The 57,671-nt window shown below is 41.4% G+C and carries 57 protein-coding genes, 1 pseudogene and 1 riboswitch (2 of these 59 cut by a window edge); of the genes and pseudogenes, 35 read left to right on the top strand and 23 right to left on the bottom strand.

The annotated features are described in order from the left end of the window. The 7 genes from sipW to lepB all read left to right on the top strand — a co-directional run. Window positions 1-186, top strand: partial view of a signal peptidase I SipW gene (gene sipW / locus ACTHPA_RS00550; protein ID WP_440498108.1) — the 3' end only. The gene continues 375 nt to the left of window position 1, outside the view; 186 of the gene's 561 nt are visible here — the last part of the coding sequence; its start codon lies off the left edge, out of view; its stop codon occupies window positions 184-186. Between the two features lie 12 nt (window positions 187-198). Continuing rightward, the gene (locus ACTHPA_RS00545; RefSeq protein WP_440498107.1) at window positions 199-858 is read left to right on the top strand and encodes a hypothetical protein; all 660 of its coding nucleotides are present in this window, start codon (window positions 199-201) and stop codon (window positions 856-858) included. A gap of 197 nt (window positions 859-1,055) precedes the next feature. After that, window positions 1,056-2,171, top strand: a complete 1,116-nt coding sequence (locus ACTHPA_RS00540; RefSeq protein WP_440498106.1) for a DUF5305 family protein — start codon at window positions 1,056-1,058, stop codon at window positions 2,169-2,171. 414 nt (window positions 2,172-2,585) lie between these two features. Beyond that, window positions 2,586-3,011: a hypothetical protein gene (locus ACTHPA_RS00535; protein ID WP_440498105.1), complete on the top strand. Its 426-nt coding sequence runs from the start codon at window positions 2,586-2,588 to the stop codon at window positions 3,009-3,011. Between the two features lie 66 nt (window positions 3,012-3,077). Continuing rightward, complete coding sequence (locus tag ACTHPA_RS00530; protein ID WP_440498104.1) at window positions 3,078-3,851, top strand: hypothetical protein; 774 nt, start codon at window positions 3,078-3,080, stop codon at window positions 3,849-3,851. A 66-nt stretch (window positions 3,852-3,917) separates the two neighbouring features. Then, window positions 3,918-4,649 carry a hypothetical protein gene (locus tag ACTHPA_RS00525; protein ID WP_440498103.1) on the top strand — a complete coding sequence of 244 codons (732 nt, stop codon included), beginning with the start codon at window positions 3,918-3,920 and terminating at the stop codon, window positions 4,647-4,649. Next, a complete protein-coding gene (lepB, locus tag ACTHPA_RS00520) occupies window positions 4,649-5,203 on the top strand; it encodes a signal peptidase I (RefSeq protein ID WP_440498102.1) in 555 nt (184 codons plus the stop codon). The genes ACTHPA_RS00525 and lepB overlap by 1 nt, the downstream gene beginning before the upstream one ends. Before the next feature lie 95 nt (window positions 5,204-5,298). Here the strand turns inward: lepB and ACTHPA_RS00515 are convergent, their stop codons facing one another. Next, window positions 5,299-6,408 carry a signal peptidase I gene (locus ACTHPA_RS00515; RefSeq protein ID WP_440498101.1) on the bottom strand — a complete coding sequence of 370 codons (1,110 nt, stop codon included), beginning with the start codon at window positions 6,406-6,408 and terminating at the stop codon, window positions 5,299-5,301. A 257-nt stretch (window positions 6,409-6,665) separates the two neighbouring features. Here ACTHPA_RS00515 and ACTHPA_RS00510 point away from each other — a divergent pair, with 257 nt between their 5' ends. The 6 genes from ACTHPA_RS00510 to ACTHPA_RS00485 all read left to right on the top strand — a co-directional run bounded on the left by ACTHPA_RS00510 (window position 6,666) and on the right by ACTHPA_RS00485 (window position 12,178). Beyond that, window positions 6,666-7,223 (top strand): DUF1102 domain-containing protein, encoded by a 558-nt coding sequence (locus ACTHPA_RS00510; RefSeq protein ID WP_440498100.1) that lies wholly within the window; start codon window positions 6,666-6,668, stop codon window positions 7,221-7,223. A 74-nt stretch (window positions 7,224-7,297) separates the two neighbouring features. Beyond that, window positions 7,298-7,840, top strand: coding sequence for a DUF1102 domain-containing protein (locus ACTHPA_RS00505; protein WP_440498099.1), 543 nt, complete (start codon window positions 7,298-7,300; stop codon window positions 7,838-7,840). 177 nt (window positions 7,841-8,017) lie between these two features. Continuing rightward, a riboswitch (cyclic di-GMP riboswitch) is annotated at window positions 8,018-8,100 on the top strand. A 54-nt stretch (window positions 8,101-8,154) separates the two neighbouring features. Then, entirely contained in the window at window positions 8,155-8,739 is a 585-nt protein-coding gene (locus ACTHPA_RS00500) for a hypothetical protein (protein WP_440498098.1), read from the top strand. A 13-nt stretch (window positions 8,740-8,752) separates the two neighbouring features. Further along, entirely contained in the window at window positions 8,753-9,841 is a 1,089-nt protein-coding gene (locus ACTHPA_RS00495) for a DUF5305 family protein (RefSeq protein WP_440498097.1), read from the top strand. 46 nt (window positions 9,842-9,887) lie between these two features. After that, window positions 9,888-11,540 (top strand): sensor histidine kinase, encoded by a 1,653-nt coding sequence (locus ACTHPA_RS00490; protein ID WP_440498096.1) that lies wholly within the window; start codon window positions 9,888-9,890, stop codon window positions 11,538-11,540. Then, complete coding sequence (locus ACTHPA_RS00485) at window positions 11,537-12,178, top strand: response regulator (protein WP_440498095.1); 642 nt, start codon at window positions 11,537-11,539, stop codon at window positions 12,176-12,178. Before ACTHPA_RS00490 ends, ACTHPA_RS00485 begins: the two co-directional genes overlap by 4 nt. A 172-nt stretch (window positions 12,179-12,350) precedes the next feature. Here the strand turns inward: ACTHPA_RS00485 and ACTHPA_RS00480 are convergent, their stop codons facing one another. Genes ACTHPA_RS00480 through ACTHPA_RS00460 form a run of 5 tightly spaced genes read right to left on the bottom strand, consistent with a single transcriptional unit; the run spans window position 12,351 to window position 17,500 of the window. Next, window positions 12,351-13,304 carry an AEC family transporter gene (locus ACTHPA_RS00480; protein WP_440498094.1) on the bottom strand — a complete coding sequence of 318 codons (954 nt, stop codon included), beginning with the start codon at window positions 13,302-13,304 and terminating at the stop codon, window positions 12,351-12,353. 57 nt (window positions 13,305-13,361) lie between these two features. Then, entirely contained in the window at window positions 13,362-14,528 is a 1,167-nt protein-coding gene (locus tag ACTHPA_RS00475; RefSeq protein ID WP_440498093.1) for a M20 family metallopeptidase, read from the bottom strand. A 17-nt stretch (window positions 14,529-14,545) separates the two neighbouring features. Beyond that, the gene (locus tag ACTHPA_RS00470; protein ID WP_440498092.1) at window positions 14,546-16,030 is read right to left on the bottom strand and encodes a tripartite tricarboxylate transporter permease; all 1,485 of its coding nucleotides are present in this window, start codon (window positions 16,028-16,030) and stop codon (window positions 14,546-14,548) included. Window positions 16,031-16,057: 27 nt separating this feature from the next. Beyond that, the gene (locus ACTHPA_RS00465; RefSeq protein ID WP_440498091.1) at window positions 16,058-16,501 is read right to left on the bottom strand and encodes a tripartite tricarboxylate transporter TctB family protein; all 444 of its coding nucleotides are present in this window, start codon (window positions 16,499-16,501) and stop codon (window positions 16,058-16,060) included. A gap of 18 nt (window positions 16,502-16,519) precedes the next feature. Continuing rightward, window positions 16,520-17,500, bottom strand: coding sequence for a Bug family tripartite tricarboxylate transporter substrate binding protein (locus ACTHPA_RS00460; RefSeq protein WP_440498090.1), 981 nt, complete (start codon window positions 17,498-17,500; stop codon window positions 16,520-16,522). Window positions 17,501-17,631: 131 nt separating this feature from the next. On the opposite strand from ACTHPA_RS00460, the gene ACTHPA_RS00455 reads away from it, so the two are divergent. The 4 genes from ACTHPA_RS00455 (at window position 17,632) to ACTHPA_RS00440 (ending at window position 21,417) form a co-directional block, all read left to right on the top strand. Continuing rightward, window positions 17,632-18,528 carry a LysR family transcriptional regulator gene (locus ACTHPA_RS00455; protein ID WP_440498089.1) on the top strand — a complete coding sequence of 299 codons (897 nt, stop codon included), beginning with the start codon at window positions 17,632-17,634 and terminating at the stop codon, window positions 18,526-18,528. Between the two features lie 88 nt (window positions 18,529-18,616). Continuing rightward, complete coding sequence (locus ACTHPA_RS00450; RefSeq protein WP_440498088.1) at window positions 18,617-19,432, top strand: VOC family protein; 816 nt, start codon at window positions 18,617-18,619, stop codon at window positions 19,430-19,432. Window positions 19,433-19,454: 22 nt separating this feature from the next. Next, on the top strand, window positions 19,455-20,222 hold the full coding sequence (locus ACTHPA_RS00445; RefSeq protein ID WP_440498087.1) for a helix-turn-helix domain-containing protein: 768 nt from the start codon (window positions 19,455-19,457) through the stop codon (window positions 20,220-20,222). A 205-nt stretch (window positions 20,223-20,427) separates the two neighbouring features. Then, entirely contained in the window at window positions 20,428-21,417 is a 990-nt protein-coding gene (locus ACTHPA_RS00440; protein WP_440498086.1) for a zinc-dependent alcohol dehydrogenase family protein, read from the top strand. Window positions 21,418-21,553: 136 nt separating this feature from the next. On the opposite strand, the gene ACTHPA_RS00435 is transcribed toward ACTHPA_RS00440, so the two are convergent. The 5 genes from ACTHPA_RS00435 to ACTHPA_RS00415 all read right to left on the bottom strand — a co-directional run bounded on the left by ACTHPA_RS00435 (window position 21,554) and on the right by ACTHPA_RS00415 (window position 24,597). Continuing rightward, window positions 21,554-22,042, bottom strand: a complete 489-nt coding sequence (locus tag ACTHPA_RS00435) for a GNAT family N-acetyltransferase (protein WP_440498085.1) — start codon at window positions 22,040-22,042, stop codon at window positions 21,554-21,556. A 21-nt stretch (window positions 22,043-22,063) separates the two neighbouring features. Continuing rightward, window positions 22,064-22,534 (bottom strand): DinB family protein, encoded by a 471-nt coding sequence (locus ACTHPA_RS00430; protein WP_440498084.1) that lies wholly within the window; start codon window positions 22,532-22,534, stop codon window positions 22,064-22,066. 149 nt (window positions 22,535-22,683) lie between these two features. After that, entirely contained in the window at window positions 22,684-22,812 is a 129-nt protein-coding gene (locus ACTHPA_RS00425; protein ID WP_440498083.1) for a hypothetical protein, read from the bottom strand. Between the two features lie 16 nt (window positions 22,813-22,828). Then, the gene (locus tag ACTHPA_RS00420) at window positions 22,829-23,929 is read right to left on the bottom strand and encodes a hypothetical protein (RefSeq protein WP_440498082.1); all 1,101 of its coding nucleotides are present in this window, start codon (window positions 23,927-23,929) and stop codon (window positions 22,829-22,831) included. Then, window positions 23,929-24,597, bottom strand: coding sequence for a hypothetical protein (locus tag ACTHPA_RS00415; RefSeq protein WP_440498081.1), 669 nt, complete (start codon window positions 24,595-24,597; stop codon window positions 23,929-23,931). The genes ACTHPA_RS00420 and ACTHPA_RS00415 overlap by 1 nt, the downstream gene beginning before the upstream one ends. A gap of 565 nt (window positions 24,598-25,162) precedes the next feature. On the opposite strand from ACTHPA_RS00415, the gene ACTHPA_RS00410 reads away from it, so the two are divergent. Genes ACTHPA_RS00410 through ACTHPA_RS00395 form a run of 4 tightly spaced genes read left to right on the top strand, consistent with a single transcriptional unit; the run spans window position 25,163 to window position 27,847 of the window. Further along, the gene (locus tag ACTHPA_RS00410) at window positions 25,163-26,701 is read left to right on the top strand and encodes a DUF1524 domain-containing protein (protein WP_440498080.1); all 1,539 of its coding nucleotides are present in this window, start codon (window positions 25,163-25,165) and stop codon (window positions 26,699-26,701) included. A gap of 1 nt (window position 26,702) precedes the next feature. After that, entirely contained in the window at window positions 26,703-27,230 is a 528-nt protein-coding gene (locus tag ACTHPA_RS00405) for a hypothetical protein (RefSeq protein ID WP_440498079.1), read from the top strand. Beyond that, window positions 27,220-27,561, top strand: coding sequence for a hypothetical protein (locus tag ACTHPA_RS00400; RefSeq protein ID WP_440498078.1), 342 nt, complete (start codon window positions 27,220-27,222; stop codon window positions 27,559-27,561). Before ACTHPA_RS00405 ends, ACTHPA_RS00400 begins: the two co-directional genes overlap by 11 nt. Window positions 27,562-27,580: 19 nt before the next feature. Then, a complete protein-coding gene (locus ACTHPA_RS00395) occupies window positions 27,581-27,847 on the top strand; it encodes a YkgJ family cysteine cluster protein (RefSeq protein WP_440498575.1) in 267 nt (88 codons plus the stop codon). 121 nt (window positions 27,848-27,968) lie between these two features. On the opposite strand, the gene ACTHPA_RS00390 is transcribed toward ACTHPA_RS00395, so the two are convergent. The 8 genes from ACTHPA_RS00390 to ACTHPA_RS00355 all read right to left on the bottom strand — a co-directional run bounded on the left by ACTHPA_RS00390 (window position 27,969) and on the right by ACTHPA_RS00355 (window position 38,067). Further along, window positions 27,969-28,913, bottom strand: coding sequence for a threonine ammonia-lyase (locus ACTHPA_RS00390; RefSeq protein ID WP_440498077.1), 945 nt, complete (start codon window positions 28,911-28,913; stop codon window positions 27,969-27,971). Window positions 28,914-29,178: 265 nt separating this feature from the next. After that, window positions 29,179-30,930, bottom strand: a complete 1,752-nt coding sequence (ggt, locus tag ACTHPA_RS00385) for a gamma-glutamyltransferase (RefSeq protein WP_440498076.1) — start codon at window positions 30,928-30,930, stop codon at window positions 29,179-29,181. A gap of 233 nt (window positions 30,931-31,163) precedes the next feature. Then, a complete protein-coding gene (locus ACTHPA_RS00380) occupies window positions 31,164-31,637 on the bottom strand; it encodes a chemotaxis protein CheX (protein WP_440498075.1) in 474 nt (157 codons plus the stop codon). 13 nt (window positions 31,638-31,650) lie between these two features. Next, window positions 31,651-32,886, bottom strand: coding sequence for an EAL and HDOD domain-containing protein (locus tag ACTHPA_RS00375; protein WP_440498074.1), 1,236 nt, complete (start codon window positions 32,884-32,886; stop codon window positions 31,651-31,653). A 117-nt stretch (window positions 32,887-33,003) separates the two neighbouring features. After that, window positions 33,004-34,710 (bottom strand): methyl-accepting chemotaxis protein, encoded by a 1,707-nt coding sequence (locus ACTHPA_RS00370; RefSeq protein WP_440498073.1) that lies wholly within the window; start codon window positions 34,708-34,710, stop codon window positions 33,004-33,006. Window positions 34,711-35,017: 307 nt separating this feature from the next. Beyond that, window positions 35,018-36,154, bottom strand: coding sequence for a S1C family serine protease (locus ACTHPA_RS00365; protein ID WP_440498072.1), 1,137 nt, complete (start codon window positions 36,152-36,154; stop codon window positions 35,018-35,020). Between the two features lie 14 nt (window positions 36,155-36,168). Beyond that, window positions 36,169-37,239: an FxLYD domain-containing protein gene (locus ACTHPA_RS00360; RefSeq protein WP_440498071.1), complete on the bottom strand. Its 1,071-nt coding sequence runs from the start codon at window positions 37,237-37,239 to the stop codon at window positions 36,169-36,171. A gap of 453 nt (window positions 37,240-37,692) precedes the next feature. Beyond that, the gene (locus ACTHPA_RS00355; protein WP_440498070.1) at window positions 37,693-38,067 is read right to left on the bottom strand and encodes a DUF3899 domain-containing protein; all 375 of its coding nucleotides are present in this window, start codon (window positions 38,065-38,067) and stop codon (window positions 37,693-37,695) included. A gap of 140 nt (window positions 38,068-38,207) precedes the next feature. On the opposite strand from ACTHPA_RS00355, the gene ACTHPA_RS00350 reads away from it, so the two are divergent. From ACTHPA_RS00350 to ACTHPA_RS00310, 9 genes are all read left to right on the top strand, one after another. Then, the gene (locus ACTHPA_RS00350; RefSeq protein ID WP_440498069.1) at window positions 38,208-39,872 is read left to right on the top strand and encodes a peptide ABC transporter substrate-binding protein; all 1,665 of its coding nucleotides are present in this window, start codon (window positions 38,208-38,210) and stop codon (window positions 39,870-39,872) included. 100 nt (window positions 39,873-39,972) lie between these two features. Continuing rightward, window positions 39,973-40,905 (top strand): ABC transporter permease, encoded by a 933-nt coding sequence (locus tag ACTHPA_RS00345; RefSeq protein WP_440498068.1) that lies wholly within the window; start codon window positions 39,973-39,975, stop codon window positions 40,903-40,905. Beyond that, a complete protein-coding gene (gene opp3C / locus ACTHPA_RS00340; protein WP_440498067.1) occupies window positions 40,902-41,951 on the top strand; it encodes an oligopeptide ABC transporter permease in 1,050 nt (349 codons plus the stop codon). Before ACTHPA_RS00345 ends, opp3C begins: the two co-directional genes overlap by 4 nt. A 13-nt stretch (window positions 41,952-41,964) precedes the next feature. After that, complete coding sequence (locus ACTHPA_RS00335) at window positions 41,965-42,987, top strand: ABC transporter ATP-binding protein (protein WP_440498066.1); 1,023 nt, start codon at window positions 41,965-41,967, stop codon at window positions 42,985-42,987. Then, the gene (locus ACTHPA_RS00330) at window positions 42,984-43,976 is read left to right on the top strand and encodes an ABC transporter ATP-binding protein (RefSeq protein WP_440498065.1); all 993 of its coding nucleotides are present in this window, start codon (window positions 42,984-42,986) and stop codon (window positions 43,974-43,976) included. Before ACTHPA_RS00335 ends, ACTHPA_RS00330 begins: the two co-directional genes overlap by 4 nt. 345 nt (window positions 43,977-44,321) lie before the next feature. Continuing rightward, the gene (locus ACTHPA_RS00325; protein ID WP_440498064.1) at window positions 44,322-45,668 is read left to right on the top strand and encodes an MFS transporter; all 1,347 of its coding nucleotides are present in this window, start codon (window positions 44,322-44,324) and stop codon (window positions 45,666-45,668) included. A gap of 18 nt (window positions 45,669-45,686) precedes the next feature. Then, window positions 45,687-46,463: a sugar phosphate isomerase/epimerase family protein gene (locus ACTHPA_RS00320; protein ID WP_440498063.1), complete on the top strand. Its 777-nt coding sequence runs from the start codon at window positions 45,687-45,689 to the stop codon at window positions 46,461-46,463. A gap of 42 nt (window positions 46,464-46,505) precedes the next feature. Further along, window positions 46,506-47,207, top strand: coding sequence for an MgtC/SapB family protein (locus tag ACTHPA_RS00315; protein WP_440498574.1), 702 nt, complete (start codon window positions 46,506-46,508; stop codon window positions 47,205-47,207). A gap of 16 nt (window positions 47,208-47,223) precedes the next feature. Next, window positions 47,224-48,000: an HAD-IIA family hydrolase gene (locus ACTHPA_RS00310; RefSeq protein WP_440498062.1), complete on the top strand. Its 777-nt coding sequence runs from the start codon at window positions 47,224-47,226 to the stop codon at window positions 47,998-48,000. On the opposite strand, the gene ACTHPA_RS00305 is transcribed toward ACTHPA_RS00310, so the two are convergent. After that, window positions 47,995-48,558 carry a glycerol-3-phosphate responsive antiterminator gene (locus ACTHPA_RS00305; RefSeq protein WP_440498061.1) on the bottom strand — a complete coding sequence of 188 codons (564 nt, stop codon included), beginning with the start codon at window positions 48,556-48,558 and terminating at the stop codon, window positions 47,995-47,997. The genes ACTHPA_RS00310 and ACTHPA_RS00305 overlap by 6 nt on opposite strands. 163 nt (window positions 48,559-48,721) lie before the next feature. Between ACTHPA_RS00305 and ACTHPA_RS00300 the strand changes: the two genes are divergently transcribed. Continuing rightward, entirely contained in the window at window positions 48,722-50,368 is a 1,647-nt protein-coding gene (locus ACTHPA_RS00300) for a glycerol-3-phosphate dehydrogenase/oxidase (protein ID WP_440498060.1), read from the top strand. A 326-nt stretch (window positions 50,369-50,694) separates the two neighbouring features. On the opposite strand, the gene ACTHPA_RS00295 is transcribed toward ACTHPA_RS00300, so the two are convergent. From ACTHPA_RS00295 to ACTHPA_RS00285, 3 genes and pseudogenes are all read right to left on the bottom strand, one after another. Then, complete coding sequence (locus tag ACTHPA_RS00295; RefSeq protein WP_440498059.1) at window positions 50,695-51,525, bottom strand: HpcH/HpaI aldolase/citrate lyase family protein; 831 nt, start codon at window positions 51,523-51,525, stop codon at window positions 50,695-50,697. 22 nt (window positions 51,526-51,547) lie between these two features. After that, a pseudogene (locus ACTHPA_RS00290) lies at window positions 51,548-52,755 on the bottom strand (TRAP transporter large permease). Between the two features lie 44 nt (window positions 52,756-52,799). Then, entirely contained in the window at window positions 52,800-53,297 is a 498-nt protein-coding gene (locus ACTHPA_RS00285; RefSeq protein WP_440498058.1) for a TRAP transporter small permease, read from the bottom strand. Between the two features lie 294 nt (window positions 53,298-53,591). On the opposite strand from ACTHPA_RS00285, the gene ACTHPA_RS00280 reads away from it, so the two are divergent. The 4 genes from ACTHPA_RS00280 to pcaC all read left to right on the top strand — a co-directional run. After that, on the top strand, window positions 53,592-54,626 hold the full coding sequence (locus ACTHPA_RS00280; protein WP_440498057.1) for a DctP family TRAP transporter solute-binding subunit: 1,035 nt from the start codon (window positions 53,592-53,594) through the stop codon (window positions 54,624-54,626). 37 nt (window positions 54,627-54,663) lie between these two features. Further along, on the top strand, window positions 54,664-56,025 hold the full coding sequence (locus ACTHPA_RS00275; protein ID WP_440498056.1) for an MmgE/PrpD family protein: 1,362 nt from the start codon (window positions 54,664-54,666) through the stop codon (window positions 56,023-56,025). 64 nt (window positions 56,026-56,089) lie between these two features. Next, window positions 56,090-57,307 (top strand): CaiB/BaiF CoA transferase family protein, encoded by a 1,218-nt coding sequence (locus ACTHPA_RS00270; RefSeq protein ID WP_440498055.1) that lies wholly within the window; start codon window positions 56,090-56,092, stop codon window positions 57,305-57,307. Next, window positions 57,304-57,671, top strand: partial view of a 4-carboxymuconolactone decarboxylase gene (gene pcaC, locus ACTHPA_RS00265; protein ID WP_440498054.1) — the 5' portion only. Its footprint extends 13 nt past the window's final position; 368 of the gene's 381 nt are visible here — the first part of the coding sequence; it begins with the start codon at window positions 57,304-57,306; the stop codon falls past the right edge of the window. The genes ACTHPA_RS00270 and pcaC overlap by 4 nt, the downstream gene beginning before the upstream one ends.

The raw sequence follows: 57,671 nt of genomic DNA, 5'->3' as shown, positions 1-57,671 counted from the left end.
GTAGTTGCGGAGTATACCGGTTTCACAGTGCCTTACGTCGGTTACTTTATAAATTTTGCACAGTCGAAGAATGGAGCACTACTACTGCTGATCCCTGGTTTTCTATTGCTTATCTACTCTGCCTTTACAATTTGGAAGGTTCTTTCTCAAATCGAACTGCCTCAAAAAAAGCAAGCGGATGTATAAGGAGGCACTATTATGAGCAGGTTGTTTCGACTTTTTTCACTAATTTTATTGATCAGCGGATCATGTTTCATACCAATAGCGAGTGTATTTGCGGATGGTGAGAGTGAGACGGACACGAATGAATTGAACATCAGCCTTTCGCCGACAGGTACTTTATTCGACATTAGCAATATGAAGCCCGGCGACTGGGCGCCTCGGACGATTATAGTCAAAAATACGGGAAGCAAAGATTTTGACTATCAAATGAAATTGCAGAACGACGGAGAAGTGAAGCTATTTAATGAGTTATTGGTGGAGATAAAAGCCGGTGACGTGGAATTGTATACTGGGAAATTGTCTGAATTTAAATCGTTGCCGGCGAGAAAACTTGTGAGTGGCAATGAGGAAAGTTTGGACATTACAATTCGTTTTCCAGAGCATCTTGGAAATGATTTTCAAGGGCTATCATCTGCATTTACATTCACTTTTGCAGCGGAAGGGAAAGAAGAGATGGCAGTCCAAGCTATGACAAAAGGGATGATTGACAGTGGGGTATTAGCTTCTTCAGGATTTACCTTGAAAGCTACGTCGGGAAAAATATTTAATTTCATGTTAATTGGTTCCGTGCTGGTTACAGGTGGAATTGTATTTATGATTGTTAGGCATTATAGAAGGATGAAACTGGCTCAATAGACAAGTTTTGGGGGCTGCCTGTGCATGGCGAAACGTGCATGGGTGGCTTTTCATTTATGCTGAGTAGAGAGAATGCGACTTATCTATTTATTCGACAAAAATAGAAGGGATAGCACCGCAGGAATCGACGGAATGCTCCTATCTTAATTGTTATACTAGCCGATAATTAGGACTGATATTGACTTGGAGGGGTGATTTTGCTGAATAGAATCTTAGCAACTGTATTAAAGAAGAACAATAAGAAACTTTTTGTCTCTCTGTTGTCTTTATTGCTCATAGTAGGTATCGTAACTATTTATACCTGGATCATACCGAACGCGAATACAGCCCAATCTGAAGATGGCATACCCGAAATGGTAACTGCATTTGACTATAAAGCAATGGTTACTCCGAACGTCCTTCATCCAAATGGAGGAACGGTAGAGGCTGGCGAGACACTATATAAAAACATCACTACTGCAATCCCTATCGATTTAAAATCCATCATAAGTGCTGATGAAGAAGTACTCGCCAAGGGATCATACGAAGTTCAACTACTTATTAAAGCAGGAGGCAATTGGGAGAGGGCTTTCTCTTTGCAGGACAAGCAAAGCTTTGAAGGGAAAGGAACGGATATATCCGTTATCAGCAGTTCCTATCAAATCGACTTGGGCCAAGTGAATGCTTTTATTCTTCAAGTTGAGAATGAAACGGGAGTGAGGCACCCAAAATACGAACTTGAAGTCGTTCCAACGATTCAAGGAGAACTTCAATACTCGGATAAGGTAAAGGAGCTCGATATCCAGGACAAGCTCATATTCGATTATTTACCTGAGGAAATTAAACTTGCTAGTGAGAAAGCCTACTCTACTGCTATTGAACCTAATGAAAATCAAACTCTGACGAAATCATTCAGTATACTTGGATTATCTATTCCCTTGCTTCTTGTACGAATTATTAGTATATCGTTATTCCTTCTTCTTATATTGTCCATTCTATTTTCGCTCGTATATTTGGACGAGGGTCCGGTGAATGATGACACATCGGAAGCGGAAAGGCTTAGCAAGAAGTACGGAAGGCGGGTGATCCCGATTTCGGAACAAATTGATTTCACAGGAAAGACCATTGTCCATTTCGCTACATTTACATCCATGCTGAAGATTGCGGATGAAATTGAACAACCGATATTTTTCTATGAAAATGGGAATGATGATAGCCAAATGTACCTCATAGTGGATCTATTCTGTGTGTACATGTATGCGCCGAACACCGATATACCACCAGCAAGACCAGCTAAAAACCTTGCAAATAGAAAAGATTATGTAATCGGTTAATATGCAAAAATTTTGGTGCCTGTGCAGCACGCAATTCTGTTTATTCACTACAATTGTATATTGACGCGAATGAAAGTCATCCGTTTAAGACGGATGACTTTTTCATTGTATGAAAATACCTCTGAACGAATTGTCATAAATGCGTCTTACACAGGCAGCTAACCCATCTACAAACAATTCAGCTGGTACAAAAGTATACCGACTTACACAAAGGGAGAAGAAGGAGTCATTAGAAAGTGTATGGATGTGAGCACTAAAGAGGAATGAAAAAGTATCCGAAGGAGGGAAGAGGAGTAGAATCATAGGACCTATACTGAGTACAGATAGAAAAACCCACTAATCAATCTTAGGTAGGCTAAATGATACTTGAGAGTTAGTGCAAAAGAACATGGTTAACTGAAGGGGTAGGTGATAATGAAAAGAATTGCGTTCGGATTCATAACTTGCTGCTTTTTGCTCGCAAGTACCTCAATTTATGCTAAGTCGGAGTTTGCTCTAAATATTGCTCATTCGTTTAAAGGGAAATTTGCATTCATTACTGATCAGTCAAGTGAAGAGGTACAACAAGGAATCTCCTTACTGGAGGAAGCCGTAGCCACACAGCAAGAACAGTCAATGAAAAAAGCAGAACAATCGCTTGAGAATTTCGGTCAAGTAACTGCAAAAGATAAGTTTAATGAAATGAGCAAATACAAGAGCGAATATCTTCAGCAAATCTCAGAAACCCAAGAATCCTTGATGAATAGCGAATGGGTTATGGATGATGAAGATTTGCTAGAAATGATGAATGAAATCGAAAATGATTTTCTCGACGTTTTGGAAGATATTTTATCAGAGTAAGGTTTCTACGGTTCACTCTATGGGTGGACCTACAAATAAAAATAATATATAAAGGGGAGTTATAAAATGGGAATGACTGTTAAGAAAAAAGTATTGGCTGGGGCAATTTCGGTAGGATTATTATCAGGCGTTGGAATGGCATTTGCTAACACAGACGCAGGCGGGGCTTTGAAGTCTTGGTACGATGGGAAGTTTGGCGAAACGTTATTGGCCATTAACTCAGATGTATCAAAATATGCACAAGAGCAATTGCCTGGATTGAAAAATGAGTATAACGGAATGAAAACTGAAGCAGAGACTGACATTAATAATAAGAGGGATAGTGAAATTGGGGCTGCTACAACAGCAATTACAAATGCAAAAGCAAGCAGGATAGCATCGGTGGAAAGTACGAAGGATGAATTGATCGATGGTGCAGGACTAGCTTTCTATAATGAATTCCTTAAAGGTTATTTTGAAATTCAAGAAGCTGGAGACGCAGCGCTAGCATATGCTACTACTGATTTAACTGCATTTACAGGTGAAAAGGGACAAGCAGCTATTGAACAAGTCACTAATGACTTGACTGCAGCGAAAGACGCGGCCGTTACTGAGTTGGAAGAAGCGATTCGAATTGCAAAAGAAGAACTGACTGCCGAGTTAGCAACACAACAGGAAATCAACACTCGTAATTTGAAAAACCGAATCGATTGGAAGATTGACGAAGTGCGTGGACAAGTTGAAGGAATTCTTGCTGACCTAGTTGCAACACAAGAAGGCTTAATTGCCACGAAAGCGGCGGAACTAGAAGCTGAAGCAATTGCTGCACTAGACGAAGTCGTTTCCAGCATCAATGAATAAATAATACTTGTTAGGGCCTGCCGTTTAATTTGCCAGGCCCTAATATTTTAATGAGGGGGTTGCAAAGTGGATACTAGAATAACTAGATATAGAAATAAAAAATTATACTATATGAAAAAGGTTAAATTCCTAATTGGAGCTGTTCTTTTGACTGGGGTACTTGGAAGCGGTGTATCGATCGCTTTCGCAAAGCAGGATGTACATTCACTTCTTACAAATTGGTTTACTTCGAAAAGAGGAACTGCAGTTGAAGAGATCAAAGATGCTATCGAGAATGAACGTGATATTCAAATTGGTCGCATACAAGAACAGTTGCAAATAGAAATTCAACAAGCAAGCCAATACATTGACTCTTTTACGATTGCGGAAAAGGAAATGAGAACTAGCAATTTAAGAAACTATGCCGATGAATTGATCAACAACATGGTAATTGACAAATCAGCTGGGGAAAGTAGTATTCAAAAGGAATTGGATAGTATTTACCAAGAAGCAATTAGGGAAATGGAAAAGGCCATGCAAGGTAGTATTCCAGGCAATTCACCTGGAGTGGAGGCGCCTCAGCCAACTCCTGTGCCTGAGCCTACTACCGAAGTTGAGAATGAAGAGGGTACCGGATCAGATGAGAAAGGAAGCGAAACGGAACCTGGAACAGAGGTCGGTACAGAGGTAGAAACTATACCTGATGTTGAGTCAGACAATCCTGATGAATCAGATGCTGAAATCGAAACAGAAATCATTCAAGAACCTGAACAAGATCAAGAAATTGGTTCTGATGATAGAAAAGGACTTGATATATAATGCATATGATCAAACTTGATGTTGCCCCAACAACTCAAAAGGAAAAAGATACAAATAAAGTTATTGAGAGTATAGTAAGTTGGGTGAAATTTGTGCTGATTGTAGCGGCGATTGTTTTCATTGTTCGCAGTGTAGTCGGTATAACAGTAATAAGTGGCAATTCAATGGCCTCATCAATCAATAACAATGACGTAATTGTAACGAGCAACCTGTTTTACGAACTCGAGAGAAATGACATTATTCTATTCCGGGATCAGCACGGTTTTGATGTTATTAAACGAATTATTGCAGTGCCAGATGACACAGTTGAAATTGTAGGCGGAGCTGTACTTGTGAACGGCGAAGCTGTAAATGAAGAATTCGCAATGGGAACCCCGAATGATATGGCTCTAACATCTGTGCTCAAGGACTCATATTTTGTTATGGGGGACAACAGAACGCCTGGTGAAAGCTTGGATAGCCGGAGTAGTGATGTAGGGTTGATACCGAAGGAAAGAGTAAAAGGTGAAGTGTTCATTTCCCTATATCCATTTAAAAACTTCATGAATCAGTAATTGATATCCCGAATGGTCGAAATTTACCGTTCGGGATATTTTTATGTAAATAAAGCACCTTGCCCGTTTGGACAAGGTGCTTCGATACTGCACGATTAGAAAGGGAAAGCTCCTCGAAATTTTCTCGACTTTTTACGAAACACATTTACCATTCTTCTTCTCATTTTCCTGTCTATAAATGGATATACCATTAGCGGTAATCCTGGAATGATCGAGATAATGATTAAGGCCAGCCAATAAGATTTCTGTGCAAGAAAATAGATGACTGATGAAGGCAGGAAAGGATAAAAGATCCCAACGCGTATGGCTGTTTCGTACTTTCCTGGTTTTTCGGCATGCAACGTGTATTCTGCTTCAACAAGTTGTCCTTTTGTAAGGTTGAGCCTTTCGTGACTTAAATCAATTTGGTTATCATTCGTTGTAATGACGCCGATTGAAGGGATGAAGCCATCATTTCGTAGTTCGGATAACGGTTGTGTTATAACATCACCGACTTGCAAAATACCTAAGGAACTTCCCATAAGAACCCCCTTGCTCGTTTCAGATACCTCATATATAAGCTTCACATGTTGGCTGGAAGCGAGCATTGTACCTCCCATGATCATGGCAATAACAAAGCCGCCACCTATATAGATTAGTTGCAAATCCATGCCTTTATTTTTCTTTTTGTGCCGTCTGCCTGATTTCAATTCTCCGATTCCAATAAGCAAAGCTAAGATGACGGCAAACACGGGCAATACATAAGGATTACCTTGGTATTTTTCCATCCAAAGAGAGAAATAGCCTGCTTTAGGTATGACGAGAGGAGAATCTCCGATTGTAACGGCCTTGGCAGCAATCCATTCTCTTTTAATCAAACCTGACCCCGCTGATTCCTGATCCGTCTGCTTATTGGCATCCCCTTTTGTGATGAATCCTTCTTCATCATTTCCTTCCATTACTCGATGTGCAATCCATCCTTTTGTGGCCAAGCTTCCTTTGTCGGTTGTAAAGAATACGATATCTCCCACATTAATAGTATCTTTTTTGCCTACATTTTTAATCACTACCATATCTCCTCGCTCCCAGACAGGTACCATACTGTCGGAGCGTATAACAGTGAGCAATATCGGCTTTTTCATAATGGCAGATCCGACTGCTGCACTTAGCGTAAGCAGGATAACGAATAGAAGCAGGATGTTAAAAACCTTCGATAATCGCTTCAATATATATTCCCCCTTACTGTAATTGTAAGATAAATATCTCCTGAATTAACCCCTCTCAAGAGGGAGGGGAATGGTACGAAAGTATACTTGTTAGTAGCCATTCGTAGTAGTCTCAAGTATCAAAAGTAGCTTGCAATGTAGACGAAAGAGTTTTAAAAAAGTGTTCTTACGAGCGACGAAGTCTATGAATATCTCTCCTATACTTAAATCAGTTAGACAACGGCGAGGAGCCGAATAAAAGAAGAGGAGATGGTATTTTGAAGACGAAAAAAAGTTTGTTGATGGTAGTGTTGCTGCTAGCCATTTCAAGTTTGATGGCTGCAATGTCGTATTCATCTGCGACAGTGACAAGTGCGATGACAGGAACTGTGAAAACGACGGATACAGCCTTATTGGCACTGAATGCAGGAAAGCACAATGCGGCAAAAATTGAGGACGGCGTATTGAAAATTGACTTCAATAAAGGCAATGTTACAAGTATGCCAGTCAGTACGTACGGTGTTCAAAAACAGAGTGAATATGTATGGGACGGACTTTTCAGCGTGAAAAACAACTCTGAAAACCAAGTTGCAGTAACAATCAAAACAGAAAACAATCCAGCTGCTGGCGTTACTTTGTACGCAAAGGCTGGAAATGGTGAATGGACGAAAATCGACAGTGTCAACGGAGCTTTCATTGGCGAACTACCGATTCCATTTAAGAACTTGAGTAAGCATGAAGTTAATGTAGATATTAAATTGGTCGTTGACAGCAAAGCGTCCCTCGGTAACTTCAATCCTAACTTAGTTGTAGCTGCAGAAGCGCAAGTGAAATAATGTCGAAAAAGGGTTGATGGCATTTGTCATCAATTCTTTTTTCGTAAAAGAAGAAAAGGGGTGTCGAGGTGCGAATGAAGAAAAGTGTATTGATGATCGTTTTATTACTTGCAATTTCAAGCTTAATGGCCGCTATGTCGTATTCATCCGCAACAGTAACGAGTGCGATGACAGGAAGTGTTGTCAGTACAGACGAAGCGCTTCTAGCATTAAATGTCGGAAAACATAATGCGACAACGATTGAAGATGGTGTGTTAAAGATTGATTTCAACAAAGGGAATAATAATTCGTCATTTGGATTGCAAAAAAATAGTGAGTATATATGGAATGAGCTTTTTACTATAGAAAACAACTCGGAAAATATTGTGTATGCAACTATTAAAACCGAATATAATTTGCCGGAAGGCATCAGTGTTTGGGTGAAGAGTGGAAATGATAATTGGACTGAAATCGACAGTATAAGAGGTGCTGATGTTGCGAAATTGACAGCTGCTTCAGGTGTCTCGGCTCAAATGAATGAAATGGCGAAAGTCGATGTGAAAATCGTTGTGGAGAGCAATGCAAGCCTTGGCAATTTTGCTCCGAACCTTGTTGTCAGTGGAGAGGCTGTCGATTAATAGAAAAGTGCTTTTGAAGAATTGATCTATACGGTCAATTCTCTTTTTTTGATTGATGGAAAAATTCGACAAGTAGTGCCAAAATAAAATCTTATTAATCAAAAATAGAACTATACTCCTTACGAGTAATGACAAAATATTCAAATTGCGTTCGTTATAATACTTGTAATACTACAAATTTATCATGGGAACGATGAAATACGTCCTGTATTTGGGCACCTTGGACGTATGGAGTTAATGGTGCAACCGACCTGATTAAATGCGGACAAGCGTCCGATTTGATTGGGTTTTTATTATTTTTGGGAGGTATTTCGGTGAAAAAATACTTATATGGTGCCGTATTATTATTGTTCTTATCATTTTTATTTCTACAAAGTACTAGTTTTTCTAACACGGAACTGCGGAACAAAGCGACAGTATCCTCAGTATCTGAAAGTCATGCTTTATTATCTGTCCATTATGGAGAAGGCCGGCTATTTTGGATAACAAATAACATGGAAACCGTTGTGCAGGTAAGGGACACAGGCGGCATAGCTCCGAATGAATCATTTCAAATCGGACCAGGAAGAAGTGCCGGTTTTACAATTCAAGGCCATCCTGAAGAAATAAGCGAATCGATTTTATTGGATATCGAATGGGATGGTGGATATGCATTGGTAGAGACGACTATTCCCCAATCCAATATAGAACAGATCCTTCTTGAGCTGTTGATAGAAGAGGATGAGAAAGAAGAAGAGGAAGTGGAAAATCCTGAACAAGAAGATAGCGATGAGAAGGAAGAAGCGGTTATTGTGCAAGAAGACCCGGAAGAGGATGCTCCTGAAGAGCATGCGGAAGAATCGCTGCAAGTAGACGAATTAGAAATGACTACCGAAATAGATGATGAAATCGAAGAGTAAAGGAGTGGCTGGTTTGAAACAATTTTTAATGAGATGGAATAAAACACGAAATCTGATCCTTTCTAGTGTCCTTGCTGTATCCATTGCTATTTTAATCTACTCCTTCCTACAACCAACCACTTCAACTACGACGACACATTCAAATCCAACTGGAATTACAACAATATACGACTATAAAGCTACCATCAAACCGAATGTCCTCAATACGTCTGGAGGAACAGTTCCGGTTGGAGATACGATTTTAAAGAAGATTACAACCGCAATTCCGATTGATATGAAAACGATCATTACTTCCACAGAGGATATAGTTGTTGAAGGAGAGCATGAAGTCCAGTTAACAGTGGTCGCCCAAGATCTTTGGGAAAAGACATTTCCGTTGGAGAAAAAACAATCATTTCAACAAAAAGGGACAGCCATATCGATTATGGATGGCACCTACTCGATTGATCTGGATAAAATAAATGCGTTCATTACCCAGGCGGAAGAGGAAACAGGTATTACGCCTTCTAAATATTCCTTACTAGTAACCCCGATGATAAAAGGGACTATTCATTTTGATGGAATCAAAAGGGAATTGCAAGTAAATGAGAACCTTGTTTTCCATTATTTATTCGACAGTATTGTTTTGGCTAGTGAAAAAGAATTTACTTCACCGATTCAGTTCGGCTCTATTGAAACTATTACTAATACACTCAATTTTTTAGGTGTCGTTGTACCAGTAAGCGTTTTAAGGATTTCAAGTTTACTGTCGTCACTAGTATTGTCGCTGCTATGGATTTATGTGAACAATATTATGAAACCGAGAAAACGAAAGTCACAAATTGAATCGATTAATAAAAAGTATGGAAATAGAATTATTGCCGTATCGAGAAATGAAGGCATGGATGGAAAATCAATATTGCTGTTATCAGATATAAAGTCGCTTCTAAAAATAGCGGATGAGAAGGAACTTCCTATTTTCGTTCAACAAGAAGGGGTAGAGAGAGCTAGCTATTTTATTGTGGACGGGAACCAATTATATAAATATGAAGCGTTTGAAGCGCACTTGGCCGTAATCGATGAAATATGGGACGAAGGTAGAAGCATTTATGCGGAAGAGTAAGGAGATTTTGCGAGCATTAACAGGGAGCCTGGGGAATATTCTAAACTTGGCGTTGTTATTTCGGGCTATATCACTACTGTTAACTTCGGTCTTTTTTCTCTTCGGTCCCCAAGCACCATGGATTTTTAAACTTGGCATTATCGGTGCATTATTAGTTGCGGCATGGATCATCGCTGATTTGCAAAAAAGATATATAGGAAATGTAAAAGTGATTCAGGCTATCGTTCTAACTGAAACAATCGGGTTAACGTTATTGTTAATTCCGACTGGGGGCATTACGAGTCCATTCATCTGGTATGCATTGAATCCAGTGCTTATCGCTGCAGGATATTTGGCACCGTTATATTGCTGGGGCGCATTAACATTTTATCTTGGCAACGCGACTTTCATCACGTTCTCGTTAGCTGGAGCAGATTCCATTCGGCAAGTGGTCGAGGAACGATCTTATTTTTATTTAGTCTGTTTGTTGACGACCTTGCTTGTCAGTTTATTTTCCAGACTGACGAAAGAGTTGGATGCTAATGCTCGTCTTCTGCGAATCCAACAAGATGAACTTTTATTCGTGAACGAAAAGCTGAGAATAACGAATGAAAAGTATATAGAAACAATGGAACATATCATGTCTTTCTACCAGTTGACAGAAGGGATGACGAGCAAAAAAAATGCCGGAAAAGTCATGGTGGAAGTGACCGAGTCATTACGGAAATGCACTCGATGTGAAGAGGCTTTTTTCTGGCTTATCAGTGCTGAACAACGAAGTCAGATTGTTAATAGGACAAAATTTGCGGGATTGGAATTGGAGCTGCAAAAAGCCTGGCATTGGATTCGCAATCAAAGTGGGGCATTTGCTGGGAATTTCGGTGAAGAGGTATATCTGATGAAAGTCATTCGCACTTCATCGAATAATGGAGTTGTCGGTGTGAAAATCGGCAATTTACAAGAGGATTGGAAGCCGCTACGTATAAACCGTCCGTTTGAAGCTATAGCAGAACTCGGTGAACTTATGCTTGAACGGATTTCAATGGATCGAATGATGGACCAAATGCTTATATTGGAAGAGCAGAACCGCATTGCGAATGAAATACATGATAGTGTGTCACAAAGATTGTTTGGTATCGTCTATTCTCTTCATAGCTTGAAAGGTAAGAGTCAATTCATGACAAAAGAAGAACTAGATGAGGAGTATACATTTCTATCGGTATCCGCTCAAGAAACAATGAAGGAATTACGGGCCGCTATTTACAGTCTAAGTCCTGTGAAAAAAGGAGAGAAACCATTCTTTTCAAGGATTGCTAAGTATGTTAAAGATTTTGCGAAACTTAATGACATATGCATTAACCATAATCTCGAGGGGCATGAATCAATTCTTTCCTCCGATTTAAAGGAAGCGATTTATCGAATCGTTTGTGAAGCTTGTGGCAATGCGGTGCGCCATGGCAAATGTAAACGAATCGAATTGGAAATATTAATTACCGATGAAAAGACTGAAGTAACAATCTGGGATGACGGAAATGGTTTTCAGTCGATGAGAGGACGAGATAGGAAAGAACAAGGGATCGGCCTTTACAATATGCAGCAGAGTGTCAATTTGTTTGGCGGCAACCTTTCCATTGACAGCCCACCAGATTTTGGGACCACAATCCGCATAGAGATTCCAAAAAGTAAAACAGGGAAAATGAGGGAGATGATAGAGCTATGAAAATTGTAATTATTGATGATCATCCATTAGTAAGAAAAGGTTTAACTGCTATCCTTTCTCTTGAACATGATATAGAGATTCTTGGGGAAGCGGCAAACGGCAAGGAAGGGCTGCTTGTATTGAATTCCTTGAAGCCTGATTTGACGATTGTCGATTTAAGGCTAGGCGACGAATCAGGTCTTGACTTGATTGCCGAAGCAAGAAGGCAAGGCGCAACTTGCAAGTTTGTTGTGCTCACCTCTTCAACGGATAAAGAAGATTTCAGACGGGCAAAAGAAATGGAAGTCGACGGGTATGTGTTAAAAGAAGCGTTGCCGGAAGAAATGTTGCATGCACTACGCATGATCAATAGAGGACGAACGTATTACGACCAAGGTGTGCTCGAATTTGTAATGAAGCCGAGCACCTCTTATAAATCGGAAAAGCAAACCGAAGTGTTAACGCCTAAGGAAATGGAAGTGTTAATGGAACTCGGAAAAGGCTTTTCAAATAAGGAAATCTCCCAAAAAATGTACATCACCGAATATACCGTGAAAAAACACGTTAGCCAGGTTCTTGCGAAGCTCGAACTGGCAGACAGAACACACGCCGCGTTATATGCCAATGCGACTGGGCTGGTTAGATATGTAGTAAATTGAAGTGGGAAACGGGTAGGGTTTTATTCAAACTTCCTGGTGTTTACCATATTGTGTTCATAAACATTAATAAAAAGCGACCATTCTTAAAACAGAATGGTCGCTTTCTTTCACTTCTTATTCTTCAACTTGTTGGGGAAACTTAGGACGAAACGTTTAACATGTCTTTTAGTAATCATTGAAGTATTAATAAATTCAACAAATAAATCATTATCGGTATCGTTAGCAATGCGGCGAGCGTGGAGAAAATGGTTGTGATGACACCCATCTCTTCGTCTGCGGAATATTTAGCAAACAGAATGGAAGAAAGAGTCAAGGTCGGCATGGCTGCCTGAATGAGCAAGGTTTGCAGCATCACCAGATGAAGAGACAAGGTCTTGCCGATTAAGACGGCAAAGACCGGCAGTAAAATGAGCTTGACCATTATCGGCAGCCACAGAGTCGACCGCGATATCTGCAGTCCTCGTGCAGGTTTCGTTTGAAAGAGGTTCATCATCATGATTCCGATATAGAACATGGCCAGCGGGGCTGCAATGGCTGCTAAACGATCAAACAGATCTACAATGAGTAGCGGTGGGCGGTATTGGGAGAGCGCCATCAGTATTCCTATGAAAATCGCAATGATTGGAGGATTGATCATTGTACGCAGCATGCCTAATCCGACTCGCCGGTTTTTTTGAAGCAACAGAGCACCGACAGTCCAGATTGTAAAGTCAACCCCCGCATCAAACATGGCTGCATACAAGGCTCCTTCAGGTCCTAATAGTACAGCGCATAGTGGAATTCCGATAAACCCTGTATTTCCCAAACCAGATAGAATGGCAAGTTCCTTTGCTCGGTCGACTTTCTTATGAAATACAATTGCAAAAAGATAGCCCATGCCAATGCCGAGTACGTTAATGCCAATGGAGAGGAAGAATACAAGTAGTATTTTTTGAAGAAGATCCCCGTTAATGTCCACTTGTAAAATACTCGACAAGATGATGCAAGGCATACCGACGTTTACAATCAGACTAATAAAGACGTTCCGCGTGTCTTCGTTAAAATGGAATGTTCGCGCCAGGATAACTCCAATTGTGATCATTAAGGTGATAATTCCGATGGAGTGAAAAATCAAACCAAGTGTCAACGGGTTCCCCCCTTTCTTACTAGAAAGCACTGTGCTTTATGCACAGTGCTCAACAAATTAGTTTTGGGTTTTGAGGAATTTTAGAATCGAATGGACGAGAAGCAGGGTTCTTGGCTCAAAAGTGTCAAGTTCCATGTATTCATCTGTCCCGTGCCAGTTTCCGCCTACTGGCCCCATTCCACAGATTGTCGGGATGCCCAAGGAGGCAGTGAAGCCCGCATCGGCGGCGCCTTTTGTACGTTGTTCGGTAATATTGATGCCAAGCTCACTGCCTGCACATTTAACTACGTTGAATAGTTTTTCCACACCGCTATGTTTTTCCATCGGCAACATGCCAATATCGCCGGACAGCGTACTCTTGGATCCGTCAATATAAGAATGGTCAACAATTTTACGTATGTTCTCTACTGTTTGTTCGTACTGGTCCAATGTCCAAAAAGCAAGGTGAATGGTAGCTGATGCAGATGGCGACACGACGTTGTTACCAATTCCTCCATGGATTTTGCCGAAGTTGATTGTTATCCCCTTTTCGATATCCATGAGTTTTTTAATTTCAATCATCTTCCTTGCAAGTTCATCGTTAGCACTTATACCATTTTCAATAAAAGCCCCCGAGTGGGCTGCTTTTCCTTCGACATCGATCCTCAAATGGGCTGAACCTTTGCGCGCAGTGACGACTGATCCGTCCGGACGGCCGGGCTCAAGGTTAAATACAGCAAGCGCATCGGCCGCCCGTTCTTCTATAATCGACCGGGAAATAGGAGATCCGATTTCCTCTTCGGATGTGAAAAGAAGTTCAATCTCGCAAATTTCATCTTCCGCAAGCTCTTTCAAGGTTGCAACAGCTTCCATCATGGTCACAAGACCAGACTTCATATCCGATACACCTGGACCTCGAAGCATATCGGCCTCTTTTTTAAATGGACGCTCATTAGCCGTGCCGACCGGAAATGCGGTGTCCATATGTCCCATGAGCAGAATTTTTCCATCCCGTTTTCCAGTCACTTTGGCAATGATCGCATCCCCGTAGGTTGCGTGAGGTTTAACTTCATATGTTATGCCATCCTGGTCAAGCCTTTGTCGGATCAATCGTCCTACCTGATCCACCGACTGTTTGTCCAAAGCAGAACTATCCGTATTTACCAGCTCAGCTAGAAAATCAACCGCCGATGGCTGACGTTCCTTTATGTAACGTGTAATTTCCTTTAGCAGTTCACTTTGCATTTGCTTGTGACTCCTCCTTACGCTTCCAATTTTCTTTTTCTCCATTCTTTCAGAATAATTACCGCAAAGATCGTGAGGGTGACAGCGAGAATCACTGCGCTCACTGGGCGGGTTGCAAAGATGGAAAAATCATTATGCGATAGCAGCATCGAACGACGGAAGTTCGTTTCGACAATCGGTGCCAAAATCAATGCCAATAACATCGGCGCAAGTGGAAGGCCGACTTTTAACATAACGTAGCCTAACAATCCGAATACGAGCATGATCAGCACATCAAATGTCGAGTTCGCAATCGAATACGAACCAAGCAAGCAGAGTACAACGATTGCTGGCATCAGGATTTCTTCAGGAATTTTAAGGATTTTCGGGAACACTTTTGAAGCTCCTAAACCTAAAACAAGCATGAAGATGTTTGCTAGGATCAATGCTATGAAAATACCATAGACAATATCGCCATTTGTCGTAAATAGCATAGGACCTGGTGTCAGTCCCTGAATCATTAATGCTCCAAGCATAACGGCAGTTATTACATCACCTGGAATGCCAAGTGTCAAAAGAGGAACGAGGGCACCGCCTGTGACCGCATTATTAGCCGATTCGGTTGCGGCAATTCCATCAACATTTCCTTTGCCGACTGACGATTTATCTTTTGCAACTCGTTTCCATTCGTTATAAGCGACGAATGATGCTACACCCGATCCAGTTGCGGGGATAATACCGACAAATGTTCCAATAGCGGATGAACGCAACAAATTGAACCAGTTGCGTTTTAATTCTGCAGCTTTCAACCCGATAGAAGAGTTGCCGATTTTACTTCTTAGCTGTTCTGCTTTCCCTTCCAAACGGCTTAATACTTCAGAGATGGCAAACAGTCCAACAAGCGCGGGTACTACATCGATGCCATTCAGTAAGTTTGCATTACCGAACGTAAAACGGTTGACCCCTGTAATAGGGTCCAAACCGATAACAGCAATGAATAGTCCGATTAAACCTGCGATAATCCCTTTTAATAGAGAGTCGCCAGAAACACCAGCAACAATTGAAATTCCGAACAGGGCAAGTGCAAAGTATTCTGGAGGTCCAAACGACAAAGCGACTTTTGCTAGTTGAGGTGCGATGAAAATGAGGGCCACACAGCTAAATAATCCGCCTATGACAGATGCAACTGTTGTCATCGTCAAGGCCTTCTTGGCTTCTCCCTTTTTTGTCAATGCTGGACCTTCCAAAAGGGTAGCTGCAGCTGCAGCAGTACCAGGCGTACCAACGAGGATTGCGGTGATTGAACCAGCGTATACCGCACCTACATATACCCCGAGCAGGGCACTGAAACCGACTACTGGATCTAATCCAAATGTAAGCGGGATGAGTAGGGCCACCCCCATCGTTGCAGTCAGCCCAGGAAGTGCGCCAAAAACAATTCCAAGGCCTACTCCGAGCAGGTTGGCAAGAATTGCGGCCGGTGCTAAGGCGAATAATAAGCCAGCGATGAATTCTTGAGACATGAAGCATCCTCCTTTCGATACGTTAATTTAAGGTAATGGAATCTTAAATGCCAGTGTGAAGATGAAATAGAGTAAAATCGGCAGGATAACCGCAACACCTGCGAGCAACACAACCTTCCGTAATCCAAAAATCCATTGGGCTGCAAGCAGAAACAGGATGGTCGAAATGATAAATCCGACCCAAAAGAAAAGCAGTATATAAGTTATTAACAATGCGATGAATAAGACGATTTTTCCAACAGCAGACCGATCAAACTGAATATGTGGCACGCTTTTTTCTTTTTTCAGACGTAAAGCTCCTCCGACAATCAGCAAGGCTGCAGAAATCGCCAATAGCGTCAAAATCAGTTTCGGAAAGAAATCCGGCCCATAAGCTTGTCCGTTCCCGAATTGTCCGGCCATCAAGAACCCTATTGCTGATAGCAACAATAGAATTCCGCCTGTAGAGATGTCTAAAATTTCTTTTCTCATCTACACATCCCTCCTAGATTAGTTGTTTAGCGATTTGATTACTTCTTTATTCTTTTCATTCTCTTCCATTGTTTTCTTCGTAAACTCCTCTGAATTTAGGAAGGAGATCGGCAAGCCCGCTTTCTTGAACTGAGCGATGACTTCTTCATCTTCGAGGGCCTTCTTAATACTTTCCTCAAGCTTAGTAACGACGTTGTCCGGAGTATCTTTTGGTGCCATAAATCCGAACCATGCACCTGTACTAATCAATTCATAGCCAAGTTCTTTGAACGTTGGTACATCTGGCAGTTCTTCCAGACGTTCGTCAGAAGTCACAGCTAAAATCGTAAGCCCGTTTCCATCATGGGGGAGCAGTTCAGATATTGTGTTAACTGATGCATCAACGTGATTGCCGAGCAGTGCAGTTACTGCCTCTGCTCCGCCTTCAAAAGGAATATGCTCCATGTCGAGATCTCCCTGACTTTCAACAAATGCAGCTGTTACGACATGCTGATGAAGTCCAGCACCGGTCGTTCCATATGTCACACTCTCTGTTCTTGCAACTTCAAGCAATTCATTTAAACTACTAATGCCAGAGCTTGAATTCACAGCAATTCCATAGGGAGCTTCTGTAATTTGTGCAATTTGCTTGAAGTCTTTTGTTACGTCGTACCCTACGTTGTTGGCATTTGGCGTGAGTGTAGAAGGTCCGACCGCTGTGAGGATAATATTATAACCATCCGGTTTTGCCGTTTTCACAGCAGTCATACCTGTAGAACCTGCACCGCCAGGCTTTGAAATGATGTTGACCGTTTGACCAAGATCTTTCTGAATGGAGTCACTAATAATACGAGCTTGAAGATCTGCACTACCTCCAGCGGCATACGGTATCGTCAATGAGATTGCCCGTGAAGGATAATTATCATTCTTGCCTGCATTTGATGCAGCGCCATTACACGCAGCCAACCCCGCTACTAGTCCTCCAACCATTAAAACACTCATTATTTTTTTGAATTTCATTCATTTTCCCTCCCAATATTGTTATCTGATCAAAAATTGATGCTAATTAGAATTTTATATTGAAAACGATTACATGTAAAATATATAATAAGAGTAGAATGTATATAAAAAATATATAAAGGAGGGTTTTTATGGATTTTGATCGGCTGCGGTATTTTATTATGGTCGTCGAAACAGGCTCCATTTCAAAAGCGGCGATTGCCCTCAATATGACACAGCCACCTCTCAGCATAGCCATTCAGAAATTGGAAGAGGAATTAGACGTTAGTTTGTTCATTCGAAGTGGCAAACGACTTACGTTAACGGAGACGGGTCATCTCCTTTATAAACGGGGAAAACAATTGATGCTGTCTACTAGTGAAATTATGAAAGAAGTTGCTGAACACGATTCCGGGGAATACGGAACTGTCACAATCGGATGCTCGACAATTGCTAATATTACGATCATCCCAGAGGTCGTAAAACGACTGAATGAACGGGGAAGTCGTATCACAATCCGTGTTCTTGAAGGGAACACTGCTTTCATTTTAGAACAGCTTCGGCTGCATAAGATGGATATAGGGCTTGTCCGTAATATTTTCGACAAGAAAGACTTCCATACGACCGCCCTGCTGACCGAGTCCCTCTACGTTGCGCTGCCGCCCGGGCATCCGCTTGCGGATAGGAAAACAATCGAATTGAAAGAACTTAAAAAAGAAAACTTTCTTATGCCACACACTACCCTTGGCTACGGCATCTCTGACTTTATATTGGAAGGATGCGATGCAGCTGGCTTTACGCCTAATATTATCTATTGGGGTACCGAAACTTTTCCTATGCTTAACATGGTCCGAGAAAATCTCGGAATTGCATTTGCTCCTGCTCTCTTCCAGAATATTAACAACTATGAACTCCCACCTCTCGTCGAACTAATTAATCCAACCATTGAAGCTAAACTCAACCTAGTTACTTTAAAAAACTCTATCCAAACAGCTGCCACTGAACAGTTCTTGGCGGTGACAAAGGAAGTTATTGAGGAATTGAGATAAGAAGGTCTTGACCTTAAACTTACTCGAACCTTTATAATTAAAATAGGTAGAACATACCGAATTTATTTTCAAAAAGGGGATGGAACAAATGGTTTTCCGTTGGGATGGTGGATTTATTATGGTGGCTTGGGACAAGTTTGAAGAGGGGATTGAATGGTATACCAAGCATATGGGTTGGACTTGTTTAGATAGTGTCGTTACACCTGTCGGAAAAAAGGCATTCCTTAAGATGCCGAGATTAGGTGTGGTGACATTGAAGTCCTTTGAAGGGGAATTTGAACATTTTAAATCTGAAGGCGGTTTTGAAGGACATACTAGGGTAGGATTTGAGGTGGCGAATCTTGAGGATACTCTTGCCTATTTTGAAAAGGAAGGGATCAAGATTTCGAATATGGTTACGTTGCCTGCTGGACAAGTTAGTTTTGATATCCAAGCTTTTGATAATGCAAGGCTGACAGCAGTACACAATAAAGCTTTGGAAGGGCAATTCCCTGAAGCTAGGGTAACGGGTTTTGGTGATGTTAATGTAAGAATAGGTGTAAAAGATATCAATAAGGCGGTCACTTGGTATAAAGAGAACCTTGGGGTTCAAGTAGTAGAACAAAATGACAATTACGCACACTTACAAGTTGAGGATGCATATGACTGGATGCAGCTCTCTCAAGTGTTCTACGACAATATATGGTTGGAAAAAATAGAAGATATGCCTTTCGAAAAAGCAAACCCTACAGTTCGTAATTACTTTGACGTCAGGCCAGAACTATTTCATGAAACGTACATTCAACTTAAGGCAAATGGCTTGCACCCATCTGAAGTTGCTGGTAATCCCCATAATGGCTGGGCAGGTTTTCACTTCTTTGATTTAGATGGAAATCGCATTAACGTTTGGTCTTATCCTGCGTAACGGCAAAAGGAAGTGAAGAGAAATGGGGATGAAAATCAATGAATTTTCGGAGCGAACTGGCTTGCCACCAAGTACTCTTCGATTCTATGATCAAAAAAGATTGTTAGAGCCTAAAAAACGTTTAGAAAACGGCTATCGGATTTATACAGACGATCAACTATCCCAAGCATTAATGATTCATTCACTCCGTTTGGCTGGTATTAGCATTGAAGACATTTATCAGTATTTGCATTCAAATGAGGAAGAGATGGAACGCTTAATTTCCAATTGGAGACATGATGTAGATTCGAAGATATCTTCATTGAAGATTGCCAAACAATATTTAAATGGTGTGACTGCTAAAGAGCAGCATATCAATTTAGTTAAATGGGATGAGTCCGTAGTATTTATATGGTTTAGACATGAAGTGCAAAGAAAAATAAGCCCTTTTCAGTCTGTGATGATCTCGAGTTCAGAGAAGGTTAAAAAATTGGGGCTAGGAGTTAGACCCGGTATTTTTATAAGAACATTAGAATCAAAAGGGAATACAATGGTCGGCGAAGTAGGATTCATCCTGAATAAAGAATATCCATCCAACTTGGGTGATGTGAGTAATATGTATATAGAGCAACAAGAACCAGCGCTTTACGCTACGATGGAGTGTAATGTGCACGATCCGTTTATCTGTTTTAATTTTATGAGGCTCGTCCATCGTTTCGGTTTTAAGTCAAAAGGTTTAAAGTTAGAGAAGTTCGAGTCACCAATCGAAAGTACTTTTAGTTACATGATTCCACTTTTAGCTCCTCATTGATTCTATAAATAATGGGCGTTGGATGAACTGCACCCAAAGAATTTCAAAAAGGTCTGAACGTTAAGAAACTATTCTGGATGAACCCATACTTTAGTAACGAGATGTTATACTTATTATGCAAATTTGACTGATTTTCAATAAGATCAATCTTCCGTAAACGGGGTAGGTTGTTATGAACATAGAATCGACTAAAGGAGTGGGTTTCTTGAAAGCTAAATGTCTCATATTCAATGAATTTGGCAACCCCCAAGAAGTGCTTAAAGTTGAATATAAAGATATTCAACCTCCGAAAGAAGACGAAGTACTTGTGCGCATGGTAGCCAGACCAATTAACCCATCTGATTTAATACCGATAAGAGGTGCTTACTCTCATAGAATTGCATTACCAAATATTCCGGGTTATGAGGGAGTCGGAATTATTGAAAACGTAGGTCCCACGGCATCTCGAAGTCTTATTGGCAAACGTGTTTTGCCTTTGAGAGGAGAAGGCACTTGGCAAGAGTTTGTTAAAACAAAAGCAGAATATGCAGTAGTAATTCCAGATTCTATTGATGACAGTACAGCTGCGCAAATGTACATAAATCCAATTACAGCGTGGGTTATTTGTACGGAAGAATTAGAGTTAAAACCAGATGATGTCCTCTTGGTCAATGCTTGCGGTTCAGCTATCGGGCATATTTTTACTCAATTATCAAAAGTTCTCGGCTTCCGATTAATTGCGATAACCAGGAATGATAAATACTCAAAGGATCTACTAAAGTTCGGTGCTTCTCATGTGATTAATACCTCTCTATATCCATTGCGTGAAACAGTTATGGATTTAACTGGTGGAGTTGGAGCCGATGCAGCTATTGATTCGATTGGAGGAGCAGCTGGTAATAACTTAGCATTTTGTGTTCGTCCTGAAGGTGCTTTTTTATCCTTAGGTCTTTTATCAGGAATCCAAGTAGACTGGGCAAGAATTACAAATGAGACAAAAGTGAATGCAAAATTATTTCATTTGCGGCATTGGAATAATAGGATCTCCGCGAAAGCTTGGCAAGAGACGTTTAACCATTTAATCACATTGATCATAGATGAAAAAATCAGTCTTATGAGGCCTGAATCATATTTCAGCTTATCGGAAATACGGGAAGCCGTTCGGATCGTTGAGTCTTCGGATGGAAATCAAGGTAAGGTGATCTTAACGAACTGATAGGGCCATTTATTGCCTTACATGGTGTGATTGTTGTAAATCATAAACCGAATTCCTTGCTTTAGCGAGGATGTAACAAAGGTACAAAAACTATCTTTTATCCGTGAAGCAAAAAAGAGCTTTATAGCTCTTTTGATTAGACTTTCAAATGCAAAATATGTTGAGGCCCCTTTGGACCTTCATAAAATTCGTTCTCGTCTACAAATCCTGTTTTTAAGTAAAGATTGTAAGCAGGCGTGTTCTTTTGGTTGACACCGAGTACAAATTCATCAGTTCCAAAAAGGTTATTTCTAACAAACTCAGGTAATAGCTGCAGCCCAATTTTGGCTAATCCCTTTCCTTGATTTCTAGCATCGATTGAGAAAGATGTCAGCAAACGAGCAGTAGGATTAGTACTATACTTTAAAAGCTTTTCGCCATCTTCTAGAGCAAAATAACCTACAGGAACACCGTCTTCGAGATTTAAGACATGGTTAGCAGTGCTAGAAACAGAAGGATTGTTGATTTTATCTAATGGCATACTTGTAAATTGGAGTTGTTCTTCCGGTAAATAGTAGTTGGATAGGTGTTCCTCGTATGTATCGGTATACTCAACCAGCACAACTGAAGCTTTAGTAGACAGCATTATACGAACCTCCGAATTAAATTAATCCCAAACACGTACTCTTGGAACCCCAGCCGTTCTTAAATAATCCAGTAATTGACCGGTATGGACTGATTCATGATAGGCGACTCTTAGCAACATATCACCCAAACTTCTTATGTAACCTGAATCAGAACGATCAATATTAATATTTGATAAATCTTCTTTTGAAAATGACTTAACCGTTTCTAAGAACTGATTTCTAAATGGTTCTGCAAATTTCAATTCCGCATCTACAGTAGAAAAAGGTCTATTTTCAAATGGAGAGTCAAATACCTCCAAACTGCCCCTATTTTGGATGGCTAAATGGTAATAATGCTCACTTTCTAGCACATGCCTAATCGTCTCTATACAAGTCATTGCCTCATCGTCGGGCTTCCAGTTCAGTTTTTCTTCGGGGATCGATGTCCATACTTTAATACTTCTTCTTCGTACTTCGCTGAAATTTAATAAAATTAAATCGATTGAGTTCATCATTTATTCTCCTTTCATCGGTATGTATTAAATATACACGAATGAACGTTCGGAAGAAAGGATAGATTTTGGGAGAGCTATTAAAAAAACAGAAGTTAGATTTAAAGTCTATCTTCTACTGCAACGTCGAATTTTGATACGATGGTTTCTTATACTACTAAAAAGGCTGGTAGGAACATTTCCGTAATGCTGATTGCTGCCGTTTTGGCAACTAAAAATGGATTCGGTACGTGTAGGAGTGTTGTAATTGGGTCTTCTGAGATAAAAAACGACCGCATAAGCAGTCCTCTAAATCTATTTCACTTTCGATCGTTCAACAGAAAGAGATGCAAAGATGACAATAGGCGAGATCGTCACAATCAGAAGTATTATTTTCACTATGTTTTCCATGGAATCGGCCTTGACGAAGTTAAATATCGTAAACCATAGCGCAATGATCGGTAGAATGAGCTTATTTATATGTTTCATTAGTAAAAACTTCATGCTTCTTCTTACTTTAACGACCGTCCCGATATTAGGGATGTCCAATTCGTTTCTTGTCGTTGCAGGAATACCGATATATAAGTGACTATCTGTAAATTCGTCTTCGACTTTAAAAACTTCCCCAATATGTTTTGTATCTAAGTCAAGTATCGGTAATTTCACACGTTTCCCGTTGTAGGCAATGACGATTTTTTCGCTTTCTTCGACACCTAGAAATCTCCTGATGTTTGGGTGGATTCTAGAAACTTTATGGCTTTCATCGAACGGATAAATATATCCAATTCGCAGCTCTATCTCACGATATCCGATGAACCAATTTCCGATAGTTTTTACTGTGTTATTACAAATAGATAATATCTTTTTTATGATTTTTCGAGTCATTGAGACACTCTCAATGGGTGATTGAGTAATGACAAGTTTTGTATTACTATCTTTTTCTAAGTTGAGAAGTAACATATGATATCGGTTGATAAAGACTTTATTTTGTGTCATGTTGTCTTTTCTTGCGCGTAACTGTAGCTTCATTCTAAAGCCAGTCTTGATATTTATGAGTTCCACTTGGTTAGAGTACTTTGCAATTAGATCAGGGGAGGCATAGACAATTTTCTTTTTAATATCATCCACTTTTGGAATTCCTCGATTGATAAATTGAAATTCAGCGGGATGAATGAAGATGGACTTCGTTTTGGAATCCAAACATTGTAAGCACCTTTTCGATAGTTTTGCTTGTCCAATTTGGATAGTAGAATTGGAAAGAATCATACATCTAACTTCATTGCCGTATTCGTCCCCGACTGTAACATAAAGATGGTTTTCCGTTTTTAATTTTGTTAAATCGTTTGGGTGAACTTCTATTTGATGTCTTGCGACGAATGAAGGCGTGTTTGTCAAAATATAGCTGGGTGTTTCCATTACAATGATTCCTTTCCGAAGTGATCGACAATGTCAACTAACGATTGCAGCAATGTCGAAAACTGAGCCGTATTATTCGGGTTGCGATACAAATAATTAATCTCCATTTGTATCGCATTGATGTTCAGTTTATGTTTAGTGAAGTGAGTGACCGTTCCTTTATGGGAAGCAGGGAATGTATCATTCAATCGAATATCATGAATTCCATTCTGATTGAACAGACTTTTCATAATGGAAACACTTGTTTCGTCAATAGACGTTCCATCCATCGTTCCTAAATCGATATCGAATTCTCGAGTGGCGGCAGCACCATGCAAATCGATCACAAGACGAATATCATGTTGTGTGCAAATTTCTTTAACCGCATCTTTGTATTTGCCGCCAATCGTGTAGTTTGGATCTTCATCTGCTATTCGATTACTATAAATACAAAAACAGTTTGTATAAAGTTGAATAATAGACGCAATCGTCCCCGTATATAAATCCGCTTTTTTCACTTCATTATTCCTCATATGATTGACAGAATGCGGTGCTGAAAGTAGCACCGGCTTCGTCCCAAGCTTCACATCATATGGAAAGAGAGAATGTTCAAATCCATTGTAGTCATTATAAGAAAATTGGCTTTCGATAATATCCGACATGCTCTTTACATCCGATTTAGAGAACATAATCTGCTCCTTTTTCAGTGAATTCTACTACATAGTAACATAGTGTGATAGGATGGTTTGGGAAATTTTTCGGAATTCCCTGGCCTGTTTTATTGCAACTGGCTTGCAACGCAATGAAGCGTAATCGCAACGCAATGAATGGGGCTCGCAACGCAATGAAGCGTAATCGCAACACAACGAACGGGGCTCGCAACGCAATGAAGGGTAATCACAACACAATGAACGGGGCTCGCAACGCAATGAAGCGTAATCACAACACAACGAACGTGGCTCGCAAGGCAATGAAGTGTAATCGCAACACAACGAACGTGGCTTGCAAAATAATGAAGCGTAATCGCAACGCAATGAACCGGGCTTGCAACGCAATAAAGGCAAATCGCAATGCAATGAATGTGGCTCGCAACACAACGAATGAGACATCTCTCCGCAAGCATGTGCTCAAGTTTTTCAACAGCTTCTAGTGATTCCATTTAACTATGCATTTTTAATCGTTTTATTGCAAAAGTAACAACAAATGGATAATATAAAAGTAGCTGTGTATATGGGTAGTGGAGGGAGAAAAGACATGGTGTTAAGTATCAACAAACGTACTGAAATATCCTCTGATAAGTTGTATGATTTCTTTCAAGAAAACTTCGATAAGCAATATGAACAAAATGAAATTGACGTCACGGAGTTGGAACTGTCGATTGAAGATATAAAAACGAATTTTAAACCGGAAAAGAATCCGGTCGTAAAGGACTTGGTCAGTGAGTACGGCGAGGTTATTTCCACGACGGTGATAAATGCATTCGGGCTAGGGCCTTTCTTTCATCAAAAAGATCAAACTGGTGGACAGGTTACGACCATACATAATGCACAAAACGAAATTTATGCCAATGAACAAACTTCTTATCGGCGTGAAAAATATAAATATAAAGCAGCCGCGGATCAGGTCCGTGCGGAGAATTTTAATAAAAACGGTGCTTATATAGATGGTTATACAGGCAAAGTTACCGATTCACCGAATGTGGATCATATCGTTCCGTTGAAAAGCTTCCATAAAAACGGCGGTTTCATGCTGAGTGATGACGCGAAGGCAAATTTCGCAAGTGACAAACGGAATTTGATTGTCATCGATGGATCTGTGAATAAATCAAAGAGCGACCAATCATTGGAGGAATTCATTTCAAATACGCCTAAAAGTCAGGAGGCCACAAATAAGGAGCGATTCGGTTTGGATGGCCGACGTACGCGTGCAGCGGGACAACGGGGAAACGAAGCTTACGATGATCATGCACCTACAAAACTACAGAAGGCCACTTACTATACAAAAGAAGGCGGAAAAGCGGCCGTTACAGAAGGATTGACGTTGGGCATTCGCCAAGCATGGGGCATGTTTATGTATGTCTTCTCAAAGGAGCTTTTTGAGGAATTTAAAAAAGAACGCAGTGAGTTCAAAAGGTACTATAAAGAAAAAAGGCTGACGAAAGAACTGAAGGCAATGCTTTCACGTGTTGTGACGAAAGTGAAGAACCAGCTTTCCAATATTATGAGTGCGTTAGGCGAGGGGATTGTTTCCGGCTTTTTCAGCAGTATTCTCACAACGATCATCAATTGCTTTAAAACGACAACGAAAAGGATTGTCCGCATTATACGGGAAGGTGTGCTTTCGATTGTCCGGGCAATAAAGATGCTGATTTTCCCGCCAAAGGATATGACTTATCAGGAAGCGATTCGGGAAGCTATTAAGTTGTTAGTCTCCGGTTTGTTTGTTGCAGGGGGATTATTCATTGAGGAAATCGTTGAGAAGAAGTTGGTAGCGCTCGGGATTCCTGGTGGCATTGCAAATATTATTTCAACGACGTTAGTCGGGATTATGACGGGAATTTGCATCGTGACGGTTGTTTACTTGATTGATAAGTTAGTGGACGAACTCCCTTCGACGAAGACGCTTGTTGAAAAATCGAAAGAATTGATGCAGCACGGGAATAAGCTGGAACTTCAATATAGCGCGGTTTCCAAGGATATTTTTTATGATAAAGACGAGCATTTCATGAAACGGATTAAAAGGACAGATCAAAATGTAGACGACATGATCGACTTTTTTGACAAGGAGGATTAACATGCCACTACCATTAGCCATTATTGCCGGTGCCGCTGCGCTAGCCGGGGCAGCAGGAGCGACGGGATATGTAGCGGGACGCAAATCCCGAAACGCAGAAGTTGCTGAACTAAAAAATACGATTATCCAGTTACAACAGCAAATCGAAAAGTTGAATACAATTATCGAAAAGCAAAATCATACGATCCAAGTGTTAAAGGCAGAAAATAAAAGCCTGAATGCACTGCGGATTATTGAAAAAAGCAAGTTGAAAAAACGTACGCGCGGCGCGATTTTGTTTGAATATGCGATGTTTGAGTATATGGAATTTCTGCGGTTAGAAGTGAATGGCACCCGTGATTTGGATGAAACGGAAAGTACAATCTTCGCCATCCTCGATAAGATGTTTCACGGAAAGAGCATCTTGTTGGAGGAGAAGGGCTTGATTAAAATGTATATTTCCAATAAATATTCCTATGAAGTGAAGCACTTAATTTCATTGAATGAAAATGCATTAGAGAGTGTCGATGGAGGTCAACATGCTTCTTAGTATCGTGTATTTCATAATCGGCTTTGTAAAGCAGTTATTCTTCGGAGGGCTAGGTCTCGGCCTCGTTTCGTTAATATTAGGATTCCTATTCCCGCCGGCCCTTTTTGTTGTCGTCCCTTTAGGTGTGATAGGGTTATTGATATCCTGTTTTACAGAAGGGAAGGAAATGGCGTCGGATTACTTGGCTGCGAAACAAGCAAATAAATATAGGAAAAGAAATATTAAGGCAGCCGAAAGAAAGAAAAAGAAGCTCAGAAAAGTATTCGATGAACATGAACTATTTGAGTTTGACCGTGCACTGCGTGAGGTGAACCGTGAATTCCAATCATAATGGCTCTTTTCCGTGTACAATGTGTGGCGGGTGTTGCCGCAACATCGACAAAGTGGAGGAGTTGGCTGAGTACAACAATGGCAAAGGTGTCTGTGTCTATTTGTCTCCTACAACGAATTCATGCCTGATTTACAACCGAAGGCCGGAGATTTGCAGGATTGATAAGATGTATGAGCGTCACTATAAGGATACATTGTCGTTAGAAGAATTCTACGACTTGAATAAAAAGGCTTGCAATGAAATCCAGGAAGCGTTGAGTTTGCCTAGCTCATTTCGTTTGACGTGATGTAGAGGGGCGTAACAAGAAGGTTGATATCATAGAAAAATAAAACGAACGTCCGCACTGGACGTTCGTTTTGTGTTGCATGATTTAACAATCTTGAATGTGGCCATGTACTCCGTAACATTCACATCAATTGATGAACCTTATCTAAATCCACATTCCCACCCGAAATGACAGTTACAATGTTTTTACCTTGGATATTTACTTTATTGAACATAGCCGTTGCTACCGTCGTAGCACTCGATGGTTCTATCAGTTGTTTCGTCCTTTCTAAAACGAAGCTGAATGCCTGCCGGATTTCCTCTTCGCTCACAAGGACAAGATCGTCAAGATACTTCATAAGAACAGGGAAGGTGAGGTCGCCTGGTTGACTGGATCTTAATCCATCCGCGATGGTAGCAGTAGCATCAATCGCGGTGATTTTCTTGTTTTGCAATGACAGGTATGTGTCATCGGCAAGCTCAGGCTCTACACCGATCACTTTTATTTTCGGATTCGTTTCTTTAATGGCAGTCAGAATTCCGGATAGAAGTCCACCGCCTCCGATAGGGACAATGATCGCATCGACATGTTCCACCTGATCCAATATTTCTAATCCAACCGTTCCCTGTCCCGCCATAATGAATGGGTCGTCATAAGGAGGGATGAATATACCGTTTTCAAGATCGGCAATCGCCTGTGCTCTTGGTATGCGCTCTGCAGATGTAGTCCCGCACATTTCGACTTTGCCATTGTAAGCTTGAATGGCGTTCACTTTACATTTGCTAACAGTTTCAGGAACGACAATTGTAGCCGGAACTCCATATTTATTGGCAACGTAAGCAACGGCTTGGCCGTGATTGCCAGATGACGCTGCTGTTACATACTTCGCGCCATTTTCAATCGCATGTATAACTTTGTTGCTTGCTCCTCGTATTTTAAACGAACCTGTCTTTTGTAAGTGCTCCGATTTTAAAAATAGCTGATTGCCACATAGTTTGGAGAGTTGTTCGGATTGTAGAATTGGCGTTATATGCGCGATAGCGCTGATACGTTCTCTTGCTTCTTTCACTTCTTGTAATGAAATCATGTGCTTTATCCCTCCTATTTGCCTAGCAAAGTGTCACTTCCATTATACAGCTAATAAATAGAATCAATGTTACATTCGGAAATATTTAAAGTCAATCGCAACGCAATGAAGGCGGTGTGTATCACAATGAAAGTCAATCGCAACACAATGAAATCGGCGCGCAACACAATGAAAATGCCGCAATAACCTAAATAGAACAGGCGGCGAAAAACGAATCGTTTTTCACCGCCTGTTCTTTCTGTCCGCAGAGCGTTTCAATCAAATGTTAGAAATCAATCCCAATCGCCGCACCATTACGACTGGAATCGGCAACTCCTTTGTAAATGCCTTCTTTCTGGTCAATCCAGATGCTTTGGACATTCCCGATTACCGTTGAGTTCTCACCGAATTTATGGCCCATCTTCCGCAATTGCTCCATCACTTCTTCTGGAATGCCTTCTTCATAGCGGTAGGAAGAGGTGTTGTTCGTATAGATTCTTGGCTCTTCGACTGCCGCTTTTAGTTCCATGTCATAGGCAATGGAATGGATGATCGTTTGCAGCACCGATGTGATGATAGTCGGGCCACCCGGCGATCCGACGCTCATGACCGGCTTGCCATTTTTATAGACGATTGTTGGTGTCATACTGCTAAGCGGTCGTTTATTCGGTTCGACTTGATTCGCCCCGCCTGGCACAGCATCAAAATCAGTTAGTTCATTATTCAGCATGATGCCATAGCCCGGTACCATGATGCCTGTACCGAATAATTGCTCGATCGTTGTTGTGTAGGAAACGACATTGCCCCATTGATCAGCAACAGAGAAGTGTGTTGTCTCGCCCGGATTTTTATCATCCGGTTGTTCGACAATTACAGCTTCCTTCGCTGCACTCTCATATGCCCATGGGTCTCCAGCTTCCGGTTTTTCATTCATGGAGTCAAGATTAATCAAGGCTAAACGCTCTTGAATGTAGTCGGGGTGAAGCAATCCTTCTAATGGAACATCAATAAATTCCGGATCTCCTGCATAAGCCGCGCGGTCTGCGTAGGCAAGGTGCATCGCTTCCGCAAGCAAATGATATTTCTCCCATGATTTCACATCGTATTGAGATAAGTCTACGCCGTCAAGGATGCCAAGCATTTGAAGCAAGAACACTCCGCCTGAACTTGGTGGCGGCATGCTAGCAATCTGGTAGCCTTTGTATTCTCCCCAAATTGGCTCGTCCAACGTCACCTCGTAAGCTGCCAAGTCTTCAGTTGTCATAGAGCCGCCGTATTGCTGGACAACGTCTGCAATCGCCTCGGCAATTGCTCCTTTATAAAATGCATCAGTTCCTTCTGTTTTAATAAGTTCAAACGCTTTTGCCAAATCGCTTTGAATGAGAATGTCCCCTTCACGCAATGGTTGTCCATTCGGAATGAATACATCTTTAGCCGCAGTTCGGTGAAGCATTGCTTTATTATCCTCAATTGCCTCTGCAAGAACATAGTCAATTGGGAAGCCATCTCGTGCGAGTTGAATAGAAGGGTCGATCAATTCCTCCATCGACATTGTTCCCCATCGTTCAAGCGCTTCTTCAAGACCTTTCAACGTTCCAGGCACGCCGACAGCCTTACCGCCAGTTGCTCTTTCTGCAAAAGGGATCGGGTCTCCGTGGTCGTAAAGGAACATATCCGGTGTAGCTCCAGCAGGCGCCCGCTCACGGCTGTTCAAGATTAACGTCTCATCTGCTTCAGCATCATAATACATAAGGAATCCGCCGCCACCGATACCTGACATCATCGGTTCGGTGACGTTCAAAGCAAACTGGATCGCAACCGCAGCATCAATCGCATTTCCTCCGTTTTTAAGAACCTCAGCTCCGATTTGACTCGCAAGCGGATGCGCGGTCGTCACCATACCATCCAGACCAGTCGCCACCTGACGATAATTGTCGTAATTCATATCCAATTCTTTAGCCATCCCCATAGGCAACATACTGAACACGAGCACCAAACTTAACGGAACTGCAAACAGCCATCTCAAACGCTTCTTCATCATCCCACCCCTTAAAAAGTAGTTGTGAACTGCCAATTTTGTAACTGGAAGCCTCCCTTCTCTTTATTGTGGAAAATTGTAGTGAATAGACTACAATAATACGATTATATTGAATTGGTTGATAAATTGCTAACTATATACTTCGAGAATGGAAGTTTTGGATTTTAGAAGGGGGATTAGTGAAGAAAAGCTTTCTAGGAAAAGAAGAAGTCAACCAGATGGCTGGTTGACTTTTATTGTTCATTTAATGAATAACAAATACTCAAGAGGGATCCATTCTCCAGGATGCACCGAAACTGAATTGCTGATGCCGTATCCGAAAATATAGTATCCTTTTTGATAATCCTAGGAGCTGAAATGTCCATATGGATGTTGCTTACGTCCAAAATTGTCGCGAATGCTCCTCCGATCATATTCGTTAATTCGCAGCAAAAGGAGTCGAGCATATCACCATCCAATGCCAAGCCATACATTCTCTGCGCAATTGAATTAAAGGCATCGTGGTTACCAATGATGGCCAATTGCCCTTTCAAGTCTCCGATGGTTTCGATCATAATGCCGTGTTCGATGTGGTGCAATTGCTGTAGTACTGGTTTTTCAAAAGCTATCTCCATCGGGACAATGTTTTTTATGGACGTGTAAATGCCATTCGATAAGAAGTGAATGTTGTCTTTTATGTTTGTATTTATTTCTTCAGCTAGTACCACGTTACAATCTCCTTCAATTTATTGTTACCGCTTCATTGCCTGCATGTGTCGCTTTCAAAGCGATAAGGCTCAGATCTTTTTCACTGATTCCGAGTGTTTCCGCTAGTGTAAGCGCTCCTGAATAGTCCAAACGTTCAAGAGCCTGGACGATGCGAAGATAAGGAGTCATTTCTGTCTTATGTCCGCATAATGTATCAATGATCTCCGTCGTTACAGGCATCAACGGAAAGATATAGGACGGTTCCTGCTTCAGAATGACATCGATAAGTGAAAACATTCCTAACATGTAGTATTCATCTGTGTTCTGCTTTCCGCAATGTGCAGCTAACAGTTCACATAAATTTGCTCGTGCTACTGAATAGTTCATCAACACCTTTGCACGCCCATCCGGTTCTTGGGAGCATTTTTGATAAATGGCCAGAAATTGAATCCATTTATTAAAATCTTTCAACCCCATAATGACAATCGCTTGATGAACGGAGATGACTTTCTTTGAAGACTTGAAAGCATATGTGTTCAAGTGCTTTAGAAGTTTATAAGACAATGATATGTCCTGCATAATTAAAGCGGCAATTTTCTCAATGTTGGGTGTCTCTTCATTCAACAATTTTAGAATTTCAAAATAGAGCAACGTGTCAGCGGGTAATTTATTGTTCTTCACGATATCAGGCTTCGCAAAAAAATAACCTTGGAATAGTTCATAGCCTATTGATTTTCCTTGATTAAATTCTTCTTCAGTCTCCACTTTTTCGGCTAGAAAGGTGATATGAGGGTACGTCGTTTTTAAGGATTCAATGGCGGCTCGCTGTGATTCGGTAGTGGACATAAAATCAACTTTTATGAGATCGATTAGTTGAAATAAGGCCGGGTACAAATTGAATTGCTTTTGAAGAATAAAGTCATCTAGCGCCAGTTGGAATCCGGCCCTCTTTAACTTTTGCAGTTTGGAAAGAATGACGGGAGTAATTTCCACATCCTCTAGAATTTCAATGATAATCCGATCCGGGTCGAGCGTGTCAAAAATATCCGTCGTGAGAAGTGAAGCTGAAAAATTGACGAATGTTTTCTTTGCTGCAATATGCTCAAATCCTGGTGACAAATATGTGTTGACGATAACTCCGATTGTAGCAATCTCCGGATCGATATCCGGAAAAAAGTTTTTATTGCTATTTCGATAAAGTAATTCATATGCAAATAAATTACCCTTCGCATCTAAAATAGGTTGTCTTCCTACAAAAATTTCTTCCAATTCCTCGCACCTCATTAGTTTTAATTATCACAAACACATTTGAAGTAGAGTCTAAGGTGGTATACGGAAATAAATCAGATGGGAAAAATAATCTTTTTCCCATCCGATTTATTCACTTTATACTTTGAATCGACCGACCATCTCTTGCAAATCCTCAGCCATTTTTGAGAGGGAGGCAGAGGAGTTTGAGATCTCTTCCATTGATGCCATCTGTTCTTCAGAAGCTGCTGCAACATTTTGTGTGTTGGATGCGGAAGTATGTGCGATACTTGCCATTTCCTCAATTGACGCGTTAATTTGTTCCGCGCTTGCCGCCACTTCTTCCGTGATCGCTGACACTTCTTGAATTTGGCCTGCGACATTTTCGATTGACTCCAATATTCTTCCGAATCCATCATCTGTCTGTTGGACGGCAGTCAATCCGAGCGAGACTTCTTCCGTTCCTTTTTGCATAACGGTAACAGCATGGTTTGTATCTCTTTGTATTTGATTGATCAGACCAGTAATTTTCTCGGCTGATATTTTTGATTGCTCTGCAAGGTTCCGAACCTCGTCGGCAACGACAGCAAATCCTCTTCCATTTTCCCCAGCGCGTGCCGCTTCAATCGCGGCATTTAATGCCAACAGATTCGTCTGGTCCGCGATCCCTGTAATCACTGCGATGATTTCACCGATTTCGTTCGACCGCTTTTCCAATTGGCGAATGACAGCAGCCGTATCATCTACAGTGGCGTGAATCGTATTCATTTGCTGGATGACCTGTAGTAAAGACTCGTGGCCAAGATGCGCTTCTTTAGTCGTTTCAACAGCTACTTCCGAAACTGTGGAAGTTGTTTCCGCAATTTGCTGTATGTTGTCAGCCATTTCTTGCATCGATGTAGAACTTTCGGCAGCCCCTATCCCTTGAGCTTCTGCGCCGGAAGCGACTTCCTGAATGGATGAGGCGATTTGGCTTGTCGCCATTGTCGTCTGCTCGGTGCTTGCAGTTAACTCTTCAGAAGATGCAGCCACTTGCTGTGAAGTGAGACTTACTTGTTGTATCATCTGCCGTAGGCTGCCTATCATTTGATTAAATGACGTAGCTAATTCACCAAGTTCATCTTTTGAATTGATAGCAAGCTCTCTTGTTAAGTCGCCTTCCCCTTCCGCGATTTCCTTCAATTGAAGGTTGATCGTCCGGATTGGCCGAACAACTGAACGAACGAAAAGAAGGCTCAGGATGACTGCGATGACTCCAGTAATGACCAATGCTAGGGCGATCGATGTTAATAATGAAAAAATCGTCTCCCCAACTACAGAAATTGGAGGGCCGACTAACCACATGCCAATCACTTCGCCATTTTTATTAGTAATTGGCTGATACATCGTTAAGTGTTTCTGTCCGACAATATCAGCTTCCCCTATGTACGTCTCTCCCTTATCCAAAACGATGGCCGCAATTGTGGGATCACTTTTCGTTCCGATTGCTCGTTCTCCATGTTCACCAATAACATTTGTCGCAACTCTAATATCCCCTTGGAAGATGGTCACTGCGCCATTTGTGATGGCACCGAGCTCTTCCAACAACTTATTGTTACCAGTCATGATAGAGTTGCCTTTATATAGCTCACCATTTTTAATATCCCAATCGCCCTCATACTTTTCATCTAGCCATTTATAGCCGATTTCAGAGACGATTTTCACTCTATCCTCATACACATTCATCATACTTTTATCAATTTGAAAAAACGCCACAACTCCAATGACAAGTGATAAAAAGAGGATAATTCCAATGACTAAAAGGTTGAATTTCGTCGAAATACTGTTGCGTTTTAATCTTTTCAACTACAAGACTCCATTTCTAATTTGTATTCCATAGGACTAATATACTTAAAATTTCAACCTAACTATAGTATCACTAAATTTGAAGAATGCCAAGTAGGGTAGGACTTTTTGCCGTGATATATTGGTTAGGTTTTTTAAGAGTTATTACATAACAGTTTGAAAGTTTTCGTGTGATAGAGGGGGACTTAGTCTGTGAAAATCAATGATCACCTGGCTTCTGTATAGCTGAAGCCAGGTGATCATTATTTTTACTGTGGAAGTCTGTATTTGACAGATATTTTGTTTTGATTGAACAGAGCTCTTCAAGTTATTCGATTTTCGTCCCATTTCCAGAAACAAGTTTCAATTGATCATTTTCGTAGCGTACTTCGTATGTCACCTTGTATTTGCTAAACTGGCTGGATCCGTTAACGAATTCTTTGGCGGTAATGATACCGACTATCGAAACAGTATCATCGGTTATAGTAGAGGTTACATTATCGATTTCGACAGAATCAGTCATTAAATAGCCATTCCGGAAATTTTCGAAATCCGTATTTGATTTCCATTTGCTTCCTAATAGGGAGTATGCAGTGACATAGTCTTGATAATTAATGTTCTCATAGAAATAATTCACAAGATATAATGCATAATCTTCCATTGAATATGTTGTTTCTTGTGAGTATAAATCGTTGGATGCGATGTTAACTTCAGGTAATGCAGTCATCGGAGAGGCTGACCAACCTTCCAATATATGAATGACGTTGACAATCGGGATGCTAAATCCGATAGTACCTTGGTCAATTCCTGCTGAATTAATTCCTATCACTTCACCTGTTTTACTATCAACAAGTGGTCCACCGCTATTTCCAGAAGTGATAGGAGCAGAAATTTGAAAGACATCTTCGTAGTGAAATGGCTCTAGATCAAAGTCACGGTCGACGCCGCTAATAATGCCAGTCGTGACTGTATTTTGAAGGCCTAATGGACTTCCTAATGCCAACACTTCATCCCCGATTTCCGCTTTTCTTTCTTTTGCTATTTTAAGCGGTGTTGTTCCTTCTAATGCGCTAACTCGAACGACTGCGATATCAGTATCTCTGCTAATGCCAATGACAGTTCCTGTGAATTCCCGTGAATCAGACATGCTGACTGTCACGTTTTTTGCATTGGCGACTACATGTGCATTTGTCACTATGTCCCCTTTATGATTATAAAGAAAACCGGAACCTAAAGAACCATCAGGTAATTGGATTTTAACAACAAGTTTTTCAGTTTCATGGATTATCTCTTTAAGTTCAGTTGGAACTACCTTGTCATCTGTTTCCGTTGTATCTGTCTGTACTAGCAAAGCAGATGGAGCTGTTAGTTGCTTGGGGACGAGGTTCTTAATTGTAATAAACCCATAAATACCTCCGCCTAAAATTAGCAGAGAGAAAGAAATACTAATGACCCAATTTTTCATACGATTCACCTTCTTCAATCGAGGTACCATGTAATATTGTCGATTTCTACATACACATCTTGGTAGACCCCGTAATAAGTATATTCAAAGAATCCCCATTTCCCAGGATTCAAGTAATAAGGATAAACGGTTGTACTCCCACTTCTAAGGTAGGTGTTGTATTCATCGTAAATCGAATACTCAACCGTAACATTATATAGGCTTCTTGTTGCTATGTTTTGAACGTTACCAGAGATGTATAAGTCCCCATACTCATCAATTTCTACTGAAAAATCGTCTACATATACAGCCTTCGTTCTGTTTTCCAAATCCTCTAATGCAGCAACCTCCATTGCCTTTTCAATTTTTTCTTGTTCAGCTTTCTCGAATGCAGTTTTGCTATCTACAATACGATTTTTCAGTGCCAATAGCTTTTCATGATTTGCTGCAAACTGAAGCCCATTATCAACCGTTGAAATCGCATCAGAAAATTGATTTTCAGCAAGGTGTTTTTCTACCTTGTCACTACTGATTTGCATAATTTTATTCACAATTTCATTCTTTACGGAACTTGCCTCTTTTTCAGGCAAAGTTGATAAAACGGATAACTTGCCTCCAAGTTGGTCGATGGTAGTTAATTCATTCAGCTCTTTTTTGATTGTTCCGACGGTAATATGTACTGTTTGTTGTTCAGTTTTTGTTTTGTGATGATCAAATAGGGTGCTATCTTCTTTATTCAAATCCTCTTTTAATGTGATAAGAAGAGTAGACGCCTTTACAAAATCCGCCTTCTTGATGCTATTATTGATTTTATCGGCCTGTTCTTCATATTTCATTGCTCTCTCAATCAGACTCAAGTCATCATGTAGGGCGGAATATTGTGGGCGAAGTTTCTTTGCTTTTCTTAATAGAGATGAAGCTTTTTCATAATCCTTTGAAATGGCTACTTTTTCAGCTTCCGCCATCATCCCGATAACATCCTCGTTAATTGACTTTTCATGTAGATAATAAAATAGTAGACCTGTCGCTACTAAGGCTAATGTTGCAATTGGAAAAATGTACGGCAGCCAGTTCACTTTTGCACTTTTATCATTATTACGCTTCATGACGACCCCTTCTTTTTCATTTACAGGTAATGCAGTTTCATGTTGTGAAGGGACATCAATTTTTTCTTCCTCGGCCAGTTGCATCTGCTTTCCACAACTGGAACAATACTTTGAGTCATTCGCATTTTTTTCTCCACACTGATTACAATACATGCCTATCCTCCTATATTTCTCTATGAGAAAATCTTACCATATAATTGATTAAATAAAATATTATGCTTGAAGAATCGTTAGAGTAATTTACACTCATTATAAAATGGTTTACCCCGATGCGACCGAAGCGGAAGACGGATTTATTTACTGACTGGGAACGTGAGTGAGTTTGAAGGGATAACTGATATGGGAAGGGATGCTATCGTTTTATGATGGCATCCCTTTTCATGTCTCGATAATTTGCTAATGCTAATTGAAACATTTCTTTTACAGGGGAGTTCCTGAAACTGTAAGACTTACTCAATACCCTAGAGTGACAACAATAATGGAGGCAACGAGACTAAATGAAAAATAAACAGCGCCAAGCAATAGAATATGTTTAATACTTGGATACTCTTTTTTATAACCCAGTTTTTCACTATTTTTGCCTTCGAAGCTTCGTATGGATTGCTCTCTTTTATTGACAGTTGAAAAGAAATGTTTAGAAGAAGAGATGAAGGCATTGAAAAATCCAGCTTGAATGACTACTATCACGCTTCCAATGAGTAAAAAAAAGAGCCCGATAAAAAAGATGATATCCAATAAGTGGACAAGATTCATTGGTGAGAATAGTAGTGTACAGATACTTAACAGGAAAGGTACGGTAAGTAAGGAGGCGAAAAACAACTTTTTCATTGGTAGTATACTCCTTTAAGTTCTATAGGGAAATCAGCCTCTAAATAATTTATTGATAATTTAAATTCTTATTGCTAATTAGAATGTTAGCGCTTATAATTGTATAAATATTTCATAAATATTACAAGGGGGGAACAAAGATGAAGAATAAAAAATGGCTGGCATTTATTTTCCTAACAATTTTTGCTCTTGTTTTATCTGGTTGTAACTTCAATTCATCAGATAAGGATAAAGGGAGTAACGAAGGAAAAGAAGGTACTGCTAAAGAAGGCGAGACGGCAAAAGCAGATCAAGTGCTAAGATTAAGTGCTTCAGCGGAAATTCCAACAATGGATTCAACAAAAGCGCATGATGGCGTTGCTTTTAACGTTTTGAACAATACCAACGAGGGTCTTTATCGCCAAGATGAAAACAATGAAAGTATTTTGGCGTTAGCTGAAAAACATGATGTAAGTGAAGATGAAACTGTTCATACATTCACATTAAGAGATACGAAATGGAGCAATGGGGATCAGGTAACCGCTGCCGATTTTGAGTACGCTTGGAAACGTGTCATGAGAGAAGCAGCGCCCTATAACTATATGATTGCTACGGCTGGCATTAAAAACGCAGAAGCCATTATGAATGAGGAAATGGATGCGGATGAGCTTGGTATCAAAGCGACAGGTGATCTTACACTTGAAGTGACACTCGAAAGTCCGAATCCATTGTTTGTAACGCTGCTTTCTTTCCCTACATTCCTTCCGCAAAATCAAAAATTTGTTGAGGAGCTCGGAGATCAATATGCACTTGAAGCAGAAAATGTGTTAGCAAATGGACCATTCAAGCTTGTTAGCTGGACGCATGAGCAAGGATGGACACTGGAAAAGAATGAAAATTATTGGGATGCTGACAATGTAAAACTCGACAAGGTTGAAGTCATTGTTGTAAAAGAGCCTTCCACAGGAGCCAATCTATATGAAACTGGAAAACTTGATCGTACCATACTGACATCTGCTCTCGTTCAACAATACGAAGACGACAAGGATTTTCAAATTGAAAAGGAATCCGATATCATTTTTTTACGATTTAATCATAGCCACCCAGTCCTTGGAAATCCAGAAATCCGTAGAGCCATTAATATGGCCATTGATCGTGATGGGCTGACGGATATCATTTTGCAAGATGGATCTGCACCTTTATATGGAGTTGTAGCAGGGGGGTATTATTTCTCTCCAGATCAAAAGGACTACCGTGAGCTTAACGGCGATATTAATAAAGGCACGCCAGAAGAAGCCAAGGCATTGTGGGAAAAAACTTTAGCCGAAATTGGAGAAAAAGAAGTCACTGTATCTATTAACATTGCTGATTCTGAATCACATAAGAAAGTTGCAGAATATTTGCAAGCACAGCTTGAAGATAATCTTCCAGGATTTAAGCTTGAAATTAAAGCGGTACCATTTGCGCAACGCCTTGAAATTGAAAAAGCTATCACATATGACATTTCTTTATCATCTTGGGGACCAGACTATAGTGACCCAATGACTTACTTGGATATGTGGGTGAAAGGCGGATCGGCCAACCGTATGGGTTACGACAATCCAAAACTTAACAACTTGGTTGCGCAAGCCTATGTCGAAACGGATTTAAGCAAACGTTTTGAGATGTTGCTGGAAATTGAAAAAATCTTATTGGTTGAAGATGCTGCAATCGCACCGCTTTACCAAGAGGGAACTGCAATTCTTAAGCGGGGTACTATCAAAAATTTAGTAAAACACCCATCAGGCGCTGAATTTGATTACAAATGGGCTTATATCGAGGAGTGATAGTAACAGAAGCGTCAGAAAAGCGGGGGTGTCCAACTGGCGCACCCCTCTTTTTTAATTTTATGAACAGATCAAAGTATTTTGAGATAGGGGGGGCAATGTGAAAGGTTACATGCTTAAGAGACTGGGATTCATGATTGTTACGCTTTTCGTCATTGTGACCGCCACCTTTTTTCTTATGCAGCTTATACCGGGAACGCCATTTACGAATCCCGAAAAGTTAACAGAGAAACAGTTGGTAATTCTCAATGCGAAATACGGTTTGGATCAACCGGTAGCAATTCAATACCTGAAATACCTCGGAAACCTATTACAGGGTGACTTAGGTTATTCGTTTCAATACGAAGGACGGACTGTCTTCAGTATGATTGGCGATCGAATCGGCCCATCTGCATTCATTGGCCTGCAAGCGCTTATTTTTGGCTCCATTATTGGTCTTTTGCTAGGCGTGTTTTCTGCCTTGAGACATAACTCTGTCTATGATTATACGTCTGTGACAATTGCGGTTCTTGGTATGTCGATTCCGTCCTTCGTATTTGCAGCACTTTTGCAATATTATGTAGGGGTAAAACTGGAGTGGCTCCCCGTTGCTCTATGGGAAGGGTATTCAAGTACAATTCTGCCTTCGTTTGCTTTGTCGGTAACAGTTATCGCGACGGTGGCTAGGTTTATTCGAAGTGAAATGCTGGAGGTGCTTGGACAGGATTACGTCACGACCGCTAGAGCAAAGGGATTGGGCGAGTCGGCAGTCATTGTAAAGCACGTCACTCGGAATGCGCTCATTCCGGTAGTCACAATGCTTGGTCCATTGGCAGTGTCCATTATGACAGGTACGCTTGTAATCGAAAAAATATTTTCCGTTCCTGGGCTCGGGGAACAATTCACTTTATCGATCCTAGTTCTCGATTACAGTGTCATTATGGGGATTACGCTTTTCTATAGTGCTCTATTCATATTAGTCGTCTTCATCGTTGACATTCTTTACGGGTTCTTGGATCCCCGAATTGACTATAAGGGGGCAGAACAGGTATGAAAACAATCAATGTAAAAGAGAAAAAAAATCGTATTGATTCGAAGCCGCCATTTGCCGAGCCTCCTGATGATCTATTTGTTGCTGCTCCACTGGACCGGGACGTCAGTGAAGAAATATTGACCCCGTCCATATCTTTTTGGAAAGAAGCAAGGGAGCGCCTATTCAAAAACAAGGGGGCGGTTTTTTCTCTCATTGTCCTTGTACTATTAACGCTCTTGGCTTTGGTAGGTCCGGCAATAAATGAACATAGTTATCGTAGTCAAAACTTAGCGCACTCTAACCTACCGCCAAAAGTATCTGGTCTCGAATGGCTTGGTTTTAATGGTAAGGATGTAAAAGGCAACGACTTATATGCAACAAGAAATATAGAAGAAAATTATTGGTTTGGAACAGATGAGTTTGGAAGGGATTTGTGGACAAGGGTTTGGAAAGGAACGCAGATTTCATTATTCATTGCAGTTGTGGCTGCTGCGCTAGATTTGGCAATCGGTGTTCTCTATGGAGGCATATCCGCTTTTTACGGAGGGCGGCTCGATAATATAATGCAACGGATAATTGAAGTTCTAGTTGGTATACCAAATTTGATTGTGATTATCTTGTTCATTCTCATTTTGGACCCCGGAATTACTTCCATCATCTTGGCGCTTATCGTTACCGGCTGGGTAGGGATGGCACGTGTTGTGCGTGGGCAAATCCTACAACTGAAAGGTCAGGAATTCATCCTAGCCTCTAGAACACTAGGGGCATCGAATGCACGACTAATAGGTAAACATCTATTGCCAAACGTAATGGGTCCTGTCATTGTTACGGTCATGTTCACGATTCCGACGGCTATATTTTTTGAAGCATTTCTAAGTTTCATCGGTCTAGGCTTACAGGCTCCGCTTGCTTCTCTTGGAGTGTTAATTGAAGATGGCTATAAATCTATGCGTTACTTTTCATATAAACTTATTTTTCCTGCAGTTGTTATCAGTTTGATCATGATTTCTTTTAACTTACTAGCAGATGGTCTCCGTGATGCTCTGGATCCGAAAATGAGAAAATAGGGAGGGTCAAAAATTGAAAGAAGATATACTAGACGTAGACAATCTGCACGTTTCATTCAAGACCCGAAACGGAGCAATTACTGCGGTGAGAGGCGTCAGTTTTTCATTGAAAAAGGGAGAGACCCTCGCAATTGTTGGTGAATCTGGTTCTGGAAAGTCTGTTACGGCAAAATCGATCATGCGGTTATTGCCTAAACATAGCGCTGTAATTCCGCAAGGCGAAATTAAGTTTGAGGGCCGGGATTTATTGGACTTGTCATTACAAGATATGCAGAAAGTGAGAGGTTCAGAGATTTCCATGGTATTTCAAGACCCGATGACATCATTGAATCCAACGATGAAAATTGGCAAGCAAATTATGGAGGGACTTAAGAAACATCAAAATTTGACAAAAAGTGAGGCAAGGCAAAGAGCGTTGGAAATGTTGGAGCTTGTAGGAATACCAAATGCGAAAAAAAGAATTGATGCTTATCCGCATCAGTTTTCGGGTGGGATGCGGCAGCGTGTAGTGATTGCGATGGCATTAGCATGTATTCCTAAGGTATTAATTGCCGACGAGCCGACAACAGCCCTAGACGTTACTATCCAAGCGCAAATTTTGCAGCTCATGAAAAACTTGCAAGAAAAAATGGATACGGCAATTGTGCTTATTACGCATGATCTTGGTGTCGTTGCGAATATGGCTGATAAAGTGGCAGTTATGTATGCTGGAGAAGTGGTAGAGTATGGGACGTTGGATGAAATATTTTACGAAACGCAACACCCATATACGTTAGGACTTCTGGGTTCAATGCCGAATTTAAATGTTAAAAGATCAGAACCGCTTATACCTATTCCGGGTTCTCCTCCGGACTTAGCAACCTTGGGGACTGGATGTCCTTTCGCGGCAAGATGCCCGTATACGATGGCAGTGTGCCATGATTATCATCCACGGAAAACAGAGTTAAGTGAGAGCCACTCTGTATTATGTTGGATGCAAGATTCTCGCGCGTCACGAAATCATGCACCTGAAACAGTTGGGAGTGCAGAGCGATGAAGAAAAATGAAGATTTGCTAGTCATTAATGATTTAAAAAAACATTTTAAAATAAATAGAAAAGATACGTTGAAGGCAGTGGATGGAATTAGCTTTACGATTAAAAAAGGAGAAACTCTCGGCCTTGTTGGCGAATCAGGTTGTGGCAAGTCGACAGTTGGAAGAACAATCACTCAAATTTATCAGCCAACAAGCGGTGAAATCCTATTTGATCGTAAAGATGTCCATGCAAAGTATAGTAAGGAAGAGAGTAAAAAGAAAAAGCGTGATATGCAGATGATTTTTCAAGACCCATACTCGTCTCTTAATCCACGTTTGACTGTTATGGAAATCATTTCGGAAGGTTTGCTTATTCATGCACCAAATATATCCGAGAAAGACCGCGAACAACAAGTAAATGAATTGTTGGAACTTGTTGGATTGAATAAAAATCATTCGGGGCGCTATCCCCATGAATTCAGTGGGGGACAAAGACAGCGAATAGGCATTGCCCGTGCACTTGCCGTAGATCCGCAGTTCATAGTGGCGGATGAGCCGATTGCAGCTCTCGATGTATCCATCCAGGCTCAAATCGTTAACTTGTTGAAAACATTACAAGAAGAAAAAGGGTTGACTTATTTATTTATCGCACATGACCTGTCGATGGTGAAATACATAAGCGATCGAATTGCAGTCATGTATTTGGGAAAGATTGTGGAGTTGACGGAAAGTGAAAATCTGTATGAAAATCCAATGCACCCTTATTCGGAGGCACTGCTTTCAGCAATTCCACTACCTGATCCTAATTTAGAGCGCTCTAGAATTCAAATTCTGTTAAAAGGCGATGTTCCTAGCCCTATAGATATTCCAAGCGGCTGTCGGTTCCACACAAGATGCCCGAAAGCAATGGACGTATGCTCTAAACTTGCTCCTGAATTTGTCGAAAGGAAGCCAGGACATTTTGTCGCTTGCCATCTATATGATGAAGAACTGATGGCTAGAAGGGGTTAGTAGATTGGAGTATCTATTGAATCTAAGGTGTTATCACTAAATCTTGACTTTACAACCACTCATCTATCATTATCTGAAAACAACAAAACTATTGACGAGAAATGTCGAAATTGCTATGCTTATGTCAATCCCGTTACTAGAGGGAATTGAATAGTAAATTACCGGGTAGAGACGATGAGAACCCGGCGAAGCCATTTATGCAGCCTGTTACAGGTAACTGCATTTATTAGGCTTTGCCGGTTTTTTTGTGTTAATGAAGGAGGGAAGTTTGAAAAGACGGCCGTTTAGAAGGGAATATCGTAAAGATTCGTATTTCAAAATTTTTAAATGAAAAGGGGAAGATGTATGGCTTTCGATTATTTGGACTCGCCAGCAGATCCGCAGAAACTTGAAAAATTTCAACGGAAAGTGAAGATTGTTTCGGCGGGGGGAACATTTTTAGACGGATTTGACTTGACGATTATCGCTGTGGCAATGCCTTTGATTTTAAAACAGTGGAGTATAATGCCTTGGGAACAGAGTCTCCTTACGGCATCTGCTATTATCGGTTCTTTTATTGGTGCAGCATGGCTTGGGCGGCTAACCGATAACTTCGGACGAAAAGCGATGATTACGATTGACTTAATTGCATTTGTCTTATTTGCAGTTTTGACAGCGGTTGCACCGAATGTTATTTGGCTCATTGTCTTTCGATTTTTACTCGGGATCGGGATTGGTGCCGATTATCCGATTTCAGCTACATTGGTTTCTGAATTCAGTTCAACGAAAAATAGGGGTAAGCAGGGAACGTTCCTTGCAGCTATGTGGTTTGTCGGTGCGGTTGTCGCTTATATGAGTGGAATCGTCTTTGCTCCGTTAGGTGATCATGCTTGGCGGTATATGTTCTTGTTGGGGGCTATTCTTGCTCTTATCATTTTCATCTTCCGGATCGGTCTACCAGAATCACCTCGTTGGCTTGTTTCAAAAGGGCGGGAAAAGGAAGCGCAAGAAGTCATTTTCAATATTACAGGAAGTAAAGTCGACCTACTCCCGGAACCGAAAACGAAAAAAGTTCCGCTTAGCACGCTGTTCTCGAAGAAGTTGATTAAACGAACCATCTTCGTTTCAGGATTCTGGTTCTGTTACTCGACTTCTTACTATGGCATTTCCATGTATACACCGACTATTCTTTCGGCGTTTACACAGGGAGATCTACATAAGACGTATGTAGCTTCCTCGATTGTCAGCATCTTAGGGCTCTTCGGGGCTATCATTGGTATGAACCTCGTTGAGCGTTGGGGCCGTCGTCCATTGCTTATCACGTCATTCGCAGGATTGACAGCGGGTCTGCTAGTTCTCACATTCAATCCACATCCGACACTCGTGTTCTTGGTCGTTCTTTTCAGTATTGCGGTCCTTTTTGCAAACATGGGTGGAGGAATTTTGAATTTCGTTTATCCGACAGAATTGTTCCCGACAAGCCTGCGGGCAGGAGCATCCGGATTTGCGACTTCTGTTAGCCGGATCGGTTCTATCTTAGGTGTATTAGTCTTCCCGAACGTTGTCGCTGTATGGGGGAATTCTGCTGCATTAGGTGTATTTGCCGGTGTAGCACTCGTTGGGCTACTGATCACTTACACGCTTGCACCTGAAACAAAAGGCATCAAGTTGGAAGAAATTAATGCTGAGTTTGAAACGGTTAAACATCAGTAATACGAGGAGGAGTTCTGGATGGAAAAGTGGTTTAGTCTTTGGTCTGCAGGCCAAGAGAAAACAGCTGAAGATATGGCGGCAATACGAAACGCCGGCTTTGACGGAGTCGAAATATGGGCGGAGCATCTGACTGCCGAAAAAGATATGGAACTCGCGAAGGAAGCGGGACTCAAAATCGGTTTGCACCTTCCTTTCCATGATTTGAATCTAGCTTCCCCATTTCAGGAAGTTGAGGACTTGATCTTCAAAGTCAATGAGCAATGGTTTAAAAAACTTAAGACTTATGGCGGGGGACATGCTGTCATTCACGGCGGCATGGCTTGGGCTTCTGAAGGTCATGCAGAGGCGAAGAAGCTTGTCATCGATCGGCTCACTCGTACGCGCAAAATGGCTGAAGAGCTCGGCAGCACACTGTTATTTGAAAATCAAATCCCGGACAAGTTGAATTATACGCATATTTTCCCTTCCACGGTTGACGAATGGTTGGAAATCTTGGAGGAGACCGGCACAGCAGCTTGTTTAGATACAGGTCATTTGGCGGTTCTCGGTGCACCTCTTGAGGAAACGATTTCCCGGTTGGGCAAGCTCCTCGCTTCCGTCCACTACTCTGACAATGATGCAAAGGGAGATTTGCATCAATTGCCTGGAGACGGAAAAACAGGAATCAATACAGAATCACTTTTGAACGTGTTACAGAAGCATCACTATGACGGACCGATTGTGTTTGAAATCAATCCATATACGTATAGTTTGGAAGATATCATCCGACATCCGTCAGCACAATTTTCATATTGACAATAAGCCGTGAGAAGCGGATCAGGGGGTGAGCTGATGCAGATGGAATGGTTGCAACTGGCTGATGTTGAAATGATAACAAAGCTTAGTATTTCGGCGGTTCTTGGTCTCGTCATCGGATTGGAGAGAGAGTTGAAGCGCAAGCCTCTTGGGCTGAAAACGAGTCTCGTCATCTCCATCATCAGCTGTTTGCTGACAATCGTTTCTGTTGAATCCGCCTATTCTTTCCCGGGCAGCGATGACGTCCGGATACAGATGGATCCGCTTCGGCTCGCGGCACAAATTGTTTCTGGCATCGGGTTTCTTGGAGCGGGCGTCATCCTGCGACGGGGAAATGAACGAATATCCGGTCTGACGACAGCGGCGATGATTTGGGGAGCGGCAGGAATCGGCATTGCAGTTGGTGCAGGTTTTTATATAGAAGCGATTTTCGGTGTTCTTCTCCTTCTCATAAGTGTTGAACTGATTCCGCTTTTTGTAAGTCGCTTCGGTCCGAAGCGTTTGAAAAGAAGAGATCTGACTCTCCGGATTACAGTGAATCAGTCCGAAGGCATCAAGACGGTGATGGACGAACTTACGAAACAGCGGTTTTCCATTTCACAGTCGAGAATTAAAGATTTACAAGACGAAGAACAGCATCTTTTGGAGATTAAGACGAGGGTGAATGTAAAGCATTCATTACCCCGGATTTACTTCATGATTAAAGAGATTGATTATGTACAAAACGTTGAAATCATCAGTTGACAGCGGGGGGAGCAGGTTGGCAAAAGGCTATATTTTTGACTTGGATGGAACCATATACTTAGATGATGATATTATCCCGGGTGTGCCTGAAGCTATTCAGGAGTTGAAAAATCGGGGTGACAAAGTCGTCTTCTTGACGAATAAATCAATTGCCCGTCGAACGGATTATGTAACAAAACTAAATGGCTTAGGAATAGAAGTGGAATTGGATGAAGTGATCAATTCCAATTATATTACAGCTCATTATTTGAAAAACGAGATGGCTCCCGGGGATGCGGCATATGTCATCGGAGAACAGCCGTTATTCGATGAATTGCAGGAGGCTGGCATTGAGTTGGCGTCTGAAGCGGCGTGTGCAACGCATGTCGTCTTAGGATGGGATCGCCAGTTCACTTATGAAAAATTGAATAATGCTTTTCAAGCGTGGCGGAACGGGGCAGAAATCATTGCGACGAATCCAGACCGTACTTGTCCTGTGCAAGGCGGGGAAATTCCAGACTGCGGCGCGATGATTGGCGCTTTAGAGGGGGCAACAGGTCAACCCGTGAAACAGATTACGGGCAAACCTTCCTCCTTGATGTCGAAATATGTATTGGAAAATGTGTTGAAATTGAAAGCCGACCAATGTTATATGGTCGGTGACAGGTTGGAAACAGATATCCGGATGGCAAACGAAGCAGGCATCCATTCTGTTTTAGTGATGACTGGCATTACGACAACAGCCATATTGGAAACAGCAACGGATCGTCCTGCGTTTGTCTTGGATAGTGTAAAAGATATCGCTTCTTTATAAATCGAAATTCCACATGGCTGGATTTCCTGAAGAGACTGCTAATGCGCCCGCTTCAAGTGCAGCATGGACTTCTGAAATATCGGTGATAAGCCCTCCGGCAATGATCGGGAAGTCAAGCTCTCGTGATAGTTGGTCGATAATTTTAGGCATAATGCCTGGTAGGATTTCCACTGCATCTGGCTTGCACGATTTCACCATTTCAATCCCTTTATTAATCGCACCCCAATCCAGCAGGAAAATCCGCTGAATCGTTTTTAAACCAACTTCATGGGCCATTTTCACAATATGGCTTTTTGTTGTGATGATTCCTGTCGGATTCCAGTATTCAGCTACGTAGTTGAGCGCATTTTTGGAATTGGAAAGTCCGTCAATAAAGTCGAGATGGAGAAATACATGCTTGTCCGCAGCACGAAGTTGTTGTATATAATCAGCAATTGTCATCAGATTACCAGTCAAAAGAAAAACGATATTCGAATTGGACGTGAGTGCGGGTTGCAAGTCCGCTTCACTTTTTACAGAGGCGATCATTTGAGATTCGACCATATCGACTAGCCTCATATTGTTTCATCCTTTCTATTACGTGGGATAAATCTATACTACCATAAGGAATGTGTGGAAAAATAGAATTAAAAAGGTCAGAGATTAAAGAGAAGGCCATTGCAACCCCTGCAATTATGCAGGGCTATTGTAATGGCCATTTTTCTATGAAGGAGTGTTACGAATGGAGACTTTTTCTTTTACAAATCGGAAAGCCACTTTACAAACATTGGACGATCAGCACTATGATGTTGTCATAGTCGGAGGGGGCATTACAGGTGTTGGGATTGCGCTCGATTGTGTCACGAGAGGGTTGAAAACCGTCCTTGTGGAAATGCAGGATTTTGCTGCAGGCACTTCAAGTCGATCCACGAAATTGGTGCATGGCGGGTTACGCTATTTAAAGCAATTTGAAGTTGGCATGGTGGCGGAAGTCGGCAAAGAAAGGGAAGTTGTCTATCGGAATGCGCCTCATGTGACTCATCCTGAATGGATGTTGCTTCCTATATATAAGAAAGGGACATTCGGCAAATATTCCACTTCGCTCGGCTTGAAAGTATATGATTTCTTAGCGGGCGTTAAAAAGAAGGAGCGCCGAAAAATGCTAGACCGCAAACAAACGGTACAGCGTGAGCCGTTGTTGAACGAGTCAGGTTTGCTTGGCAGCGGCTATTATGTCGAATATCGTACCGATGATGCACGGCTTACAATTGAAGTAGCGAAGAAAGCTGCCGAACATGGAGCTGCATTGATTAATTACGCAAAAGCAGAGTCTTTCACATATGATGCGAACGGCAAAGTGAATGGTCTTTATTTTAAAGACCTGATTTCAGGATCGAGGTATCGACTGAAGGGAAGCCGGATCGTCAATGCGACCGGCCCTTGGGTGGAAAGCGTCATTGGCATGGACCGCAAAATTGAAGGGAAGAGCCTGTTTCATTCCAAAGGTGTTCATATCGTCATAGACGGAAACAAATTCCCGCTCCGGCAAGCGGTCTATTTCGATACGCCGGATGGCAGAATGGTATTTGCTATTCCGCGGAATGGGAAAACATATATTGGAACAACGGATACCGAATATAAAGGCAATCTTCAACGACCGCAGGCTACTGAAGAGGATATCAACTATTTACTCGACTGCATCCGCTTCATGTTTCCGAAAGTTCAGTTGGGTAGAAAAGATGTGGAGTCAACATGGGCTGGCGTCAGACCGCTGATCCGTCAGGAAGGAAAAGGCCCATCCGAGATTTCAAGGAAAGACGAAATCTGGACTTCGGAAACAGGTCTTATTACCATAGCAGGCGGCAAGTTGACGGGCTATCGAAAAATGGCCGAAACAGTTACGGATCTGTTATGTGAACAACTACGAACGGAAGGAATTAGCTGCAAAAACTCCGTTACAAAGGACCTTCGATTGTCCGGGGGGGACTTCCGTGATCCGCGGGACTATAAAAAATTCATAGAGGAAGAGTCCAATAAGCTCGCGAGACTCGGGATTTCGTTAGAAGACGCCACAAGCATTGCGGCTATGTACGGGACAAATACACGAATCATTGGGAGCTTAGCGGACAATGTACTAACAGACTCACCATTGCCTCTATCTATTAAACTCGTCTTGCAATATGCAATTGACTATGAAATGGCGATGACTCCCGTCGACTTTTTCATGCGCAGAACAGGCGCCGTTTTCTTTAATATCGACTGGGTGAATAAATGGAAACACGAAGTCGTCGAATATATGGCGGCCATAATGGGCTGGACGGCTGAAGAAAAAGAAATGCATTGGGGCGAGTTGGAGGCAAGGATTTGGGAAGCCGTGGAAGGGAATTGAAAATAGGTGCGAAAATAGGTGCCTGTGCAGCACACTATTCCGATAATACACTACAATTGCATATCCAAAAGTAAGAAAATGCATAATAACAACTATGTGTTAAATTAAATTCAGATTTTTATTCACTATGTTCAATAGTCATAAATGTTTGCTGCACAGGCACCAACACAATTAGAATGGGTGCCTGTGCAGCGCACTATTCCGTCAATACACTACAATTGCATATTCCGAAAACAAAAAATCAGCCGTTGCAGAGAACGGCTGATTTTTTTATGCATTATCATGCTAGTAGTTGAACAGTCATAAATGTGTCTTGCACAGGCACCTCATTTAACACCGCTTAAAGTGGAGAGGGCTTGTTTATAGACTGGCAGGTCGATCATTTTGTTGTCTAGCTGGATTGCTGAAAGGCCGTTAGATAATGCGTCTTCGAATGATGCGACAACTTTATTTGCCCACGCAATATCTGAATCGGATGGGGCGAATAATTGATTGACAGGTTCAAGTTGTTTTGGATGGATGCATAATTTCGCAAACATGCCAAGGTTTTTTGCCCGTCGAATCTCTGCGATAAGACCTTCTTCATCTGATAGATCAATGAACACTGTATCAATTGGTGAAGACAAGCCTGCAGCCCGTGAAGCGACTACGAGAGCTGATCTCGGGTAAATGAGCTCATGGCCATGGGCAGAGATGGATGTGTTCAAATCCAAACAATAATCCACGGCGCCAAATGCTAATCTCAAGATTTGATTACTGCAGGAAGCGATGTCATATGCGTTTAAAACACCTTTAGCCGTTTCGATTAGTGGAATGATAGATTGATCTGGTACAATCCTATCCACTAATTGATGGACATCTGCGGGCGATTCGGTTTTAGGCAGCATGATGCCAACGCCAGCGAATTTTGAAACCATCTCTACATCTTCTATATAAAAGGGAGTAGAGGAGTCATTGACCCGGACATATAATTTCGGTTCAGAAGGAAGTGTAGTTTCTGATAAAAACTCATTCACCAGTTCCCGTACTTTCCCCTTCTCATTGAAAGCGATGGCATCTTCCAAATCGATAATGATGGCATTTGCTTTTCCAGCTAGAATTGCCTTTTCTATACGATCTGGACGATTGCCTGGAACAAACAGATAAGATGTTATCACTTTTACAATCATCTCTTTCCAGTTATTTGATAAGAGCCAGTGAAATCTGCGGGAATATGACGATGATAATTAATACGATGACAAAAATTGCGTAAAACGGTACAACGCCTTTGATGACTTTCTCTACTTTTTCTCCGGTTATTCCGCTGACAACGAATAAGTTCAGTCCCACTGGCGGGGTAATCATCCCTAATTCCATGTTCACTACCATAATGATCGCAAAGTGGATGACGTTAATGTCGAGTGCGGCTATGATCGGCAGGAATATAGGTAAAGTGATAAGTATTATTGCAGTTGGCTCTAGGAACATGCCGAGTACAAAGAAAAGCAAACTGACTACAATGAGAAATGTCCATTTATTGAAGCCGCTATTGCTCACCCATGCAGCAAATTCCTGCGGGATCTGTTCTGTTGTGAGGAACATTCCTAGTACAAGGGCGGATGCGATAATCAAGAAAATCATCGCAGTCGTGTTTACGGACTCCATAAGAATTGCCTGCATTTTGGACCATGTCAACTCCCGATAAATGAAAATTGACACAATCAGTGCATATAGACAAGCTAAAAAGGATGCCTCGGTAGGAGTGATGACGCCGGTATAGATAGCACCAAGTATGAGAACTGGCATAATTAGCCCCAAGAGGCTTTTAAAGTTGGCATCCAGCGCTTTCTAAGCGGAACTTTTTCCAAACCGCCGTAGCCTTTTCGATAAGCAACAAACACAGCATAAACAATGAGTGCCACTCCGAGCAATGCTCCCGGTAAAATTCCAGCCGAGAACAACTTTCCTGTCGACTGTTCAGAGACGGATCCATATAAAATCAAAGGAATGGATGGCGGAATGAGGATGCCTAACGTACCAGCAGCTGCAACTAACCCCATCGAATATCGCTTTTCATAACCTGCCTTTACCATCATCGGTATCATAATACTTCCAATCGCTGCTGCTGTTGCAGGGCTGGAACCAGAAATTGCCGCAAAAACCATACATGTAACAACGGTAACAACTGATAATCCGCCTTTTGTATGTCCAATCCATGACTGGATACACTCTATCAAGTATTTTGAAATTCCGCCTTGCGCCATGATCAAGCCGGCGAATACGAAACCTGGTATGGCCATTAGTGTTGTACTGTTAACTCCAGTAAACATTTTCTGAATAACAGTGCTTACTGAAAAATCGACCATGAAAAGACCTACGATACTTGAAACTGCCAAACTGATCGCCACAGGCACCCTTAAAAAGGCTAACGCGAAAAGTAATAGGATTACGACTATTGCTGCCAATGATGATCCACCTCGCTTGTAGAATCTTCTTTTCTAATGAAAAATCGATGTGCCTTTTCGATAAAACGAATAAATAGTAGTGTGCCTGAGATTGGCATGATTAAATAGTTGATCCAAATCGGGAAACCTACATCGATCGTTTTTATTTTTTGCGAGTAAGCGGCTAGTACCATTTCCATGCCGGTCCAAATGATGAAGACGCTGAAGGTGAGTCCGACGAGTAGGGTAACGACATTGGCAATCTTTTTGTACAGTGGCCCTGCTTTGTCATATACAATATCAATTGCGATATGCTTGTCATCCCTCAAGGCAGTTGAAAAGCCGATAAAGATTGCCCAAACCAATAGCATCGTATAAATCTCAGTCGCCCAGCTTTGGGAATTGCTCATTACATAGCGCATAAAAACGGAATATAAACTAACCCCAATACCGACGGAGAAGAATATCCACGTGAAAGCGTTTTCAATTTTAGCTAAAGTTTTCATGTTTTACTTACCCCCTACATGTTTGTTGTTGTGCAGAAAAGCTACTGTTGTGCCACCCCCAAGAGGAAATGTATTTTGGATACAGATTGTTAAACTACATAATAGTACACTGCTAATAGAATATCAATACTAAATATTTTACATAGTTTAATTTTTTGGATAGTTCTTTACATTCTTTTTTCGGTATGCTAGATTGATTGTGAGTTGTATCCAAAAACCGTGGAATTGACAGGAGGGGGGATTCTACAGGGACATTCGGCATTACCGTTCAAACATTATGGGAGGAGGATTTACATGGGGAAAAAGTATTCTTTGTTCGTATTTCTTTTGATGTTGGTATTGGTTTTATCTGCATGTAGCAAGGATGATAGCGCAAGTGGGGATGCGGGAAGCGATGATGGAATCACGGAAATGACTTTGAAGTTTTCGCACGTAGTAGCTGAGAACACACCGAAACATCAAGGTGCTCTCGCTATGAAGGAATATATTGAGAAGGAATCAGATGGAAAGATTAAGGTGGAGATCTATCCGAACAGCTCATTATTCGGAGATCAGGACGAATATCAAAACTTGGTAGCGAATAATATCCAATTTATCGCACCTGACCTATCTAAATTCGTTGGGAATAATCCACAATTCAACATGCCGTCCTTGCCATTCCTGTTTGCCAATGATGAACAGGCGATTGAATTCTGGGATGGGGAAAAAGGTCAAGAAATTCTAAGCAGTTTGACTGACGATGGAGTGTTAGGTATTTCCATGTGGCCGAACGGCGGGAAGCATCTGACTAATGATGAAAGACCGATTAAGGAGCCTGCTGATTTGAAAGGATTGAAATTCCGTACACAAGGTGGGCAATTATTGGAGACGATCTATAAGACTTTGGGGGCAGGATCTGAATCCATTCCATTCGGAGAGTTGTACACAGCGTTAGATCAAGGTGTCGTTGATGGCCAAGAAAACACATTCAGCAACATTGAATCGAAGAAGTTCCACGAAGTTCAAAAGTATATGACAGTCATGAACCATACGCGCGTAGATTATGCAATCTTCACGAATACAAAGTTCTGGGACGGCTTAAATGATGCAACTAAAGAAATTGTTGAAGCCGGAATTGCGGAAGGAACTAAGGTTGCGCGAGCAGAAGCGAAATCTCTAAATGACCAGGCGTATGAAAAGTTAAAGGAAAGCGGCTCTATTGAAATTATCGAACTCACTCCTGAACAAGTGGAGGAATTCCGTAATGCTCTAGCACCGGTTTATGACGAATATCGCGATGTAATCGGCGCTGATGTAATCGATGCGGCTTTAGAGATTTCTAAGAAATAACGACAAGACTTAAAACGATTGAAAAGTTGAACATAGTATGGGCAACTTTTCAATCACTTCTATTATGGGGGATGAAGAATTGGTTACGAAAGAGCTGGTTTCTAATTGTTTAACGACTTCATTTGATCAAATTCCGGATGAGGTAAAGACACACGGGAAATTAAGTCTATTGAATTGGCTTGGGGTAACAATAGGGGCTGCCAATGACCGTTCTATCGATATGTTAGTTGACTTGTCGAAGGAATTGCAATCCGCCGAACAGGTGTCGTTGTACGGAAGGGATGAAAAAGTTGACTTGCTGATGGGTGTATTGATTAACGGAACCGCTTCCCACATTTTTGATTACGATGATACCCATTTAGACACGATCCATCATCCTAGTGGTCCAATTGCTCCGGTTGTATTGGCATTGGGGGAACATTTGAATTTGAGCGGGGAAGAAATACTTCATGCATTTATTGTAGGTTGTGAAGCTGAACTCCGAATTGCTAATGCTGTTTATCCAAGTCATTATCAGCTGGGGTGGCATATTACGAGCACAACAGGTGTATTTGGTGCAGCGATAGCCGCCGGTTTATTGCTTGAATTGGATGAAGAGAGGATGTCTTGGTCGCTAGGAATTGCGGGAACCCAATCATCGGGTCTAAGGGAAGTGTTTGGAACGATGACGAAACCGTTTCATCCTGGAAAAGCCGCGCAAAATGGGTTGTTGGCCGCATTGCTCGCAAAAAGAGGATTCACGAGTTCAGAGCAGATATTAGAAGCGAAAAGAGGTTTTGCCAATGTGCTTGCTCCTGAACATGATTTGTCAAAGGTCAACTCTAACTGGGGCTTTGAATGGGAGTTGGCAAAAAACAGCTTCAAACCATATGCATGCGGTATTGTCCTTCACCCGTCAATTGATGCGTGCATCCACTTGAAACAGGAAGTGGATGAAAAAGACCTTGAATATATTGAGCTGAAAGTGAATCCGTATGTACTTGAATTGACCGGAAAGCAAAATCCTAAAACAGGGCTCGAAGGGAAGTTCAGCATCTATTTCACGGGGGCAGTTTCTTTCTTAACAGGGGATGCCAGTGAAAAACAGTATACCGATGAAAATGTAAAAGACCCTGCCATTGTGGAATTACAGTCGAAAATCCGCGTCGTTGTCGATGAGATGATGAAGGAAGAAGAAGTGCTGGCGAAGGCAGTTTTGCATGATGGAACTAGCATCGTATATGAGGTGAAGCATGCAAAAGGCAGTCTTGGAAATCCGATGACGCTTGAAGATATCATTCATAAATTCAAAGGTTTAGCAAGTGATGTTTTATCAAACGAGACAGAATCGGATCGGTTGATTCATAACATATTGAATTTGGAAAGAGTGGAATCCGTTAAAGAGTTAACAGGAAGATGACTTTATTTTTATTTATTTTGGATACAAAATCCAACACTCGTTATGTGAAAAGGAGGAGCTTGGCATGGAGGGTCCGCTAAAAGGCGTAACAGTCATTGATATTACAACAAATATTTCGGGGCCAAGTTTGACGATGATTTTAGGTGATTTAGGCGCTGACATCATTAAAATAGAACGTCCATTCATCGGGGATGATTCCCGGGGCATGGGGCCGTTATGGGAAGGCGAAGGAGTCTATCATCTGCAAATCAATCGAAATAAGCGTTCAATTGTCATTGATTTGAAGAGTGAGGAAGGGAAAGAGCTGCTATATAAGTTCGTGCAAGAAGGAGATGTCTTCGTCGAGAACTTCCGGCTCGGAAAGGCAGAAGAAATCGGTTTTGGCTACGAAACGTTGAAAGCGCTTAATCCTAGCTTGATTTATTGTTCGCTGACGGCCTATGGACAAGAAGGACCGGATAGCAAAAAACCCGGATACGATGCAATCGTTCAAGCAGAGACGGGGATTATGAGCATCAATGGACCTCCCGGAGGGGAATCAGCTAGGGCGGCAGTTTCTATTTTGGACCAAGGAAGCGCCATGTGGGGCGCAATCGGGGTACTCTCTGCGTTATTACATAGGGAGCGCACAGGCGAAGGTCAAAAAGTGGAGACTTCATTGTTTGAAACGGGTGTCTTTTGGACGGGTTATCATTTACTCTCTTACATGGCGACCGGAGAAGAACAAGTGAAAATGGGAACGGGACATAGCTCCTTCGCTCCGTATGGGGCATTCAAGACGAAAAACGGTGAACTCATGATCGGAATATCAAATGACTCGCTGTTCGGAAAGCTATGTAAAGCGTTGGATAAAGAAGAATGGATAGAAGATCCGAAGTTTAAGAGGAACTTAGATAGAGTTAAAAATCGAAATCAATTATCTCGTGAGATTGAACAGGTACTTAGCAGCCAAGATGCTTCCTATTGGTTAGAACGAATTGATCAAGCCGGCGTTCCTAGTTCTATTATCCGAAACATTTCATCGATGATTGATCATCCACAGATGGAGAGCACACAGATGTTGGAAGAAGTTGCTCATCCGTTAATCGATGAAATGAAGCTTGCTCGTTTGCCGATCAGGTTATCGGCTTCGCCTGTCAGGATTAGAAAAGCACCGCCTCTATTAGGAGAAGATACAATTTCGATACTGCAAGATAGTGGTATTTCGCAGGAGACAATTGATGAGCTTTTGTCTAAAGGAGTCATCCAAACTAAAAAAGTTGAAAGGGTTGCCAAAATATGAACAGTGAAAAATTCGAAAAAGGGTTGGAAATTAGACGAAGCGTCCTAGGAGCAGAGTATGTTGATCAATCCATTGAAAATGCGAATGAATTCAACATGCCGATGCAGCAATTAGTTACCGAATATTGCTGGGGAGAGGTTTGGTCAAGGCCAGGGCTGCCGAAAAAAACAAGAAGTATGTTGAACCTTGCCATGATTACAGCATTGAACCGTCCACATGAGCTGAAGCTGCACGTCAGAGGCGCGCTGAATAATGGCGTAACTAAGGATGAAATCCAAGAAGTTCTATTGCAAACAGCAATCTATTGTGGCGTACCTGCTGCAATAGATAGTTTTCGTGTAGCAAATGCAGTGTTTGAGGAAGA

The sequence above is a fragment of the Sporosarcina sp. SAFN-015 genome (genome assembly GCF_051966875.1).
Classification (GTDB): domain Bacteria; phylum Bacillota; class Bacilli; order Bacillales_A; family Planococcaceae; genus Sporosarcina.
This window is presented reverse-complemented; position numbering and strand designations above follow the sequence as displayed.

Excerpts from the sequence above, each read along its gene's own strand:
- ACTHPA_RS00545 (WP_440498107.1), top strand. The coding sequence starts at position 199 with ATGAGCAGGTTGTTTCGACTTTTTTCACTAATTTTATTGATCAGCGGA.
- ACTHPA_RS00535 (WP_440498105.1), top strand. The coding sequence starts at position 2,586 with ATGAAAAGAATTGCGTTCGGATTCATAACTTGCTGCTTTTTGCTCGCA.
- ACTHPA_RS00530 (WP_440498104.1), top strand. The coding sequence starts at position 3,078 with ATGGGAATGACTGTTAAGAAAAAAGTATTGGCTGGGGCAATTTCGGTA.
- lepB (WP_440498102.1), top strand. The coding sequence starts at position 4,649 with ATGCATATGATCAAACTTGATGTTGCCCCAACAACTCAAAAGGAAAAA.
- ACTHPA_RS00505 (WP_440498099.1), top strand. The coding sequence starts at position 7,298 with ATGAAGAAAAGTGTATTGATGATCGTTTTATTACTTGCAATTTCAAGC.
- ACTHPA_RS00485 (WP_440498095.1), top strand. The coding sequence starts at position 11,537 with ATGAAAATTGTAATTATTGATGATCATCCATTAGTAAGAAAAGGTTTA.
- ACTHPA_RS00475 (WP_440498093.1), bottom strand. The coding sequence starts at position 14,528 with ATGCAAAGTGAACTGCTAAAGGAAATTACACGTTACATAAAGGAACGT.
- ACTHPA_RS00470 (WP_440498092.1), bottom strand. The coding sequence starts at position 16,030 with ATGTCTCAAGAATTCATCGCTGGCTTATTATTCGCCTTAGCACCGGCC.
- ACTHPA_RS00465 (WP_440498091.1), bottom strand. The coding sequence starts at position 16,501 with ATGAGAAAAGAAATTTTAGACATCTCTACAGGCGGAATTCTATTGTTG.
- ACTHPA_RS00460 (WP_440498090.1), bottom strand. The coding sequence starts at position 17,500 with ATGAAATTCAAAAAAATAATGAGTGTTTTAATGGTTGGAGGACTAGTA.
- ACTHPA_RS00455 (WP_440498089.1), top strand. The coding sequence starts at position 17,632 with ATGGATTTTGATCGGCTGCGGTATTTTATTATGGTCGTCGAAACAGGC.
- ACTHPA_RS00450 (WP_440498088.1), top strand. The coding sequence starts at position 18,617 with ATGGTTTTCCGTTGGGATGGTGGATTTATTATGGTGGCTTGGGACAAG.
- ACTHPA_RS00445 (WP_440498087.1), top strand. The coding sequence starts at position 19,455 with ATGGGGATGAAAATCAATGAATTTTCGGAGCGAACTGGCTTGCCACCA.
- ACTHPA_RS00435 (WP_440498085.1), bottom strand. The coding sequence starts at position 22,042 with ATGCTGTCTACTAAAGCTTCAGTTGTGCTGGTTGAGTATACCGATACA.
- ACTHPA_RS00430 (WP_440498084.1), bottom strand. The coding sequence starts at position 22,534 with ATGAACTCAATCGATTTAATTTTATTAAATTTCAGCGAAGTACGAAGA.
- ACTHPA_RS00425 (WP_440498083.1), bottom strand. The coding sequence starts at position 22,812 with ATGCGGTCGTTTTTTATCTCAGAAGACCCAATTACAACACTCCTACAC.
- ACTHPA_RS00420 (WP_440498082.1), bottom strand. The coding sequence starts at position 23,929 with ATGGAAACACCCAGCTATATTTTGACAAACACGCCTTCATTCGTCGCA.
- ACTHPA_RS00415 (WP_440498081.1), bottom strand. The coding sequence starts at position 24,597 with ATGTTCTCTAAATCGGATGTAAAGAGCATGTCGGATATTATCGAAAGC.
- ACTHPA_RS00410 (WP_440498080.1), top strand. The coding sequence starts at position 25,163 with ATGGTGTTAAGTATCAACAAACGTACTGAAATATCCTCTGATAAGTTG.
- ACTHPA_RS00405 (WP_440498079.1), top strand. The coding sequence starts at position 26,703 with ATGCCACTACCATTAGCCATTATTGCCGGTGCCGCTGCGCTAGCCGGG.
- ACTHPA_RS00400 (WP_440498078.1), top strand. The coding sequence starts at position 27,220 with ATGCTTCTTAGTATCGTGTATTTCATAATCGGCTTTGTAAAGCAGTTA.
- ACTHPA_RS00395 (WP_440498575.1), top strand. The coding sequence starts at position 27,581 with ATGTGTGGCGGGTGTTGCCGCAACATCGACAAAGTGGAGGAGTTGGCT.
- ACTHPA_RS00390 (WP_440498077.1), bottom strand. The coding sequence starts at position 28,913 with ATGATTTCATTACAAGAAGTGAAAGAAGCAAGAGAACGTATCAGCGCT.
- ggt (WP_440498076.1), bottom strand. The coding sequence starts at position 30,930 with ATGAAGAAGCGTTTGAGATGGCTGTTTGCAGTTCCGTTAAGTTTGGTG.
- ACTHPA_RS00365 (WP_440498072.1), bottom strand. The coding sequence starts at position 36,154 with ATGAAAAATTGGGTCATTAGTATTTCTTTCTCTCTGCTAATTTTAGGC.
- ACTHPA_RS00360 (WP_440498071.1), bottom strand. The coding sequence starts at position 37,239 with ATGAAGCGTAATAATGATAAAAGTGCAAAAGTGAACTGGCTGCCGTAC.
- ACTHPA_RS00355 (WP_440498070.1), bottom strand. The coding sequence starts at position 38,067 with ATGAAAAAGTTGTTTTTCGCCTCCTTACTTACCGTACCTTTCCTGTTA.
- ACTHPA_RS00350 (WP_440498069.1), top strand. The coding sequence starts at position 38,208 with ATGAAGAATAAAAAATGGCTGGCATTTATTTTCCTAACAATTTTTGCT.
- opp3C (WP_440498067.1), top strand. The coding sequence starts at position 40,902 with ATGAAAACAATCAATGTAAAAGAGAAAAAAAATCGTATTGATTCGAAG.
- ACTHPA_RS00330 (WP_440498065.1), top strand. The coding sequence starts at position 42,984 with ATGAAGAAAAATGAAGATTTGCTAGTCATTAATGATTTAAAAAAACAT.
- ACTHPA_RS00325 (WP_440498064.1), top strand. The coding sequence starts at position 44,322 with ATGGCTTTCGATTATTTGGACTCGCCAGCAGATCCGCAGAAACTTGAA.
- ACTHPA_RS00320 (WP_440498063.1), top strand. The coding sequence starts at position 45,687 with ATGGAAAAGTGGTTTAGTCTTTGGTCTGCAGGCCAAGAGAAAACAGCT.
- ACTHPA_RS00315 (WP_440498574.1), top strand. The coding sequence starts at position 46,506 with ATGGAATGGTTGCAACTGGCTGATGTTGAAATGATAACAAAGCTTAGT.
- ACTHPA_RS00305 (WP_440498061.1), bottom strand. The coding sequence starts at position 48,558 with ATGAGGCTAGTCGATATGGTCGAATCTCAAATGATCGCCTCTGTAAAA.
- ACTHPA_RS00300 (WP_440498060.1), top strand. The coding sequence starts at position 48,722 with ATGGAGACTTTTTCTTTTACAAATCGGAAAGCCACTTTACAAACATTG.
- ACTHPA_RS00285 (WP_440498058.1), bottom strand. The coding sequence starts at position 53,297 with ATGAAAACTTTAGCTAAAATTGAAAACGCTTTCACGTGGATATTCTTC.
- ACTHPA_RS00280 (WP_440498057.1), top strand. The coding sequence starts at position 53,592 with ATGGGGAAAAAGTATTCTTTGTTCGTATTTCTTTTGATGTTGGTATTG.
- ACTHPA_RS00275 (WP_440498056.1), top strand. The coding sequence starts at position 54,664 with ATGGGCAACTTTTCAATCACTTCTATTATGGGGGATGAAGAATTGGTT.
- ACTHPA_RS00270 (WP_440498055.1), top strand. The coding sequence starts at position 56,090 with ATGGAGGGTCCGCTAAAAGGCGTAACAGTCATTGATATTACAACAAAT.